The organism is Microcoleus sp. AS-A8, assembly GCA_039962225.1.
In the GTDB taxonomy this organism is placed as follows: domain Bacteria; phylum Cyanobacteriota; class Cyanobacteriia; order Cyanobacteriales; family Coleofasciculaceae; genus Allocoleopsis.
The window spans coordinates 576716-634386 of sequence record JAMPKV010000001.1 but is presented as its reverse complement, the minus strand read 5'-3'; the positions used below and the strand labels follow the sequence as shown (position 1 = coordinate 634386).

The following is a 57671-nucleotide window of genomic DNA, read 5'->3' as shown; positions in this document are numbered from 1 at the left end:
TGCGAGGTCTTGTGACACTGGTCACCGTCATGTGAGACTGGCACTCCCCGCAGACGACTAAACCCGCCAAAGAGCGAGGGGCGCTGGCGGTACGGGGGGGAAGTCGGCGGTTGCGACGCAGTAAGCGGTCTATCTGGGCGGCTTCTTCTCGGTTGAGAATGGGGTTATGGGCATCAGAAATTACCTCACCATTGTGATAACCCAAATCACCTCGATAGATGGGGTTGGTTAGCCAACGCCACCCTGTGGACACCGAAATTTTTTTATTGTACTTTTTTTCTAGATATCGCACGGCTCCCCGCAACGAGCCATATAAGAGAAACTGTTCAAAAAAATCTTTGACGACAGGGGCTGTAGAACGATCAATGATGTAGCGATCTTTCCCGCGCCGATAGCCATAGGGTGCTTTCCCAGGAGGTGGGAGAGCTTTTAGGCGATTCCGGGCGTGTCCTTGACGAATACGACGGCTACATTGGTCGTTTTGAATTTCACTCAGGATTTTGAATAAATTTGCCCGAATATTCGGAATATCGCTAGTGGTAAGTTGGGAAGAGTTGTAGGATTGTTCTGTGGCAATGACTTCGATACCCAGAGATTCGAGTTGAGTGAGGCGATCGCTAACTTCCTCTATGGTGTCTCCCAGTGCATCTAAGCGCTGGATTAATAAGTAATTTGCGGGTTCGACGTGACAATCCGCCAACAACTGCTGCAATTGCTGACGTCCTCCCAAATCTTGATAGACCCGATCCACCTCAAATCCCCAAATCGTTGGGTTCGCTGGGGATTCAAGGAGGGGGTCACTGTAAAGGTAGGCAACAATTTTCATGCAATCGCGATCGCATCCCGTAGGGGTGTAATCCTTTATACCCTAAGCCTGACCTAATTCGATGATGTTACCATCTGGGTCTTGAGTAAACAGCGCAGGGCGACCAGACGCGCTCATTTGTAGAGAACAGCCATGTTTTAATAGCTGGCTTTTGGCGGCATCCAAGTCAGCAACGGAGAGGGCGAAGTGGGGGTTCCGTCCCCATTTTTCGGGATTTTGCAGTTTGGGGTGAATGGATGAGTCTACAATCAGGTGAATCTGAAAGTCTCCCACCTGATACCAAACACCGGGATATTTGAGTATTCGCTCTACTTTAGATAATCCTAAAATATTGCCATAAAAATGCTCTGCCTTTTCCAAGTCAGAAACAAGAACAGCGACATGAAGACACCGGGTAATCTGCATCACGAGTTTGAAAGAAAGAATACAAGGGAGGTTGGTCTGATGTCATTAATTTTGACCTAGATCACCTGCCTAGGCGAACATCGATTCAACATCAGCCTGTTTCCACTCCACAACAGGCATCCCCTATTCAACCATCAAGGCGCAGTATCAACATTTCATCAATGATGATGAGGCTCTAAATAGATAAACAAGAAGTAGTACATTCGTTGCTTTCAACGGATGCACTCAACTGTTTGCCAAGGTCAATCCTATTTAAACCATGACTTGGCAATGGAATTATTCCCGACGTCTCAGTATGGTATCTATGTAAAAGGTTAATTTGCTCCAAGACTAACTCAAATTCGTCAGTGGTTGCAGCGCTGAGATTAATTTCCCAGAGAAACGGGCGAACTCGATCTTTTGTGATTACGGCGGGTTCCCAAACTTTAAGTGTGTACCCTGATTCAGTCTGAGTAATGGCGTGAAGAATCTGCATTGATTTGACTTGAATTTTTACTAACAAGCGTTTGTGTTTGAGAGTCGATTACCTTACAGGCATGTGCAAGGTTCAAAAAATACCAATAGGGCAGATTTATTTACTCTGCTCAAACTTTATAAATTGGACTACTTTTACATGGCATGTAGAGTTTTTGCCTAATCCTTAGGGAATGATTTTAGCCTTCATGTTAAATTGTCTTCTTTCCCTAAGAGCTGTTGCTTCAGCCATTTGTCTCAAATGATTTACGCTAATTAGCCGATTTATTTTGCCGTCAATCTGCTAATGTGTACGCCAACCCTTCTTTCTCAGGGCAGCGATTGCCCAAGCCGGAACTCATACGAGGACACCGCAGTCCTACGAACTTACTTTATGTGTAAACTCCACTCAACTCCTGTTCTTACGCCTCAATTTCCAGGTGCCAGGATGATAGTTGCCACTCCGGTAAGATTCAGGCTGTCCTCGTTGTAAAAAACCGTGCGTGCGACCAGATCGAGGTAAACTTTGGAACGGAGTTGGCCTTGCCAAGAGATAGAATCGCCGACTTCACGGTAGGGATATTCGTCTTTGAGCAGTCCACCTAACTCTGCGCCTTTCTCAGTTTTTCCGACATAGGTTAAAGTCGTGCCGGAAATTGTCTCTCCTCGCTGGACTCGGTAAATCACTGGCAGTTTATAAACGATCAGCTTGGATGTACCTTTGTCTGGAATCTGGGGAATCGAACCGGGTTTAGGTGCTATTTGATTCACCGTTAGATCAATAGTACCCGCAAGCTGTAACCGATCTGGGCTAAACCACAAGACGCGATCGCGCAGTTGCACGTCCACCCCCTCTAGAGGACTTCCTTTCCACTCTAGGGAGTCACCATTACGTTTGAAGGCACGCTGTCCTTTAATGCGAACTTCAGCCGTTTTCTCGTCCTTCAATCCGACGTACTCAATATCACTACCGGCCAGGAAAGAATTCACAGGAATACCCTGTTCTATTGGGCCTTTGTAAATCACCATGCCTTTCGGAACACGTTGACCGATAGGTAATTTTTCAATGACTCTTTCAACCTCTTTTTGTACACCTTCCGACTCTGGGGTTAGAGTTGGTGTGGAGCTTTTGTCAGGAGGCCCCGATCCACAAGCGGAAAGTATAGTGATCAATGCAATAATTCCAAAACTTGAAATGAAAAATCCTACCGGAGTTTTCCGATATTTCATATTTTCTTCAAATACTATTATTTAAACAATTGATAAAATGTTCAAAAATTTAATCTCTGAAAATTATTCAATTTTGCGTCAAGTTCATCCCTAGTATGTAAGTTTTTCTGGAATGCCTTTAGCTGTAGAATTTACATTCTTTAGAGTGATTCCTTGCACAACCAAGACAGAGCAAAGGGCATGATGCACCACATAATTACTCACACTTCCTAACAAAATTTCTGATAGCCATCGGTGGCCTCGACGACCGATAACAATTAAATCGGCTCCCCAGTTTTGGGCGACCTTACAAATCAGTGAGCCAGCCTCTCCAAGCTGGCAGTCCAATTCACTAGGAACATTCTTTAATCTGGCTTGGTGACAATAAGTTTGCAGCCAACTCTGAGCTTTCTCAATTTCTTGTTGAAGATGCTCTCGATGGAGCCGATGGAAGTTTCCATACAAGTCGATATCAGCCAATGTCCCAATAAAGGGAGTCCACTGTTCATTGGCATCCCAGCTCAGAGTGTGAAACAACAAAAGATGGCTTTCCTCTATTTGGGCTATCTCTAGAGCTTGTTCAAACACTACGAGGGATTGAGGTGAGCGATCAAGAGCAACCAGAATTTTGTTGACAGCCATAATCTTTCCCTCCTCAGGGATGAATGGGCTACATAGCCACAGTTGCCATTATTGCTATGCTTTTTAAGCGAATAACGGGTCAGAGAGCGACCTAAAGAATTGCACGATCAGCATCACTATTCACTCAATGCTCTCTGAGACGGATATCGGCGTACTTATAATCATCTCCTAAATTTCTTATGACCGATAGAGTTTGTAAGATTCTTTTACTTATCTCTCAACAAAGTGTAAAACTTATGAGCTTTGACGAAGGCTACAAGTAAGGATATTTTCTCCGCAAGGACTACAATCCTGCGAAGGTTTGCTTCGGTGTGTCAGCTAATCCGACCAAAAATATAAAATTATTAAAAATGACATTCCTAAAGCTTCATAAAATTCTATGGTCATATCCTTTGCAGGTACCCTGAAATGAGGAAGGGCAGCCCTTGTGGCTGCCCCTAAATTCCTCTAGGGAGAAAAGCCGATAATGCTATCGCGTTGTCCCACCCGGTTGCACGAGTAGGAGAAGTGAACAATTGAGGAAAAGAACTTGTCATTAAAGGGAGGCAAAGCCTAGACTGACTGAATCTTCGCTAGAGGAATCACGGACTTGATTGTTATCTTCTCTAACACAAGTCCATTCTTCTTCGATATAGTTCAAATCGGCTTGTTTAGCTACATAGTTTTCCACATAACCACAACGAACACAAACATAGGTATCGAGATAGGCGTAACGATTGCCGAAGTTGCCTGAACCTATGGTCATTGTATTGAGAGCCGGAAATTTTCGATTCGTGTTACTAAAAACTTCATGCGAACCACACTTAGGACATTGCCCATTTTTCATGAAATGACTACCTTAGCGTTACAACCTAGCTAAATTCTTTTTTCCTCAGTCGTGCGACCCCATCGGGATAATTTGCTATCGTGGCAAAAAAAGTTGCGTGGGAGTACTCTTGCCTAGGGTTGGACAGGCGGAAAGTCTACCTTGAGGTAGGCCAGGGCTTGTATTTTTCGACTAGAGTAATTAGAGAGTATACCTACACTCCCTTAAGTGCCCAAAATCTACGGTAAATCAGTCGAGTTTTTGCTAAATTTTTTGGGGAAACTACTTCCCAAAATTAGAGAAACATGTCAGTATTCATTAAATCCGGTAAGTTGATGTATTTACCGTAGATTAATAGGAGTATTTTCATGAGTCAGTGGCAACGCCTTCCCCAAGCGGGGAGGCACTTAATAGGGCAAATTATTAATAGTGTTCTTAAGGCTGTGCCAGGGATTGAGCAGGGTAGGCAGCAAAGAAGTCGGCTAAACTACAGTTCTCGGCGGGGGTTTCTATCCCTGTTTCTTGTGGGAGTCAGCTTGAGTGTCGCAATCTCAGCTTGCTCTGGGGAAGGGAACAACAGCACAACCGCACCCAACAATTCTGCTAATAGCGGAGCGAGTCAGAAAAAAGACGTGGAGATAACCCTTGTCTCTTTCGCCGTAACCAAAGCTGCCCACGACCAAATCATTCCCAAATTTGCTGAACAGTGGAAGAAAGAACATAACCAAAACGTCACCTTCCAGCAAAGCTACGGGGGTTCAGGTTCCCAAACTCGTGCTGTGATTGATGGCTTGGAAGCCGATGTGGTACACCTCGCCCTCGCCCTTGACACCAAGAAAATAGAGAAAGCTGGCCTGATTCAACCCGGTTGGGAGCAAGAATCCCCTAACGAAGCCATTGTTAGCAAATCTGTAGGTGCTATCGTCACCCGCGAAGGAAATCCCAAAAAGATTAGCACTTGGGCAGACTTGGCTAAACCAGGCATAAAAGTGATTACCGCTAACCCCAAAACCTCAGGCGGCGCACGCTGGAACTTTTTGGCTTTCTGGGGCGCTGTGACAAAAACAGGTGGGGATGAAAATAAAGCACTAGACTTCACGAAACAAGTCTTTAAGAACGTCCCCGTACTGCCTAGAGATGCGCGGGAAGCCACGGACGTATTCTTCAAGCAAGGTCAAGGCGATGCTCTCATCAACTACGAAAACGAGATGATTCTGGCGAAGCAGCAAGGTGAAAATCTTCCCTATGTTGTGCCGGATGTCAATATCTCCATCGATAATCCCGTTGCTGTGGTAGACAAAAACGTGGATAAACATGGGACGCGTGAAGTTGCCGAAGCCTTTGTCAAATTCCTATATACGCCAGAAGCACAACGAGAATTTGCCAAGGTAGGATTTCGTCCTGTTGACCCCACTGTCGAAAAAGAAACGCAAACCCAATACCCCAAAATCAAAACCCTCTACACGGTTAAGGATTTAGGGGGATGGGACAAGATCCAAAAGCAATTCTTTGATGACGGCGCTGTCTTCGACAAAATTCAAGCGGGCAAGTAGAAATCAAAAAAGATTGCAGGATAAAACAGGCTCAAGGATGAAGTAGGAAGGATAAAAAAGGCGGCTGCAATCCGGCTGTTTTCCTGATTAGACAGGTATCCTTTCTACCCTTCATCTTTCATATTTCACACTTTATCCTTCATTCTTCACACTTCACTCTTCATTCTTTACTCCTCATCCTTTTTCACAATGGCTATATCTTCTCCCTTCCAGCCCACTCCGGTTGGGAAAACTTCAATGGCTCCAGTGAGCAAATTCTCTTGGGCTTGGGGAATCACAATCGGGTATCTCACCCTGATGCTATTTGTGCCAACGTTGGCTATGTTACTCAAAGCCAGTACTGAAGGGCCGATTAATTTCTGGAAAATTGCTACGAGTGAGGTTGCTCTATCCACTTATGATGTAACCTTTGTCACCGCCTTGCTAGCGGGACTGGTGAATGGCGTGTTTGGCACGCTGATTGCCTGGGTTTTGGTTCGCTATAACTTTCCATTCAAAAAGATTATCGATGCCGTAATCGATTTGCCCTTTGCTTTGCCTACCGCTGTTGCTGGTTTAACACTGGCAACGGTTTACAGCAATAACGGATGGATTGGTTCCCTCTTGGCTCCTTTTGGGATAAAGGTTTCCTTCACTCGCTTGGGGGTGTGGGTAGCGATGGTGTTTATTTCGCTGCCCTTTGTGGTGCGAACGGTGCAGCCAGTTCTTACAGAAATGGAAAAAGAAATTGAAGAAGCCGCTTGGGCTTTGGGAGCTTCTCAATGGCAGACCTTCTGGCGAGTGATTTTGCCCCCCTTAATTCCATCCATCTTGACGGGTGTCGCCCTGGGGTTTGCACGAGCGGTTGGAGAGTATGGCTCGACGGTAATTGTGGCTTCTAACATCCCGTATAAAGATTTAATCGCACCGGTATTGGTTTTCCAACGCTTGGAACAGTACGACTATTCGGGAGCTACCGTAATTGGTACCGTGTTGTTGGTGATTTCGCTGTTAATCCTATTGGCCATTAACCTTTTGCAAGCTTGGGGAAGACGCTATGCATAATTTAGAACCCTCGTTGCACCATGATACGCCTCCTGGCAAGGACGTTTCCCCAACGAAGCAAAGGAACTGGGTTCCCGTTGTGCTCATCGGGGTAGCAGTCACCTACCTGAGCTTAATGTTGTTAATCCCGGCGGTCAATGTGTTCGTGCAAGCGTTTAGCAAGGGCTTTGGGACGTTTTTATCACAGATGACGAAGCCCCACTTTCTCCATGCGGCGCAGCTTACGCTGTATTTAGCGCTAATTACCGTCCCGTTAAATACCGTATTTGGTCTGTGTGCCGCTTGGGTGCTCGCTCGGAAAAAATTCCGTGGACGCGCTTTAATCCTGAGCATTATTGACCTGCCTTTTTCCATCTCACCCGTGGTGGCAGGGTTGATGATTGTCTTGCTCTATGGGCGGAACGGTTGGTTTGGGCCGTTTTTAGAAGCTCACGATATTAAGATTGTTTTTGCCTTCCCTGCAATGGTACTGGCAACCGCCTTTATCACTATGCCCTTTGTGGCTCGTGAAGTGATTCCGGTTTTGGATGAGGTTGGTTTTGATCAAGAAGAATGTGCCAAGACTCTGGGGGCGAATGATTGGCAAATCTTCTGGCGCGTCACTCTGCCGAATATTCGCTGGGGCTTACTCTATGGTGTGATTTTGACTAATGCTAGAGCAATGGGTGAATTCGGTGCGATCGCTGTTGTATCTGGTAACATTACGGGTAAAACTCAACCTCTACCGCTCTTTGTGGAAGAGGCTTACAAGCAATATGAGACTCAAGCGGCTTACTCGGCTGCTGTATTGCTCACTTTGCTAGCGGTTGTCACGATCATCGCCAAGGAAATTTTAGAGCGTAGAACGACGCGTCGTTCTGGTGTTCATTAAAGTTAAGATAGCCGATTAGCGATCGCTCATTTATTCCTAATAATTGATAAGCTTGAGCCAATAGGGGCGCACGGTTGTGCGCCCTTATTGTTTGTATATTTTTGTTTTAGGGGCAGATGATTGATTTTGCAGACCGGGTCTATCACGAGATAGATTAGAAAAGCCCAAGTTGGCTATATATTATTTTTTCCTCAAAAGTTGAGTACGAATCAGGTAATCACCCGTCAAAATCCTTTTAGTCAGGCACTCAATTTGAGGCAGCACAACTTTTAATTTACTTTTTCTGTGGATAGCGCTACACAATTCCTCTAAGGCTGTGAGCTCACAGCCTACTAAATCAAACGGGCACAGCAGTAGGTACATGACTTTTGGACGAGTCAATAAACAAGCACAACGATGGCTAATCAACAATTGATTTCAGAGAGAGAGACAGAACGTCTTAATGCCTTGCGTCGTTATGAAATTCTGGATACACCTCCTGATGGGGCTTTTGACCGCATAACCTCAATTGCGGCTAGATTATTTAAAGTACCAATTGCGATTGTCAGTTTGGTGGATAGCGATCGCATTTGGTTCAAGTCTCATCATGGTCTCGAGGTTCAGCAAATTGATCGAGCACCAGGATTGTGTGCATCGGCAATTTTTTCTGATGATATTTATGCCATTACGGATGCGGCCAAAGATTTGCGTTCGTTAACAAATCCGCTCGTGGTGGGCGAGATGGGCTTACGCTTTTATGCCGCTGCTCCGTTACGAACCTACGACGGTCATAACTTGGGAACTTTGTGCGTGATTGACAAAAAATTACGGTCTATTTCCTCTGAGGAAATGTCAATCTTAAGGGACTTAGCCGCCGTGGTTATGGATGAGATTGAGTTGCGATTGGCTGCCCAGAAAGTGGATCAGTTAAATATCGAATTAGCCAAAGCCAAAGAAGCCGCAGAAGTAGCCAATGTTGCCAAGAGTACGTTTATCGCTAACATGAGCCACGAATTGCGCTCACCCCTCAATGTGATTCTTGGCTTTACCCAATTGATGACGAAGAGTCCAACAATAGCTTCAGAACAACAGGAAAACCTTCGGATTATAGCGCGTAGTGGTGAACATTTACTAGCCCTAATCAACCAAGTCTTAGATTTATCCAAAATTGAAGCTGGACGTACCACCCTCAACGAAAAAAACTTCGATCTCCATCGCCTACTGGATGATTTGGAAGATATGTTTCAACTCAAAGCTGATGAGCGGCATTTGCAGTTAGTGTTTGAACGAAATCCTGACATTCCTCAATATGTGAGAACTGATGAAGTCAAATTACGGCAAATTTTGATTAATCTGCTGAACAACGCGATTAAGTTTACCCAAGAAGGTGGAGTATGTGTAAGAGTTAAACGGCAAAAATCCAACGAGGAAACCAAAGAAAATGTTTCTAAGTTAAAATTAAATTTCGAGATTGAAGATACGGGCGCTGGTATTGCTCAAGATGACTTAGAGTCCATTTTTGAAGCATTTGTTCAAAGCCAAACGGGTAAAGAAGCCCAAGAAGGGACAGGGTTAGGTTTGCCCATAGCCCGTAAATTCATACAATTAATGGATGGTGAAATCACTGTTAGTACTGAAGTGGGACGTGGGACAATTTTCAAATTTGATATTGCCATCAGCAAAGCTGATACTGCCAACATCGAAACTCAATTGGCAATGCGCCAAATCATTGCCCTAGAGCCCAATCAACCCCGTTATCGGATTCTGATTGTCGATGACAAATGGAGTAATCGTCAACTGTTAATTAAATTGCTTTCTCCTCTGGGCTTTGAACTGAAGGAAGCGAGCAACGGCAAAGAAGCCATTGAGGTGTGGGACACCTGGGAACCCCATTTAATCTGGATGGATATGCGGATGCCGATCCTGGATGGCTATGAAGCGACCAAACACATCAAAGCGGCAACCAAAGGTCAAGCTACCGCGATTATTGCCCTAACGGCTAGTACGTTAGAAGAAGATCGCGCTATAGTCCTGTCGGCTGGTTGTGATGCTTTTGTGCGTAAGCCATTCCGCGAGGCTGATATCTTGGACGCGATGAACAAACATATTGGCGTGCGCTATATCTACGATGAACCCGCTAACAAACTCAATCCAACCCAATTTGAGTTTGATGCCCTCACTCCAGCTACTCTTAATACTTTACCTGCCCGTTGGGTAGCCGAGTTGCACCAGGCCGTCGCTGCGGCAGATTCCGAATTGGCTTTTAGTCTGATTGAACAACTTGAAGCCAAGGATACCACTTTAGCCAAGATTCTCTCGAACCTAGTTAACGATTTTGAATTCGACAGAATTGAGGATTGGATAGCTCAGAGTTCAAAAAAATAATTTGTTGAATAGCGAACTGTTAACTGTCAGGCGATTGTTCCAATGAACGCCAATATTTTGATTGTCGGTGATACTTTGCTCAGCTTGCAGCTATTATCCAATTTGTTGACTGATTAAGGCTATAAAGTGCGGGAAATACTCAAGGGTCATAAAGCTCTTTCTACAGCCCGGTTAGCCAAACCAGACCTAATTTTGTTGGACATCAAAATGCCTTCTCTGGATGGCTATAAAGTCTGCAAGCAGTTAAAAACAGATGAACAGACCTCGAATATCCCTGTTATTTTTATTAGTGCTTTGAATGAAGCCTTAGATAAGGTTAAAGCCTTTCAATCTGGGGGTGTACATTACATCACAAAGCCGTTCCAAGTGGAAGAAGTTTTAGCGCGGATTGAGAATCAACTAAAAATTCAGTTGCTCTCTAAACAACTCATTAAAAAAATACACAGCTTTCTCAAAACATTATCATGTGTCAAAAGCTTCAAGTTGAGTTAAGCAACCAAAATAAGCTTAGGCAATCCATCTTTAAGTCCACCCCAGCCGCAATTTGCCTGACCGATGAAAATGGATGTTTTGTGGAAGCATTGACAATACCTTAATCATTTTGCAGCACCGACTCAGAGCAGTAGGCGATCACCCCGAAATTGAGGTAATTAAAGATTACAGTCAACTGCCAAAGGTTACCTGTTATGTCAGTCAAGGGACAACATTCCAATTCTCAAGTTGTAGTGATTCGCATTACTGACAATGGTTCTGGGATGAGTGAGGCCGTGCGCCATCAGATATTCGACCCATTTTATAGTACAAAACCTGTGGGAAGTGGCACAGGTTTGGGATTAGCGATCAGCTATCAGATTGTAGTCGAAAAACACCAGGGTCAACTGACTTGTGTTTCTGTCCCCGGAAAAGGCACAGAGATGATTGTAGAGATTCCGGTAAAAGCCTGTATTTAGTGTTTATGCCGAGGACATAGAAACAGGACAACTCCTTTACCTTAAACCTTAACTAAACAAGTAAGGTATTTCTGAACCATTTGCAGTAATTCTTGAGGCTGTGGGGGCTTGCCTAAAAACTCAGTTGCGCCAGATTGAATGGCACGAAAGCGATCCAATTGGGTATTTCGAGCGGTCAGAATAATAATTGGTGTCTTCTTAAACAGGGGGGTCTCCCGCAAAAATTTACAGATGCTATAACCATCGGCATTGGGCAAGTGTAAGTCTAGCAAAATTAGCTCCGGCTTGTGTTCTAGGAGTTGGGAGAATCCGCGCATGGGTTCTGGAATAATCAACACTTGATATCCAGCAGGCATCAAGATTTTTTTTAAGGTGTGAGCCAACACAGGACTATCTTCAATACAAGCGATTAAAGGCTGTGTCTGGGTCGATTCGAGCGCTGTAGTTTCTACTTGGGGGGGCTTGGCGGCAATGGGCTGTTTGAGTGCGGGTACAGGTAAATCAGAAATCTCTTGGAATTGCAGTATGCCCTTCTCAACTGAAGGAATTAAGGAGCGAGTAATCTCAGGCATTGATTGGTGCAGTTGCAAGGCAATATCCCAGAGGGTGAACTGACCGTTAAGATAGCTGTGCGAAACTGAGAGTGATTGAGGGTCTGCACCCTGCCGCAACGTTGGTGCGAGGGTTGGACTCAGGTGATCTAAACCCGTCGCTTGCCATTTTTGCTGCAACTGTACTGTGTTATTGAGGAGTGTCTGTATTTCTTTGCTAGACAAGGCTACAGTTTGGTAGAAAACCGATGTCGTTTTTTGGCTCGGTTTCCAATCACTGTTCAAGTCTGTGCAGTTACTCAGCTCAAACAAACATTCTTGAACAACATTACGAATCACTAACTTGGCTTGGATTAGACTCAGTTGCTTTTGGTTGAATCCTTGAGTGAGAAGCTGGCCTTGCCAAGATTCATTGTCCAATACCTCGGAAGAATCAACACTCCAATTCCAGTTAGGGCACTGCTGTTTTAACGCTCTGTTCCATCGTCTTACGGGATGGATTTTATCTGTAGCATAGAGCAATTTCCCCCGAACCAGATGAAGATTCCAAACAACCGTATCGTTGTGTAAGATGAGTTCTCCGTCACTGAATTTACTGAGGTTGTCTAATGCTTGAGTCAGGTTTTTTGGTATCATTTGTAACAAATTTCAGGAGTATTTTTAGGGCTTGAGATGAAGATGATGCATTCCCCTCAAACTTAAAAGCGGCGCAATTTACTCCTATGGAGTTGCTTGTTGTTGAATTCACACCCCATGATCAAGGCCAAATCCGTCCGTACAGCCGAGAGGATGAATTTCCGCTACAAAAATGAATGATTGTGAGTTGATATAGACGGGAGATCAAAGGGCATCCGTCTTGTTGTCGTTGTTGTTAACAGGCAATCAAACCTAAAACCGTAGATGCTTTCGAGTTGCTCAACGTGTAGATAAAGTTAGACAACTATCGTTGTTGTCTGGTGAAGAACTTATCTCACACAAGAGTTGTTTTTTAGTATCTTACGATACATTTTTGCTGTGAAAGGCATCTAGTTTCTCTTATTTGTCTATATTAATGGGTTCTGAAGCCAAATGCTCAATCAATTTTCAACAGTTAATTCAATCATGCTACTTTTCTACATCGAATTATAAATAATTAATGAATATCACCTCAATCTGTTGCGAATCTTCGCCGAGTGAAATAGCATTAATATAGGCGTCATACAGCGTAGTACAACTAAAAAAATGTCTGGTATACACTCATCGTAAACTAGTCATTGCAATTATCTTACGTCAGCTATCCTACGAGTTGTATAGGCCAGGGCTATCTATTTTTACAGATATAATTGCATCAGTTTTCAATTCCGCCTATTTCTTCTCTAAATCTTGATAGAGGATGAAAATAAATCTAGAGCGGGTTTTGATTAATTGACAAAATCTTTGATGCTAAATATAGCATTTCTATTTGTTTTGTGAACAATTAGCTCGACGCATAGTGTCTTGCCGCAAAGAACACAGAGGACAGAAGAGAGATTTTCACATCTCGAATGAAAACGCTATATCAAAGCGAAAACATCACGAAACCCGTAAAGTCCAGGGTGCAAATTTATCAAGTCAGCAATCAAGTGTTTGCGGAGAGAGCAGATTCCGAAGTTTTGCACCTAATGGGGAGAAAGACTTGTCAATGAATAAAGTTATCAATCAATTTAGAATCATCAATCAACTCCGAATTACAGTCTTAGTCCTGCTTTTATTCGCTCTGTTTAATCTGGTGACTATTTATCGTCAGATCGACAGTATGACGATTGACGGTCGAATCGTGAATTATGCGGGTATCGTGCGCGGAAATAGTCAACGCTTAATTAAGTTAACTCTCTTAGAACAAAATACAGATAGCGTAGTCTCTAAGTTAGACGACATCATTCAAGGACTTATAAAAGGAGATAAAGAACTTAATTTATTTAAAGTTGAAAACCCAGATTTTCAGACCAAAATGTCGCAAATTGAACAATCTTGGGCTAACGTTAAAACAACCTTAACAAGCTATAAAAATAATCCTAAACCCTCAGAAAAAGAACGTCTCCTCAAAGAAAGTGAAGATTACTGGAATTTAACAAATGCCGCCGTATCATCAGCCGAATCATTTGCCAAACATAATGTCCAACTTTCCAAAAATTTGGCTATTATTTTGTTTATTGCCAACCTCGGTATTCTAATAGTCATTTGGAATATTTCTCAATATATTAAATCGAGGCTGACGAGGACGATCAATACCCTGGCTAGTTCTTCAAGTCAGATTTCTGCCACCATCGACGAACAAGAACGCATTGCGAGTCAGCAGGCGGCTTCAGTGAATGAAACCACGACTACGATGGATGAACTAGAAGCCTCTTGCCGACAGGCGGCAGAGCAAGCCAAAGCGGCTGTTACCGCTGCACAACAAGCGCTGGGACTCGCACAGGGAGGTACCCAAGCCGTGGAGGAAACCTTGGAAGGGATGTTTATTTTAGAAAATAAAGTAGGAGCGATCGCCGAACAAATTGTGTATTTGAGCGAACAAGCCGATCAAATTGGCAGTATTTCTCAACTCGTTTCGGACTTAGCCAACAAAACGAACATGTTGGCTTTCAATTCATCTGTGGAAGCCGTTCGTGCTGGAGAGCATGGTAAAGGTTTTTCCGTCGTTGCTAATGAGATTCGTAAATTAGCCGACCAAAGTGAAAAATCCGCTGAAAAAATTAGCGACTTGGTGTCAGAAATTCAGAGCGCCATTAATTCAACCGTGATGGTTACCGATGAAGGTACGAAGACAGTAGCGACGGGAGTACAAAGTGCTCGCAAAACCAATCAAGCCTTCACTGGGGTGGCAGATGCTGTCAATAAAGTGGTTTTGAACAATCAACAAATCTCCCTCAATCTCAAGCAACAAGTCGATGCCATGCAACAAATTGTCGAAGCGATGGAGACAATTAACAAGGGGGCGAAAGAAACCGCAACTGGCATTAGTCAAACCAAATCAGGTACCGCGCAACTGAATGAAGCGGCTTTGGTTCTTAAACGGATCGTTTAAAAAGTCAAAAGCTCACCTCGTCCAATGAGCATCAGCTCAGTGATCCCTTAGCAAGGGGAAGCAAGAAGATAGAGTGATGTAGCCGAGGGGATGCAGAATAGGAAATGCTATGCCGGGGAATTACAAATTAGTCTGAATCAGGACTGCTCGTGATGATAGAAGACGAAGAACTCCGGAATCTGTATCAGATTTCGAGTGAAGAACGTTTACAGCAATTAAAAGCTGGATTGCAACACTTACAAAAATACCCGGATGATGAAACGACCTTAAAAGAATTGCGGCGAGAAGCTCATAGTCTGCGAGGAGATTCTAGAGGCGTCGGGGTAGAAGCTGTCGAAACTCTTGCTTATTGGGTGGAAAAAATATTTGGACACCTCATCCGTCAACAAATTGTTTTCACTCCACCATTGAACGCTCGCCTCGCTCAAGGATTAGCGGCAATTAATGTTTTGGTACAGGAAGCCGTAACTGAGCAATCGAGTGGCGTGGATATAGATGGAGTAATTGAACGATTAAGTGCCGTTATTTCGGAGTCACAACAACCACCGCCAGATGATTCTTTAGACACCCAAGTAGAGCAAAAAGTGGAGCTTGCTTTGCATCAAGCGGCTGTACCTTTTGCGATCGCTCCTGGGGATGGTGCGTTTAGTGCGATCGCATACATTAACAACGAAACCGCTCAATCTTTACCCACCCTGATAGAAGACGAAACACTCCGGGAGTTGTACCAGATTACCAGCCTAGAGCGCTTGCAGAACCTGGAAGCTGGGTTACGGTGCTTAACATTGTATCCGGAGGATGAAACGACTTTAGAAAAATTACAACGGGAAGCCCATAGCCTTACCGGAGACTCGAAAAGTGCTGGGGTAGAAACGGTAGAAATCCTCGCTCGTTCTGTGGAAGAGATTCTCTTAAACCTCAAACAACAACAGATTGTTTTAACCCAACAATTGAGCGATTGCCTGGAACAAGGATTAGCCGCTATTCATTGTTTGGTACAAGAAGCCGTTACCGGTCAACCTAGTGGAGTTGATGTCACTGAAGTTTTTGATGACTTGATGGAAGGGCTTTTGGAGTTACAACAACTACAACCGGATGCTGTTGTCAGCGATGAAGAGGATAAAGACGATCAGGAAGATTTTCGCTTTCAACCCACGATTGATGACCACACCGAGCCATTGATTACATCCCCTTTAAAAGCGGAATTCAAGGGTGACGTTCTCCAAATTTATTCCACCTTTATCGAAGATGAAGATTTTCGAGACATTTATAGAACCACAAGTGAAGAACGTTTGCAGAAACTCGAAGCTGGGTTGCTGCATTTAGAAAAATATCCGAATGATGAAACGACTTTAGAAGAATTGCTGCGGGAAGCGCATAGTCTTAAAGGTGATTCGAGAAGTGCAGACTTGGAATCGGTAGAAACCCTGACTCATGCTGTCGAAGACGTTTTTTTAGGCATCAAACACCAGCAAATAATCTTAACTCCAGAAGTCAGTGATCGGCTGTATCAAGGATTGGATGCGATCGCTTTTTTGGTACATGAAGCCGTGACAGGTCAACACAGTAATGTTGATACTCCTGGAGTATTAAAACAGTTGATGGAAGTTGTTCCGGCATTACCCCTTCCGGAGTCCCTACCTATTCCTGCAGAAACCCTTTCTACCATTCCAGGGATTGCAACTCAAGATATACCCACTCCCGCTATAGGAGTGAATGAACCCTATCGCATCGACACCATTCGCGTTCCCACTCGCGAACTCGATGCCTTAATGATACAAGCGGAGGAATTAACCGTCACCAAAATCCAAATTGCTCACGCTACCGCTGAAATTGAGGAATTAGAACGTCAGTGGAATAAGTGGAAAGCCTTTAATAAAAAGCAACATCGTCAACCTTCATCTTTGGGGACTAATCCTTATCAAGAGAGTATACAAAAAGCGATCGACAGATTGAGCCTATTAGCTCAGGAAAATAGCAGCAAACTCAACTTAATTGCTGAGGACTTAAGAGAAAAAATTAGTAATTTACGGCTGCTGCCTCTATCCACCCTGTTTCAGTTTTTTACCCGTACCGTGCGGGATTTAGCAAAACAGCAAGCCAAAGAAGTGGAATTAATTATTGAAGGAGGCGAAACAACAGCCGACAAACGCATTCTCGAAGAAATGAAAGACTCCTTGATGCACCTGATCCGTAATGCGATCGACCATGGCATCGAGACTCCCGCCGAACGCGAAAAATTGGGTAAACCTTCCGTCGCTACGATTTGGTTGAGAGGTTACCAAAGTACTCACCATATCGTCATTGAAATAGCCGATGATGGACGCGGATTAGATATCGAAAAGATTAAACAAACTGCCGTTAAACGCAAGCTTTATCTCCTACAAGAATTGGAAAGCATGACGTCCAGCCAAGTCTACTCTCTAATCTTTGCTCCTGGCTTTTCAACCCGAAGTTTTATTACAGAAATTTCTGGTAGAGGCATTGGATTAGATGTAGTCCGCACTAATGTCGAGCGGCTCAAAGGTAACATTGAAATTGAATCAAACCCCGGTCAAGGATGCACATTTCGCCTTCAGTTAGGCAAGTCTCTGGCAACCCTTAATACATTGCTGTTCAAGGTAAAAGGAATTATCCATGCTCTACCGATGGAGTATGTGCCGGGAAGTTTATTGGTTTCCCAAGATGAGATTGCTACGATTGAAGGTCGAGAGGCGATTACCTGGAATAATCAAATACTTCCAGTTGCTGATTTAAGCGATTTGCTCCAAATTTCTAACTCTCCTGGTTATATTCCCAGAGCAAAGGTTGAACCACAAACAAACGATTTGCGGACTTGTATCCTACTCAAGGTTGGCAAAGAACAAGCTGGATTTTTTGTTGATCGCCTATTAGATACACAAGAGGTATTCATCAAACCTCAGAGCCAATTATTAAAGCGAGTGCGTAACATCATGGGCGCAACAATTCTTCCTTCGGGGGAAGTTTGCATGATTCTAAATCCCCCAGATTTACTTCAATCATTGCAAAAACAGACTGGAACTCCTAGTTTAATTAAACCGAAGACAACTACCCTAAAAAAGCCCACCATTCTCCTGGTAGAAGACTCCATTTATGTTCGGACTCAAGAACAACGGCTCTTAGAAAAAGCGGGTTATGAAGTGGTGATAGCTGTTGATGGATTAGATGGTTATCGCCAACTCAAAAAACGTAATTTTGATGCAGTAATCTCTGATGTGGAAATGCCTAATCTAGATGGACTTTCGCTCACTGCCAAAATTCGACAGAATCGCGAATATAAAGATTTACCCATTATTTTGGTCACCACACTGAATTCAGATGAAGATAAAATCAGGGGAGCTGAGGCCGGGGCTAATGCTTACGTGATCAAAGGTAAGTTTAATCAAAATTTTCTTTTAGAAACGTTAGAAAAATTTGTTTAAAATTTATTTGTAATTTCTATGAAGTATAAAATACTGCCAATGTCTATACGAGTTTTGTTAGTAGAAGATTCACCCGTTACTCTAGTCATTTTAAGAAAAATTCTCAATTCATCACCGCAGATTGAAGTAGTAGGAGAAGCTCGTACTGGAGTAGAAGCTTTGCAACTGATTCCCCAAGTTCATCCAGATGTCATTTGCACAGATCTGCATATGCCCCAAATGGATGGTTTAGAGTTTACATCTGAAGTTATGGCACTCTATCCTCGACCGATTTTAGTAATTAGTTCCTGGGTGCAGGAAGAGGATGCTCTTCAGGTTTTTCAGCTTTTAGAAGCAGGAGCATTGGATATTTTCCCTAAGCCAGCCGCTGGACTGTCAACAGAGAATCAATTACTCAATCAAGAATTAATCAATAAGATTCAAATTTTATCGGGAGTAAAAGTATTTAAGAAAAAACGCAAGTCCCCCTCTCCAGTTAAATGCTTAGATAATTTTTCTTCTAAGTCTTATGTAAAACCAAAAATTGTAGTCATTGGTGCCTCTACAGGTGGCCCCCAAGCCATCAACGAACTATTCGCTCAACTCCCCTCAAATTTTCCCGTACCAGTGATTTGCGTTCAACATATTTGTGTAGGTTTTTTGCAGGGATTCCTGGATTGGCTAGCCAGCAGTTGTCGGTTGCCCATTCAAATTGCTAAACCGGGAAATATACCCAAACCAGGAACGATTTACTTTCCCCCAGAACATCAGCATTTAGAATTAGATAAACAGGGTCGCTTTATCTGTTCTAATTCACCGCCATTGGACGGACATTGCCCTTCTATAACGGTTACTTTTAAATCTGTAGCCAAGTTCTATGGCAGGGCAACAGTGGGAATATTATTGACGGGTATGGGTAAAGATGGGGCAGAAGGAATGCATTGCATCGCCCAAGCGGGAGGTTTAACGATTGCCCAAGATGAAGCCACTTCTGTAATTTTTGGTATGCCGAAAGAAGCGATCAATTTGGGAGCTGCTCAACTCGTTTTACCGATTCATGCGATCGCGCCCAAATTGCTGGATTTTCTGCATAAACAGTCGCTTTTATCTGCGAAGTAGTCGGTAAGTTTTAGAACTAGTTAAACGGATGGATTATCTTATAAATTAGATACCCTTCACGCTTATAAATTACAAGAGATTAAGCAACTGTTTCAATTAAGGATTATTGGAAAATTAAAGTGTTAAATTCACCGTCTTTAAGCAAAGGGTTAATAGAAGCTTTTATCCGCTTGATCGCCAAACATACGGGCCTGGAAATTAGAGAGCGAGACAAAGTCGCCTTAAGCGAGAAAATTGTTTTAAGAATGAAGGCTCTTAAATTAGATATTCCTCAAAATTACTATCAATTGTTAAATTCATCAATTTCTGAAAATCAGCAAGAATGGAAAGAATTAGTGAGTTTATTAACTAATATTGAAACCTATTTCTTTAGAGATAAAGACCAGTTTTTTCTACTGCGAAATCATATTTTGCCAGAATTAATTCAACGCAAACAAAATCAAAAAATCATTCGTATTTGTAGTGCAGGATGCTCATCTGGAGAAGAACCTTATTCTCTGGCTATTCTTCTCAAAGAGCTTCTTCCCAATCTCGAAGAATGGAATATCATGATTCTAGGAATAGATATTAATCAAGAAGTCTTACAAAAAGCGAAACTCGGCGTTTATCGACCTTGGTCATTTAGACGCGTTGATGGGGAAATCGTGCAGCAGCATTTTCAACTCATTAACCATCAATATCAGCTCAACGCCTCAATTAAGCAGATGGTCAAGTTTCAAAACTTCAATTTAGTCCAAGAATTATTTCCTCACTCTAATTCTGAGCTACAAGACCTTGATTTAATTCTTTGCCGTAATGTTTTCATCTATTTTGAACCTTCAGCTATAGCCCAAGTTTTACAAAAATTCTACAATGCTCTCCAGCCATTAGGATATCTGATTACAGGCCATGCTGAACTCTACGGACAGAATTTAAGTCAGTTTCAGACAAAGGTATTTCCAGAATCAGTCGTGTATCAAAAACTAACTGATAGTTTAATTGATACCCATAGAGTATCTCTTGCCCATGAAAAAAATTATATTTTTGCAGAACAATCCTTGAGAGAATTGGACAATGAAACGCTCGAAATCGCTTTAGAGAAAAATAATATTAAAATGCAGCAGACCGCGCTTAATCTTCTTAAACAATTACCGCCTGAAACTCAAATTCCTAAATTGGGTAATCTAACCGCAGCTCAGCTTATTTCCCAACTTGAACAAGGCTTACAAGTCATTAATCAGGAATCCCCCTAAAAAATTAGGCCTTACGTACAATGACTCACTCTAAAATGCTTTGTACTCCCCTAACTAATCGCTCAATTCCTTCTACCGCCGTCTCTTTTTGTAAGGCACCATAGGCAATCCGCAGATAACACCCATCATTCATTCCAAAGGTTGTACCGGGCATCACTGCCACGCGATGTTCCTGGATGAGTCGTTGTGCCAACTCAAAAGCACCTAACTGAGTGTGAACCTTCAGCAGGAAATAAAACGCACCATCCGCAGGGGAAATGGTACATAAACCTTCTAAGCGTTTCAACGAGTCTAAGGCTAATGGTCGGACAGATGCGATCGCCTCAATCTTCTCTCGACAGTAGTTAGCCCCCACCTGCAACGCCCCTAACGCCGCGTACTGGGAGATGACTGGAGGGCAAATCACAATCGTATCCTGAATTTTTTTCACTGGGACGAGTAAGTGTTCTGGAATCACCATATACCCGATGCGCCAACTGGCAAAACCATAGGCTTTGGATAGCGAGTAGAGGGAAATGGTATGTTCCTGACTGTGGGGAAATGCTCCCGGCGAAGTGTGTTTCACCCCGTTGTAGGTAAAGTATTCGTAGGTTTCGTCGCTGATGTGGTAAATTCCGCGAGCGCGACAAATATCATTAACTTCCCGCAATGCAGCTTCCGGATACACCGCACCCGTGGGATTATTAGGAGAAATGGTGACAACAGCTCGTGTTCGTTCTGTAATAGCTTGAGCGATCGCATCCGGACGTAGCTGGTAATTTTCATCCGTTGCTACCACTACTGGGCGACAACTTGCCATCACAATCGCCATTTCGTGGTTGAAATAATAAGGCGTCTGGAGAATAATTTCGTCACCGGGGGAAGTAATGGCGAGAACGGCATTCATAAACCCCATATTGCTGCCGGCTGTAACAACGATGGAGTTTTGCTCATCCACCTCGATGCCGTTATCCGTTTGCAGTTTGGCGGCAATGGCAGACACTAAAGGTGGAATCCCTTGAATGAGTTTGTATTTATGATTTTCGGGATCGGCGAGGAACTCCGGTAAACGTGCGATCGCTTCTGGAGGTGGGCCATAATAAACAACACCCTGTCCTAGAGAAATGGTTCCGGGGTTGTTGTGAATCAGTTCCCCAATAATCGGGATCAGTGGCGACTGCACCGCCTGCATACGAGAAGTTAGGGTAGACATGCTTTTTCAGCTTTTACTTTGTCACCAGACCGAAAACCAAACGGTGTAATCCTTCCACCCTTGCGCTTCCTGTGTTCGGGATGAACGCATTAGCGGGGAGAGGAAGGAGGAGGCTTCTCTGTCTTTAGATTGATTTTGTAACACAAAAAATGAGGCTAACCTCCAAACAGGGACTCTTGAAACTCAGGAGTTATCGCTCTATGTCTATTAGATCTTTATTAAATATCCCCTGAGGCAGTTGAATTGCCCAGATAATTTCTCAGTACTACCCTCATTTCACTATCACTGCATGTTTGTAGAAAACCTGTGTTTAAGTATCTTCCGCCTCTCAACGAGCACAACCTTCCTTATCCCGATACCATTCACCCAATCGTGGTGCATTTCGTGATTGCGATGGTGCTATTTGCAGTGTTTTGCGATCTCCTGGGGTATTTCACAAAAAATTCTAAATTGTATGAAGTCAGTTGGTGGAACCTCGCGTTTGCAACCGTTTCGATCTTCATTTCAATCATTTTTGGACAGATTGAAGCCGGTCTAGCAGAACCTTATGCTGCATCGGTTTCAACCCTGAATGTCCATACCATTTTGGGCTGGTCGCTCTCAGGAATTCTGGCAATCGTCACCGCATGGCGCTATGTGATTCGGTTGCAGGAAAGACCACAGTTACCCATTCCTTACCTCGCCGCGAGTGTACTCCTAGTTGGGCTAGTTTGTGTTCAGACCTACCTGGGCAGCTTACTCGTGTGGGTCTATGGCTTGCATACGATTCCTGTTGTAGATGCAATCAGAGAGGGCTTGTCATGAATCCAGACCTGCTAAAAGAGTGGGGTAGTTTGGGAGTAAATGGGTTGCCCTACCAAATTCCCATCCATCCCAACCTGGTGCATCTAACTCTAGGCTTATTTATCGTAGCGATCGCCTTTGACATTGTAGGGGTGCTGTTTCCCCTGGACAAGGCGGCATTTAAGTTTCTGGCGATTCCTGTTACCCGCTCATCGCTGTTTGATGTCGGGTGGTATAACCTGCTGGCATCCGCAATCATTACCTTTTTTACGGTCATGGCGGGTTTGTTTGAAGTTTCTTTGGCTGCACCGCTTGCCGATGTCACCAGCGCCTGGGGGCTTCATGCCCTGCAAACGATGATTCTACACGGTGTAGGAGGGGTGCTGATTTTGACCTTGATTGTGGGAATGACCGTTTGGCGGGGCTTTCAACGCTATAGCTGGCGCAAAGACATGGCAAGACAGGTGCAGTGGAGTTATCTCGCTGCTGGTTTATTTGTTTTTGCTCTGATGTTTGTGCAGGGAACCCTGGGTGCACATCTGGGTGCTGAGTTCGGCATTCACATTACAGCCGATCAAATGCTGCACTTGGGCGAAAATCCTAATCAACTGTAGGGAAGGCAGAAGGCAAAGGGCAAAGGGCAGAAGTAACCCTTTGTGAAGGCAGAAGGCAAAGGGCAAAGGGCAGAAGTAACCCTTAGTTTTTCCTCCTCCTACCTTCTACCTTCTATCTCCTGCCTTCTACCTCCTGCCTTCTGCCTCCTGCCTTCTGCCTTCTCCTCTCAGTTCGCTGTTCTAACTATGGTCTGATCGCTGTCATGCTCAAACTCCGCGCAATTCTAATAATGACGGTCTATGCCATCCTGGCTGCCTTGGCTAGCTTTTGGATGGCGAAGCAATCCTATTCCTGGTTTCCGCCAGAAGCGGCAGCAGAAGCGAAGTTGCAGGATGATTTATTTAGTCTCTTCACTGGGTTAGGCACATTCATTTACTTAGGTGTAATCGGCCCTTTCCTCTACTCGTTGGTCTTTCATCGTGCCAGTAAGTATGACATGAGCGATGGGCCTCCGATTGAAGGCAATACCTGGCTGGAGATTGTCTGGACGGCAGTGCCATTGGTTTTGGTGTTAACGCTTTCCTTTGTCAGCTATCGTACTTACGAAAAAATGGCGGTGCGGGGTCCGATGGAACTGGTGCATTTGCACATGCCTGAGATGATGCAATCTGCTTACGCTAAACCCTTTGATAGCACGCCTCAGCAGGATATTCAGAATGCAATGGAAACTGCTCCCATTGAGCAAATTGACGTGACTGCTAAGCAATGGGCATGGATTTTCCATTATCCAAAACAGGATATCACCAGCACTGAGTTACATTTACCTGTCGATCGCCGGGTGCGGTTCACGTTGCGATCGGAGGATGTGTTGCATGGGTTTTACATTCCAGCATTTCGCCTCAAGCAAGATATCGTTCCCAATCGCGAAATCGATTTTGAACTGACTCCGGTTAAAACTGGAACCTATCGCCTGCGCGATTCCATGTTTAGTGGCACTTACTTTGCGGCAAATCAGGCAGATGTCGTTGTTCAGCCAGTCAACGAGTATCAACAATGGCTTGCCGATGCTGCTTCTCAGTCGCCTACCCCTGCCTTTAATCAGGCTGCTTTTGAGTATAGCCAAGCAAACGATCGGGAAGGTGCAACGAAAGACAAGGTAGCCGTTCGCGGTTGGGACACCATCCCACCTGCACCGCCGCCTGTGGTGAATTATGCCCCTAAGCATGAACCGGATATAGCAGTCCTAAACCATTCGTGAAAAACAAGATCCCCGACTTTCAAGAAGTCGGGTATCTGAGCCGTCCGCCTGCCTGATGTGGCTTGCTCTCATTTAGCGTTAACGTAGCGTCCCGTAAGGAATCGCTCAAGGATTAGTAATTTATGACGAACATCTCGATCGATGCTCCAGAAGTCGTTCGCGGACAGCCATATCCCGGTGCGCCCGACAACTGGAAGCGATTTTTCACCTTCAGCACGGATCACAAAGTCATCGGCATCCAATATATTGTCACGTCTTTTGTCTTTTTCCTGATTGGAGGCTTGTTGTCGATGGTAATGCGGGGTGAACTGATTACCCCCGAAGCCGATCTAGTCGATCGCACCGTTTATAATGCGCTGTTCACGATGCATGGCTCGATCATGCTGTTTATGTGGACATTCCCCGTTCTAGTGGGGCTGGGAAATTATCTAGTGCCGTTGATGATTGGGGCACGAGATATGGCATTTCCTCGCCTCAATGCGGTTTCGTTTTGGATGATTCCGGTGGTGGGCATTCTCATGCTTGCCAGCTTTCTAGTGCCGGGAGGCGCATCACAATCTGGATGGTGGGCATACCCGCCTGTAAGTTTGCAAAACCCAACCGGACATCTGATTAACGGGCAAGTGTTGTGGATTTTGGCAGTGGCAATTTCGGGTGTGTCTTCGATCATGGGTGCGGTGAATTTTGTCACCACCATCTTCCGGATGCGGGCACCGGGAATGACTTGGTTTAAAACCCCTGCCTTTGTCTGGGCAGTGCTGGGGGCGCAGTTAATTCAACTATATGGACTGCCTGCACTGACCGGAGGGGCAGTCATGCTGTTGCTCGATATCACGATCGGCACCAGTTTTTTTGCACCAGAGCGGGGCGGCAACCCTATACTTTATCAGCACTTTTTCTGGTTTTATTCCCATCCGGCAGTCTATGTGATGATTCTGCCAGCGTTTGGTATGTTTTCTGAAATTTTGCCCGTTCATGCCCGTAAACCCCTATTTGGCTATCGCGTGATTGCGGCATCATCTATTTTGATTACGGTTGTCAGTGGTGTGGTGTGGGTGCATCATATGTTTGCCAGTGCCACTCCTGCTTGGATGCGGATACTGTTCATGGTGACATCTATGCTGGTTGCCATTCCGTCCGGTATTAAAGTATTTGGCTGGGTTGCAACGATTTGGGGTGGCAAGATTCGCTTCACCACGCCAATGCTATTTGCGCTGGGCGGCATTAGTAACTGGCTATTTGCTGGAATTACCGGAATTTTTCTGGCTTCTGTGCCGATCGATATTCACGTTAACAACACCTACTTTGTGGTCGGACATTTCCATTACGTACTGTATGGCGCGATTGTGATGGGCATCTATGCCGGAATCTATCACTGGTTCCCTAAAATGACTGGACGTATGTACTACGAGGGGTTGGGCAAACTGCACTTTGCCTTGACTTACCTGGGAACGGCGTTAACCTTCCTGCCTATGCACCCCGCTGGATTGATGGGAATGCCCCGTCGTGTCGCTTCCTATGACCTAGAATTTGCCTACTGGAATGTCCTAGCGAGTCTTGGCGGGTTTCTGTTGGGGTTGTCTACGCTACCGTTTATTCTCAACATGGTGAGTTCCTGGATTCGGGGCGACAAAGTGGGCAACAATCCCTGGCGAGCATACGGCTTAGAGTGGCTCACCTCTTCACCGCCCACAGTAGAAAACTTTGAAGAAACGCCGATTGTGGTTTCGCGTCCCTACGGCTACGGTAGCAACGAACCATTGGTAGGGAACGTTCCTAACCCAGGCTTGACTGAATTTCCTGAATCTTTCACGCAGAAGACAACATCATGACAGCAGAAAAGGCGATTGCACAAGACGTTGAAGCTAACGTTCGGCAGCACCAGGAGCATGACGAAGCTGGAAACAGCAAATTTGGCTTTATCGTGTTTCTGCTGTCGGAAAGTGTCATCTTCCTGAGCTTCTTCGCAGGTTACATTGTCTACAAAACCACCAGCCCTGACTGGTATCCACCAGGCGTTACTGGCTTGGAAACTAGAGAGCCACTCATTAATACGATCGTGCTGGTATCCAGTAGTTTTGTGATCTACGTGGCTGAGCGTTATTTACACGATAAAAAACTGTGGGGCTTTCGCCTATTTCTGTTAGCCACTATGGCGATGGGTAGCTATTTCCTATTTGGGCAAGCTGTGGAATGGCACGGTTTACCATTTACCTACCAGTCAGGTTTGTTCGGCAGCACGTTCTTTTTATTAACTGGCTTTCATGGCTTGCATGTTCTCACCGGAATTCTGCTGCAAACCTTGATGTTGGGGCGATCCTTTATCCCCGGTAACTACGACAACGGTTTCTTTGGTGTTGAAGCAACGTCTTTGTTCTGGCACTTTGTTGATGTCATTTGGATCGTGTTGTACACGCTAATTTATGTCTGGCAGTGAATGAAGGCAGAAGGGAGAAGGCAGAGGGCAGAAGGGAGAAGACCGAAGGCAGAAGAGGATTAAGTAGGAAGGCATGAATAAAGATAATTATGTAAAGAAAGATAAACAATGTGGTTCAAACCGTTTTCCCTTCTGCCCTCTGCCATTTGCCATTTGCCCTCTGCCATTTGCCTTCTGCCTTGACTCAATGACAAATATCTATTGACCACCCACTTAGGTATGTGATTTGAGTTTGTTGATGGTTGCGACTAAAAGTTTTTGCATTTCTTCGACATCGTTTAGGGGGGTAATGAACTTTGAGCCTTCAGCTAGAGCAACTTGTTGGGCAATGATCAATTGTGTGTCGAGTTCTCGTAACGAACCCAAAGCAATGTGTAGAAATTGAACATATTCTTGTTTGGTTTTCCTACCATATCCTTCAGCAATATTGGACGCAACTGAAACGGATGCTCGTCTGATTTGGCTGGTTAAACCATAAACTTCCGATCGCGGAAAGCCGTGTGTCAGCTTGTAACACTTAACCGCCAACTCCACTCCCTTCTTCCAAATAAACTGCTCCCTGTGACTCATAAATAATATCCAAGTAACATCCTATTTCTAGTCTTCCCGCTACCTCCCTCCTTCTACCACCTTCCGCCTTCCGCCTTCTGCCCTCTGCCCCCTACCTTCTGCCTCCTACTGCCTTCTAGCCTCCGCCTTCTGCCTTCTCTTTCCCTTCTGCCTTCTGCCCTCTGCCTTCCCCCTTCCCCCTAATAGGAGATTTATATGATCATTGACGACCAATACTATGACGTAATTATTGTTGGCACGGGTGCAGGCGGCGGGACGCTGGCGCGAAAGCTGGCATCTACTGGTAAAAAGATATTGCTGCTCGATCGGGGAGAACTGATCTATCGCGAAAGCTCAGAGTTGGTCGATACAGAAGTTTTTAAGAAAGAGCAATTTCACGCACCTGAATCCTGGTACGACAATACAGGAGAGCCGTTTTCTCCACAAACGTATTATGCGGTTGGTGGCAATACAAAAATCTGGAGTGGCGTTTTGCAGCGAATGCGCGAACGTGACTTTGAGCAAGTGCAGCATCAGAGTGGAATTTCTCCCGCATGGCCACTAAAATATCAGGACTTTGAGCCTTACTACACAGAAGCCGAGAAGCTGTATCAAGTACACGGTAAAGTCGAAGATGACCCCACCGAACCGCCCCATAGCGAAGGCTATCCGTTTCCGGAAGTTGCTCATGAGCCGATGCTGCAACGCATTGGCGACACCCTTTCTAAGCAGGGGTTGCATCCCGTTCATTTGCCGCTAGGGTTGGGCGAACACGGTAGAACCGATGCTGAAGACACCGGAGTTACCCCAATCCTCAACAACAAAAACGTGACGCTCAGAACCTCGGCTCAGGTCGTTTGTCTGCATACCAACCCATCAGGCTCAGAGATAAAAGCGGTTGAGGCAAAAATTGGGGAACAGTCCTATTTGTTTTTAGGCGATATTGTGGTGCTTGCTTGTGGAGCTGTGAATTCGGCGGCATTGCTGCTGCGGTCTGCCAACGAAAAACACCCCAACGGAATTGCGAACAGCTCTAATCAGGTGGGGCGAAATTTGATGAAACAACTGCTGTCAGTTGTGGTGCAGTTAACCTCGATGGCTAATTCTGCGTCATTTTCGCGCACACTGGGGCTAAATGATTTTTATTGGGGAGACAAGGATTTTCCGTATCCGATGGGTCATGTGCAAAATTCTGGTGGCATTTTTCAAGATGTCATTTTTGCAGAAGCCCCTCCTGTTTTATCGGCATTGTCTAGACTCATGCCAAATTTTGGCTTGCGGCAGTTGGCAACCCATTCAATTGGTTGGTGGTTGAAAACGGAAGACTTGCCCCATCCTGACAATCGCGTTCGCTATGTGGGAGACAAGCTGCGAATTGATTACACGGCGAATAATGTAGAAGCGCACGATCGCTTGGTGTATCGTTGGGTTGATGTATTGAAAAGCGTTGAGCAGTCTCAGCCCAATGTATTTAACCGCACAACCCATCCTCGTAGTGATATGCCTACGTCGGTTGTTGCTCATCAGTGTGGCACCTGTAGGTTTGGAGAAGACCCGGCAACTTCTGTATTGGATCTGAACTGTCGTGCCCACGACGTGCATAATCTCTATGTCGTAGACAGCAGTTTTTTCCCATCTCATGCCAGTGTTAGTCCCGGCTTAACTGTCATTGCCAATGCTTTGCGAGTGGGCGATCGCTTAATCGAGCAGTTGAATTGACTCTTCGCTGCCGTTCATCCGGCGGAGTGTCAATTCGGTGAGTGGGCTGACCCGCTTACCCCTACAAAGTCATTTCTATCAAGCCAGAAGCGCTTCTCAGGAGAGCGTTTGCTGCTGCACAGCAGGCTTCGCAAAAGACGCATTTGAGAGCCATGTTTTGGTATGCCCGACCGTACATTTTGAACGTAAGAAAATTGGTTTTCTGGTACTTGGTGCTTAAAGGTTTTACCTGAGCTTGGAAATAACTTCAGTTCAGTTTATAAAATACCCAACCCAGACCAAGTTGGTCTGGGTTTATGATTTATTGATGCTGCCATCAGTTAGCTCCCTTTTCAAGTGGATTAAGATAGGTATCGCTTAACGAGGAACAAAACGTATGTCTCTGTTCAAAAAGCTTTTAGCCAGTGTCGGTATTGGTGCAGCACAAGTTGATACCCGTCTGTACGAGGATTCCCTTGTTCCGGGTGAGATGCTCAACGGCGAAGTCCACATCAAAGGCGGGGATGTCTCTCAGGACATTGATGATATTTACCTGTATGTTGCAACCCAATACAAGCGGGAAGTTGACGATACAACGGTGACTGAGGAATGCGTACTAGTCAAATATAGTCTATCGGAACACTTCCGCTTACAGCCCCAAGAAGAGAAAGTGATTCCTTTTTCGTTCCAACTTCCGTATGAAGCGCCACTGACCCTGAACAACCAACCCGTTTATCTGCGAACTGGGTTGGATATCTCTGTTGCTGTTGACCCGAAAGACACTGATTATATTCAGGTATACCCACACCCTCTCATGCAGCAGACGCTTGATGCGATCGCAAACCTTGGTTTTCAACTCTATAAAGTAGATTGTGAGTACAATCCCCATTTCGGCAGTAAGTATCCGTTTGTTCAAGAATTTGAATTTCGACCCAGTGACCGGTATTGGGGTCAGTTGGATGAGTTGGAAGTTATTTTCGCCCTCTACCCAGAAGCCTTGGAAGTTTTCCTAGAACTAGACAAACGGGGGCGGGGTTTTGGAGGGTTTCTGGCAGAAGCCTTTGATGTAGACGAACGCTATGTCCGCTTTCAGGTAACGTCCGATTATTTGGACTATCCGTTGGCAGACTTAGAAGCAATGATTGATGACATTATCCAAAGTCAACTCCATTAAGGGAATTCCAAGAAATATAAGCATCCCGTCGAATAGCCCTCTTGTCTGTCAGTGGCAGGCAAGATGTCGGGAGCATGTCACCTTTGTTAGTCCCGGCATAACGGTCATTGCCAATGCGAGTGCGGGTGGGCGATCGCGGCTCTTGTAGGATGCGTTAGTAACACATCACCAGTTTTTTCCCATCTCATGCCAGTGTGAGTCCCGGGTTAACGGTTATTGCTAATGCGTTGCGGGTGGGCGATCGCTTAATCGAGCAGTTGCAGTAAGGTGTTGCTGGAGGATTTGCAGTTCATTATCCACAGGGGTATCGTTCGGGCAGTTCTTCAGCACTAGCGAAGATACTGCAACGGGTTGTACTTTACCATGACAATTTCCTAGGAGTGGCTTACTGCTTGTATCTTAACTAGGTAAGACAAGACGATGATCGCTCCTGGATTCAGCACCAGTGGCATAATGGCAGCTAGTGGACTGGATTCTTTACGATGGAACTTTTTACGATTGGGCACTCCAATCACAGCATTGAAGCCTTTATTGCCCTACTTCAACAACATGGTGTGACGGCTTTGGCAGATGTGCGATCGCACCCCTACAGCCGCTATTTGCCCCACTTTAACCAGAGACAATTTAAAACAGCACTATTTGATGTAGGAATTAGCTATGTGTTCCTAGGTCGTGAATTAGGAGCAAGACCCAGCGATCCAACCTGCTATGTTGACGGCAAAGCTTTGTATGAAAGAATTGCCTCAACTGAGCTATTTTCACAAGGCATTCAGCGGATATTGAAAGGTGCACAAACCTACACAATTGCACTGATGTGTGCTGAAAAAGATCCCATCACCTGTCATCGGGCAATTTTAGTATGTCAACAGTTACGCGAGTTTGACTTAGATATAAACCACATCTTGAGGAACGGTAATTTAGAGACTCATCAACATCTTGAAGAAAGACTTATAGAGTTACATGGGCTAAAGCAACCCGAATCCATTGAGCCAGTTCAACTGTCGCTATTTAATGATTTATCACTCCCTGCTCAATCTTCTATTCAATACTCAACCAAAGATTCTCTAAAGGAAGCATATAAGCGACAGGCAAATCAGATTGCCTACGTAGAGAAGACGGAAGTTTAGTATGAGTAATTCTGTTGATTTATTTACAATTGGCTTTACTAGAAAGACAGCTCAGCAGTTCTTTGATGCTTTGGTTAACGCTGGAGTAAATAGAGTTATAGACACACGACTTAATAATATATCGCAATTAGCAGGATTTACGAAACGCAGCGATTTAGAGTATTTCTTACGCAAAATTTGTGATATAGAATACGTTCATCTGCTAGAGCTGGCACCGACTAAAGATATTTTGGATGATTATAAAAAAAATGATGGGAATTGGGAGACTTATGAGAATAAATTTTTAAATTTAATGAGCGAACGTCAAATTGAAAAAAGAATTTCCCCAGAACTGATTACTGGTAGCTGCCTACTTTGTAGTGAATCGAAACCTCACCATTGCCATCGTCGTCTAGTTGCAGAGTATTTGAAGGATAAGTGGTCAAACATAAATATATATCATCTCTAAATATTTATGGCTCAAATAATCTGTCTTGCCAATTCCTGGAAGTTGGAGGAACGTTGCATCGCAGGAATCAATCCTGATACAGGTCAGTGGATTCGCCCGGTGTGTAGCTTGTATCCAAAGGATGGTCGAGTTCCTACAAGTATCCGCCTCATAGAGGGAAGAGAACCCGCACTACTAGATATCCTGGAAATTCCGCTAGAGGAAGATGGCGCAGACTTTGGATTTGAGAGTGAGAATCTCACTATTGCTGCTGGAAAATGGCAACGAGTAGGGCAAGTTCAACCAGCAGATGTTCTTCAATACGGTGGGAACTATCCCCAAATCCTGCATAACTCCAGTAAATATGTAACTGTGCCCTATCTACAGTCCCTACCTTTCCAAGGAAGACGTACACTGCAATTGGTATATGCATCACAACTGTCTGTGGAAAGCATGGCAAGAACAAAAGGAGGCATGAGTTGGAAAGGAACCTTGGTAACGATCACAGGTCGGCGGCTGGTAAATGCCACTATCACTGATCCTGTATTTGTTGAACGACTGGAATCTGGTTATCGCCCTCAAAATCCCTGCTTAGTAACAGTCAGCTTGAGTATGCCCCATCGACCCTCAAATGAATGGGAAGGAGATGATCCTTGTTGGAAACTAATCGCAGGCGTTATTGAATTGTCAGAATCCGATTTGATCCTGGTTGAAATGAAGCGACTGGGCTGGAGTATTGATCAAGGACCGGAATATTTGGAGCGAACTTACAATAAGCAATCACGCAAGCAGTTGACTGCTACTGAAATGACCCAGTTATTGAGCTACCTAAAATCCCTTCCTACAAGCAATCCATGAGGACTTCCTGTAGGGACTTACTTGCTTGTATCTTAACTAGGCAAGACAGTCCCTACATGTCAAGAATCACCATTGCTGTCCAACCGTCATTGCCAATGCTTTGCGAGTGGGCGATCGCTTAATCGAGCAGTTGCAGTAAGACCTCTGCGGAGAGAGTTTTAGCCATCATATAGGTTTACCAAGGACTACCAATCATCGTAAATCCAGACCAGTAATTGGGATGAGAGAAATCCTGATCTTCCAGCTTAGCCAGTTCCGGCGGCAGAGGCAGCTTCTCCCCCGCCGTAGTCCGTAACTCCCCACCCTCAAAGCGAACCTCTCCCTTCAGCATTGCCAGTTGCGCCTGTTGTAGCGCCTGCGCTTTCATCGGTGCCTGCTTCAACTGTTGATAAAACTCCGTCATCAGCGCTAACGTCCCTTCATCACTGATGTTCCATACACTGCCTAAAACCGACTTAACACCCGCTTGTGCCGCTAACCCCGCAAAGCCCAACTCAGCTTCGCGATCGCCCAATGCCGTGCGACAAGCACTCAGAACCAATAACTCCGTTGATCGGGCTATTAACCAAGATGCCATGTGTGTCGGTGCCGTTGCTGGTTCCCTTGACAGTGATATTTCCACCTAGCGTGGAGATGGCATCATTGATTTGAACTCTGCCTGCACCGCTATTATCCCGCGAAGCGATCGTTTGAGAGCGATCGCAAATTTCAGCTTTTGGATGAGAGTCACTTGATTGAATAAAGCCTATTACTTTAAAGCACAAAAATTATCAATTCGTGCATCAGGGATACAAGCCATCCAGCTCATCCAAAGCGAAATGGCAAGGCAACTCAAAGATCAACAGCCATTGCCAAAAAAGCGCTTGCCGGATGGCAGCGCTCAATTGTTGTTCGGTTCAGAATAATAGGTTCTGAGCGTTAAAGTATGTGTTGAAAATTAAGAGCGATCGCACCCCTGTAAAAACCCAGTTCTACTCACTTGGATGCGATCGCTATTTTGGACACTTTGGACACTGAAGAGGGAATAGATACACTACCCTGGTTTTTGCCTTAAAAATCATCTAAGAATGCACTAAGGCGGTTTAGCAAGGGATCGTCAATTTCCGCTGGGGGAGCCGTGGAAGTCACCGCTTCTGCCTGTTTTACTTCTTGTTTTACTTCTGGTACGAATGGACGAGAAGACTCAGATTTCGGCTGCTGATTGACGAGAATACTCAACTGAGCCAATTGCCCAGAGAGTTGATGTAGCTGACGTTCAATTGCATCTAATCGGCTGGATTCTCTGTGCAAAAGTTGATTGAGTTGGGGTTCTATTGCCTCCAACCGACTAGATTCTCGACTAGATTCACGAGCCATAAAACGTTGTTCAAACTCAGCCAATTGACGTTTGAGTTCAGCCACTGGCTGTTCCATCTGCCCCGCTTTGGGCGTTGTCGGTCTTACAGATTCGGGTACGCACAAAAATTGCCATAAAGCTTCTTTACAGAGGTCGCTAAACGTTTTGTGCGGTTGTTTCATTAACTCCGTTTCCACAACCGCTAACAATGTTTCGTCAGCCACCTCTGAATTGAACGTAACCGGTTTAGTGATCTTTTTCGACCAAGGGAACATTAGTTTCAGACCTTAGCGGAGCGAGTTGCCGATGCTGCCAACTGAGCTTCACCATAAATATACTGCCCTAAGGCATTGGCTTGGCGGGAGGGTGCAGCTAAGTGGGCATTGATTTTAGCCTCTTTGAGTAGACGTTGGATGTCATCCCAGAAGAACTCACCACCCCCGCCGGTGAGAATCACATCCGTGACGCGCTCCGGCAGCCATGCTAGCACGCGGCTACACATTTCGCGAGAGAAACTCTCTTTCAGGTTAGGCAGAAAATCGTCTAAATTGGTCGGCTTGGTTGCACCTCTGGGACGGTAAAAGCGATCGCCTTTAGGTCGATTCACTGCCGTAATCAGAGATAGAGATTGACTGTCTGCGCCCTCAATCTCGGCGGCAACTTGCTCATAAAACTGACTCATGGCAAAGGCTTCGCTCTTAGAGGCTCCTCGCGCAAAACGGAAGCTATCCACCATCAAACAATCTGTGGTTTGATGCCCAATGTCTACAATTGCCACGGAGAGTCTTGTAAAGTCTGGCCCTGGCCCTTTCTTTGGTTGAGATTCACACCACAGGAGGCTGCCATACCCTTCTGGCATGACCCAAACTTTGCTAATGTTAATCGCCACCGACTCGCCCCGATAAGTCATAATATGGGGCCCACTCAGAAGGCTAACCAACTGAGCCTTTTCCCGTTCAAACTGATCCTGGGAAAGATAAGGCAGACCGAGTATAACGGATACATCATCTTTCAAATTGAAGTACCCAATACAGGCCAATACTTTTGCGAGTGCATCCTCAACTTTCGATTGACCTACACCAAGATTTGCCCCAAAGTCTGCTGCCAGTTGACCAACAGCGTACCCTTTTCCTTGATACTCCAACCACATATCTAATAATGGATCGGTGGCGCGAGCTTCAAAAATACCCCCACGAGCCTGTTCCATCGACAGTTGCTTCACGTTGGCAGGAATGAAAACTACATTGTTGGGTTCGCGTGACACACAAGTCTTTGTGGATGTTCGACCTAAGTCCACGCTGAGGATCGATTTCCCCATGTTGGTCGGTTGCCTGGGATTCGCCGGAGTCGTCGCCGACTTCGGGCCATTGATTGGGGTCGTTGCCGAATTCATCGGCGTAGAAGCCGAATTCATCGGCGTGGAAGCCGAATTCATCGGGGTAGCAGCAGACTGTTGAACCGTCATGAACACTCCTAATCTCTCTTAGCTTCAACAAATTATCATGCCATCCTAACAAGATGCTATACCTTGGACGGACGCAAGTTCTTGAGAAATTAATTACAGCCACCTAGAGCTGGCATCCGTAAATTTGGTTCCTGACTTCCTGTTAATTTGGCTATTTTGTCAAAACTAAGGATATGACTCCATACAGAATTTGGTGGGATTGTATTTTCCCACCAATAAATCCTAGCGAAGGTTTTGCTGTAATGGTCGAGTGTTAGCATTCAGACTGTTGGCAATACAGCCCCAAGCAAGCTATTGCACCTAACACCCAGAAGAATGTTCCACATTACCTAAAATTCTAGGAATCAGCTTTATTAAATTCCCTGGCTTCCACACCTCACGGTTTGAGGACAACTTTAATACAGTTGTCCTTTTTGTGCTTAAAAATCTCATAGCCTGTTGGGGCATCCTCCAAGCTCATCTTGTGCGTAATCACAAAGGAGGGGTCGATGTCGCCATTCTGGACATGTTCAAGCAAGGGGCGCAAGTAGCGATGGACGTGTGTCTGTCCCATTTTCAAGGTCAAGCCTTTATTAAACGCTGCGCCCATCGGCACTTTGTCCAGGAAGCCACCATATACACCCGCTAGCGACACATGACCCCCTTTGCGACAGGCCACCAGTACTTGCCGCAGGGCGGTGGGTCGATCCGTTTCTAGTCGCACAGCTTGCTTGGCTTTGTCGTAAAAGGCCATCGCATCTGTGCCGTGCGCTTCCATGCCAACCGCATCAATACAAGAATCAGGCCCGCGACCGCCTGTCATTTCTTTGAGTGCCTCGCCCACGTCGAGTTCTTCGTAGTTGAGAACTTCTGCCTTGCATTGCTCCTTCGCCATTTGTAGGCGTTCGGGAATGCGGTCAATGGCGATGACGCGCTCAGCACCCAGCATATAGGCACTCTTGATAGCAAACTGTCCAACTGGTCCACAACCCCAAACCGCAACCGTATCTCCGGGTTGAATGTTGCAGTTTTCGGCTGCCATGTAACCGGTGGGGAAGATGTCGGTGAGGAAGAGTACCTGATCATCGCTTAAGCCGTCGGGTATCTTGAACAAGCCAACATCGGCAAAGGGCACCCGCGCATATTCGGCCTGACCTCCGGCATAACCACCCAGCATGTGGGTGTAACCAAATAGTCCGGCTGGTGAATGACCATACATTTTCTCGGCAATCCAACCGTTCGGATTAGAGTTATCGCACAGGGACCACAAATCCCGTTGGCAGAAGAAGCAGTTGCCACAGGAAATGGTGAAGGGAACAACCACGCGATCGCCGATTTGTACATTCTTCACCGCACTGCCGAGTTCGACAACTTCCCCCATAAACTCATGACCGAGGATGTCCCCCGACTCCATGGTTGGGATAAAACCGTTGTAAAGATGTAAATCGGAACCACAGATGGCTGTGGACGTAATTTTGATAATGGCATCACGCGGATTGAGAATTTTGGGGTCAGGTACCGTATCAACCCGTACATCATTGGCACCGTGCCAGCAAACAGCCTTCATTGAATTATTCTCCTTAAGTAAGCGCTCAGCAATGATGAGTCACTGGTATGTCACGAAGGATAAATAGTACTCTTTTGACTAACCTCAATCTCCCTTAACCGCCTTTGCTGCATCATCCAAAACTTCTTTTGTTCCCGGATAAAGCGGTTGGTCAAGATTCAGTTTTTCTTTGATATTTTCAGCCACACCTCCAAGCGATCGCTTAGCCGCTTTTGGAGCCTTATTCAGATTTTCTCCAATCTCTTTAGTGGTTTCTGAAGCGGCTTGAGGCTTTTTCGTGTCTTCAAAGATTTGATTAACTTTCTCTTGCTCATTGTCCCGGAACGGACTATCTTTGCTGTTGACTTGGTATTGAGTCGCTTCCGGAGTTAAAGGTTCAGCTTGGGCTTGAATTGATGGGTTGTAGCTAAAAGCAGGAATGATTAAAAAGGCAAAGGCAACCAGAAAAACGGTAATAAATTTGGGTAATTTAAGGGTTTGCAGACGGCCAATGATTTGATTCATTTCTATTGTTTATAAAGGGTCTTGAGGCTTGAGCTAACTTTGATTAAGTTATCTGTTTCGTACTTAAAACTCTCACAGAATAAGAGGATTAACGTCTTCCAGAAGGCTGACCTTCAGTTGTTGCCATCTCACCGGCTTCCATCAGCATCTTGAAGCGGCGCAACTCATCGCCAATTTGTTGTTGTGGTTCTTCACCGAAGAGTTTAGCGATCGCATCCCCAACAACTCCACCGGGTGGGTTGTATTCGAGCACAACTTTTACCTCAGTACCCCGTCCTTGGGGTGCTCTTTGAAACCGCACAAATCCTGAGTTGTCAATATCCGCGCCTTCAACAGAAGCCCACGCAATCAAGCGATTCTCTTGATCGTTGATAATCTCCGCATCCCATTCCACGCTGCCACCCATGGGTGCGCTGGCAATCCAATGCGATCGGGTGTTGTTAATCACGCTCACATGTTTGAGATGCTTCATAAAGTGCGGCAGATTCTCAAAATTCCGCCAGAATTGATAAAGCTCTTCTGGGGATTTATTGCTAATCGTCACAGTCTTTTCGACTTTGATACTTTGGTTCATACCGAGTGCATCTTGAATTCCGGTTTGAGCGGTTACTCCGCGATACATGAGTCCTCCACCGGCTAGAGCCGTTAGGGCACCCCTGAGAGAGCCTTGTCTGATCCCTAAAAGCACCATGGCTCCACCACCAATCAACGTTGCCCAACGTTCAGCATCAGTGACGCTGCTGGCTTCATTCGGTTTTTGGGGTTGATTCGGAACAATGTCTTGTCCTGATGTCATTTCTTTATGTCCTCAAGTCGTCGTGGGTGGGTTACTTTGCATCAACATTGAACCTTCAGGCTAGGAACACAAGCACCAATTCCACTTGCAGCCTCACCTCATCCCTGAGACGCCACAAGCGCTTCAAAGTAGTACTTTTTTTGTTGGCAAGAGTTAGTTCAACGCTTCGACTAGCTAATGGTTTGGATGTGTTTGTTTTCTAACCCTTCTTTGGAGTGATCCAGGCGCAGTTCACCCGGCGGTTGCTCACGCAGTGGCTCTGGAGTTTGTTGACCAACAGCCCCTTTGGCGATAGTGACACCCCCATCAGCTAGCCATAGCGCCCCAGTCACATAGCTGGCTTCGTCAGAGGCGAGGAAAGCACAGACATTCGCCATTTCCTCTGGTGTGCCGCGTCGTCCCATTAGAGCTGCCATGACGGTCATTTCTTCCATCTCGGCATCCATCGGTCCAGTTTCTTTATGAGTCCAAGCGGTATCGATCGCACCCGGACAGAAACAGTTAGCGCGAACACCATATTTGGCTTGCTCCGCTGCTACACCCTTTATAAAAGAATGTATCCAACCTTTCGTACCACTATAGGGAGAGTTTTTTGGCACCCCATTGAAACCCGCTTCTGAGCCAGCCGCGACAATGTTGCCTTGGGTTTTTTGTAAGTGTGGCAAGGCGTATTTGGTCATCAAGAAGGCGGAACGGATGTTCATCCTGATGGTTTCGTCGAAAACTTCTATGGGATAGTCCTGAGTTTCAGCCGTTGCCAAGAACACTCCGGCGTTATTCACCAGGACATCTAGACGCCCATATTTTTCGATCGCAGTTTGGACACAAGTTTGTGCCTGAGAGGGTTCTGAGACATCGCCCCCATAGGCGATCGCTTCACCACCATATTGATTGATAGCTTCAACGACTGCCTGAATCGGGTCATCGGGTAGTCCATTCACTACGACTTTTGCCCCTTCTTTGGCAAACTTGTGTGCGATCGCTTCACCGATGCCAGTACCCGCACCTGTGACAATGGCAACCTTTCCTTCCAATCGTCTAGTCACTGTGTTTAAAACCTATTTTTTCCTGCACCATCCTTGTCACACTTTGCCATTGACCTTTCCTCTGCCTGTAGTAGGGTTACTCACGTCTATCTTTGGTATGTTTAAGTGTTCTTTTGAGTTTTGTTAAGTTGCAGGGGTTGAGTTTAATAGGTATTTATGACATACGCTCCTACCAACAGCTACGACCAAGGCAAACAAGCTTTTAAAGGCTTGAGTGTAGACGATCAACTCGGTTTACTTTGGGTTATTTATACCCGGCTGGGCGGCTCCATCACCCCCGCGGCTCCAGGGGCTTCTGGCTCTGAAATCGCTCAAGGATTGTTCAATCAAGTCAAAGAACTGCCTCATGAGCAACAGTTGCAAGTAATGCGTGATATTGCTTCCAATGCCAACACTTTAATTAGTCGTGAGTATGGGTCTTTAAGCCCTGAAACCAAATTGGCATTTTGGTTCTTTTTAGCCCAAGGCATGGAAAACGGAACCATCATTCCTATGCCTGATGACTATGAACTTCCTGCACAAGGACAAAGCTTGTTAGGGCAACTTGAGTCCATGGAATTTAACCAGCAAATCGATTTCTTACGGGGTGCCGTATTACCCATGGGCGCTGAAGCCAAAGGTGGTGCTGAAATCTAAACCGGGTGAGTCTCTTAGGCAATAGACACCCCTCAAATAATTAACAGAACAATATTTTCAGGTAACATTGATACCGCTTGTTATCCCCTGAGGATTCAAAATGTGAATTCCTAATGTGGCTGACTCGTACTTACCTCTAAAGTCCAACTTATTTGGCTTTAGAGGTAATTTTTATTTATCACAAATCACTACATTATTCTATTTATACGCGGTCATCTTCAGTCCTCCACTTCTCTACTCCCCCTCATGCTTTTGGCAAGGCTGGAGATCAGTTAGGCGTCTACTTTTCCTGGGTGTGGCTGATGCTATTTCTTAGACATCCCTCTTAGTACAGATTTACCCTAGAGATTTATAAAGAAATATGTCAGGATTGCTTACGGCGGAAGTGTTGCTTCATCAGCTTATCCACCAAACAAGTGAATATTCCCAGAATAAGGATTGAAGATAATGAAAGTACTGATTATTATTGCTGTACTTTTTTACTCTCTAATAGCTCAACGCCTGTTCAAAGTTTGGCTCAAGTTCTTTCATCGAGATACGAGCATGTCACCGGGAGAGAAGCAACTATCTTGGGTCGTTTTAATTATAGGGACTTTGTTATGGCCGATTGTGCTGCCTAATGCTTATCTGGCACTTTTAGAAAAGAAATTAGAGAGTTAGGAGGAGTTCCTGATGGTTTATAGGCTCAGCTAACGCCGAGACTAATTTGCCATTTTACAAGGGTGAATGATCAAGTCTTTAGCTAGTTGAGCTGTTGGTTGTTGGTTGCCCTACGAACCAACTCTTCAAGTTCAGTGACAACCCGCTCTAATTCATCAATCAGAGGGGTTGACTCAATAGCCCGGAAGGTATCCAATAAAGTACGGTAATACCAAAGAGTGCCGTTTTTACCGCCCTGAAAGCGCTCCCAGACAGCCTCTTGGATTAAGCGATAGTCTTTGAGAATTGAGCGAACATTGTGTAGCTTATCAGCCGCCGAGACTAAACGGACTGAAGCACAGGCTTGCGGAATATGAGCAATATAGGCTTCTTTGCGCTGACGCCAAGGAGGCTTGGGTGTCGTGTCAGCGTCGGTGCAACCATCCACAATTTGGGTTACGGTATCGCCAAAGCGGCGACGAATTTCTTCCCGGATTGGGGCCCCGCCTTGGTCTTCAATGGCATCATGGAGCAGTGCGGCAATGGCTTCATCTTCATTGGCTCCATATTCCAGGGCAATACTGGCAACACCCAGCAGGTGAGAAATATAGGGAACTCCTCCACCTTTGCGGGTTTGATTGGCGTGGAGTTGGGTCGCATAAGTGAGGGCATCTGTAAAGCGTTCTGATAGCTTCATGGGTAGCTCCAAGAGGTTAAGAAAGGCTGAGATTCTGCCAGGACTGAGCGGAGGCATCCGATAAGCTAGTAACATCCTCCACGCTCAACCCTCGCCGGGTATGGACGTGGCTTCCCAAACTCACGATTGAGAATTGCTGCCTCCTGGGAAAGGTAAACGAACAAATATCGCCTCGTTTCTAATGGTGTCACAGGCTGTTAGGTCTTCGTTACTCAAAAAACGTTTCACTGCAACTTCTCTACCTTTCACCAGAGGGCGGCTGAATCCACCACGATAGACTGACAACAGATATTCTCGAAGTGCATCTCCTCCCTAGTACCGAGCAGTAGTCATGAGCAATCGTCTTGCCCACTCTCAAAGCCTTTATCTCCGTAAACACGCTGAAAACCCCATTGATTGGTGGCCTTGGTGTGATGAAGCCTTGGAAACAGCAAAGGTGGCTAATAAGCCAATTTTTCTTTCGATTGGGTACTCTAGTTGCCACTGGTGCACGGTGATGGAAGGAGAAGCATTTTCTAATGCCGCGATCGCCGAGTTCATGAACGCCAATTTCCTGCCGATTAAGGTAGACCGGGAAGAGCGACCGGATATTGATAGCATTTACATGCAGGCGTTGCAGATGATGACGGGTCAAGGCGGTTGGCCTCTGAACGTTTTTCTCACTCCTGATGAGCGGGTGCCGTTTTATGGTGGCACCTACTTTCCTGTGGCACCCCGCTACGGACGCCCCGGATTTTTGCAAGTGCTGCAAGCGGTTCGTCGCTTCTACGATCTAGAAAAAACCAAGCTTCAAACTTTTAAAGAAGAGATTCTCACAAACCTCCAGCAGGTGAGTGTCCCTCCTGGAGGCGAACCATTGAGCGAAGACTTGCTAGAGCGTGGGATCGAGACGAATACTGGTGTTGTCAGTGCCGCTAGCTATGGCCCCAGCTTCCCGATGATGCCTTATGCTGAACTGGTACTGAGGGGGACTCGGTTTAAGTTTGAGTCTAAATATGATTCTTTTCAAGCGGCGCGATCGCGTGGATTAGACCTGGCAAAAGGTGGCATTTACGATCATGTGGCAGGTGGGTTTCACCGTTACACGGTTGACGCCACATGGACGGTGCCTCACTTTGAGAAAATGCTCTATGACAATGGGCAAATTGTTGAGTATCTGGCGAATTTGTGGAGTTCAGGCATCACCGAACCTGCGTTTAAACGAGCGATCGCGGGTACTGTCCAATGGCTCAGGCGGGAAATGACCTCACCTCAGGGGTTCTTTTATGCCGCTCAGGATGCCGACAGCTTCAGTGAACCCCATGCGGTTGAGCCAGAGGAAGGGGCGTTTTATGTCTGGAGTTATGGGGAATTGGAACAACTCTTAACCCCTGAAGAGTTAACGGAACTCAAGCAGCAATTTACAATTACAGCCGAGGGCAACTTTGAAGGGACAAACGTTTTGCAGCGCCGTCACTCCCAGGAGTTAAGTGAGACGGTTGAAGCTGCTTTAGCTAAACTGTTTGCCGTGCGTTATGGTTCAAAGCCCGATGTCTTAGACACGTTCCCACCCGCCCGCAATAATCAGGAAGCGAAACGGAATGATTGGCCGGGTCGGATTCCAGCGGTAACCGATACAAAAATGATTGTCGCCTGGAATAGCTTGATGATTTCTGGTTTAGCGCGAGCGTACAGTGTATTTCATCAGCCAGAATATTGGCAATTAGCCGCAGATGCAGCTCAGTTCATCTTAAATTACCAATGGGTGCAGGGACGCTTCCACCGACTCAATTATGACGGTCAACCCTCAGTGCTGGCGCAGTCTGAAGATTACGCCCTGTTTATCAAAGCGCTGTTGGATTTGCATCAAGCGAGTTGGTCAGTGAGCAGGGCGCACCTGGAAAGTTCAAACCAACCTTCTAACCATCAACCTTCAAATCTTCAACCTTCTAACATTCAACCTTCCTACTGGCTAGAGAAAGCGATTCGGGTGCAGGAAGAGTTTGATGAATTCCTGTGGAGTGTGGAATTAGGAGGGTATTACAATGCCGCTAGTGATGCTAGTGGTGAGTTGTTAGTGAGGGAGCGTAGCTATGCTGATAATGCCACCCCCTCGGCGAATGGAATTGCGATCGCCAATCTGGTGCGTCTGGCTTTGCTAACGGAAGACCTCCAGTACCTCGATCAGGCAGAGCAAGCTCTGCAAGCCTTTAGTCGGGTGATGAACCAGTCTCCCCAGGTGTGTCCCAGCTTATTTACGGCCTTGGATTGGTATTGCCACTGTACCCTGATTCGCTCTAGTGATGATTTCCTGACTTCCCTGAGTACTCGCTACTGGCCAGCCAGTATCTTTCAATTAGAAACCCAATTACCCCAAGATGTAGTGGGTTTAGTCTGCCAGGGACTCAGTTGCAAAGAACCAGCCTATACGGTTGAGCAGTTGTTAGAGCAAGTGCAGCAAAGTCAAACCAGAGCCTCGGAGGTGGATTAAGCTAATCGCCATTTAGTTTGTCGGCTCTATGGGCTGACTGGGTGGGATGCGTTCAATGGAAATCAGGGCTTCGACTACAGACTTAACAATGGGCGCTGTCACGGTTGAACCAAAAGCCTCTTTGCCTTTGGGGTCATCAACCACGGCTAATACGACGTAGCGAGGAGACTCTACGGGAAAAATACCAACAAAGCTGGTGATTTTGGCATTTGAGTAATAGCCGCCTGTGGGACTGGCTTTCTGAGCCGTACCTGTTTTCCCAGCAATTCGGTAACCCGGAATTTGGGCATTTTTTCCAGTGCCCTGAGTGACGACATTTTCCATCATCTCAATCACCGCCTGGGTGGTTTTTGGGGAGAAGATGGATCGTGGTGCTGGGCGGCGGGGTTGCCAGTGGAGTTGTCCTTTACTATCAAATAGCCCCTGAACAACATGGGGAGTCACGAGCTTGCCCCCATTAGCTAAAGCGGCGTGCATCTGAGTGAGTTGAATGGGGGTTAACGAAAAGCCTTGACCAAACGAGGCTGTTGCCGCATTAACAGGCCCCGCCGTAAATCGCCGCTCACTTTTGAGCTGTCCTGCGGTCTCGAAGGGCAAATCAATCGCCACTTTTTGCCCCAAACCGAGCCTTTCTAACCAGCTATAGTAAGCCTTCGACTTCATCTGTTGGATGATCCGAACCATACCAATATTGCTGGAGTATTCCAGAATCTTACTAACACTGATGAGGCCATGACCCCCTTTGGATTCAAAGTCAAAGTTGGCAATCTGCCACTGTCCAAACTGAATTTGACCCGTATCGTTAAACATGTTGTCGGGTTGAATCGCACCGGCCTCTAAAGCGATCGCGACGTTTAAAGGTTTGAACGTCGAACCGGGTTCGTACAGATCTGAAAGCGCCCAGTTCTTAAATCGACCCACATCAAACTTCGAGTACTGGTTGGGATTATAGGTTGGCTCTGTCGCCATTGCTAACAGAGAACCATCCCGGACATCCATCACAATCACACTGCCCCGATCCGCACCAAACTCCTCCATTTTTTGCTTCAGGGCAAAGCGGGCAGCCCTTTGCAGGCGACTGTCGAGGGTTAATTGCAACCGCAAGTCATCAAAGTGCAGAAATCCTTCAGGAACATGGTCAGGCATCAGTGCGCCATTGCCGGCGCGGCTGAGTCGGAGCGTGCGAACAGCTCGTTCGAGTACATCCTCCTGAGAATACTCCACTCCGGCCTGTCCCCGGTGATCGACATTAACATAGCCCACCACATCTGCCGCTAAATCCTGCTGCGGATAAAGACGAGAGTATTGTTGAATCAGCTCTAGACCATTAGCTTGAAGCCGAGCCACCTGATCTGCTACGTCTTCGGTTAAGGCATAACTAAGCCGAATCCCACTCTGTTTTTGATTGAAGCGCTTCTCTAAATCGGTTGAGGACTTGCCCAGAATTGGAGCGAGTAATGCCGCCATTTCCCCCTTAGACATTTTGAACAGCTTAGGGTGGGCATATAGGGTGTATGCAGGGCGATCTGTGGCAAGCACATTACCGTTCCGGTCAACAATCGAACGCCGGGGGACAAAGGGACGCAGATACACCATCTGCTGCCGACGAGCTCGTTCCTCCAGCACAGGCGCTTGCGTGACTTGCAATCGATACAAATTGACTAAGATACCCAGACCCGCTGCCATCATCAATCCCCAGACCAGCAGCAGTCTGAAACGTGGTACTTGAGACGAGTTTTGAGTTATGGGGGGTCACCTCCCGCTGAGCCGTCTTGAGTTTTGAGCTGGATGGCTCGTTGAACTCCAATATCCTAAGTGATCGCTTCTGGAAATCCTAGTAGCCCAACGGCGTCTTGCCCCCGGGTTCTGGGTCAGCACTTCTCATGGGAGATTCATTGAATGGGCGCTGGGGCGCTGAGGGTAGATAAATTGTATTGGCTTGGCTAGGAGCCACCAGACCTGTAGCGGGTCTTTCCGCTTGTTGAGCCAACTGATCTTTCATGACGGCGTTCGCTGTTGTCAGTTGCCGCTCCTGGCGTTGCAGAGCTTCTAGTTTACGATAATCTTGCGTCCACTGCTGCTGGGTGTAAACTGTCCAGGAATAAATCGTCAGAGTCGTGGTCACCAGGAAGAAGGCCATCAGGTCAGACCCACGCTGCAAAACGAGTAACGAGGATAGCCAAATCGGTTTTGGCTGTTGGGATACATTGAGCTTTTCGACCTTCTGTCCAGCCGTTCTAGACGGCATACTGGTCACGCTTGAAGAGAGGGCTACTTTGGGTTGCGTTACCTTGGAGTGAGTAGCTGATCGTCTAGACCGACGGGGTTGAGGCAAAACTGAGCGTTGGGCAGCATTCATAACATGTTTCGCAGTTTTTCGTTGGGATGATAGCAAATAACGATTCGTTATCTGCTAACTCGTTATTGGCTCATTACTTAATAATGGAACCCATCCTAGCATCAGCAGTTGGTCGTGGTCGCTAATGATTATAGGTTGGGTATTGAGGACTGGAGGCTGGGTAATGAAGTCTGGGGACTAGGATTCTTTCCCATGTCTACTCTCCAATCCCTGTTTCCTAATCCCGGATCTCCTTCTTGGTCAGATTTCATGGGTTTGGGATGTCTCACCGGAATTTCCAACAGGAACTCTGCGCCTTGACTGAGTCCAGATCTAACATCTAATCGACCATGGTGTTGGTTGACAATGGTTTGATAAGTGACCGTTAGTCCCAATCCTCTACCTTGACCCACTTCTTTGGTGGTGAAAAACGGCTCAAAAATCCTGGGCTGAATTTCTGGTTGAATTCCTAACCCATTATCTCGGATCGCAATCTGCACTCGCCCCATATCTCCGATTTCAATGCTGGGTAACCATTTCGTCTGCACTGTGATGACTTTATGATCGTTAGGCGAACGCTTGAGTGCTTCCATCGCGTTCGTGAGAATGCACAGGAAGGCTTGATTAATCGGCTTTGGGTAACACTCCACGGGCGGTAAGTGGTCATAGGAACGCTCGACCTGGATCTCGCTATTCATCTGGCTGTGCAGAATCAATAGCGTACTCTCTAACGCGGCATTGAGATCGATAACTTTCAGGGGGGCAACCTGGCTACCCGCAAATTTTTGTAAAACCTGAACGATCTCATGAATTCGCTCGGCTCCAGATTCCATGGATTTGAGAATCTTGGGCAAATCTCTGAGTAAAAAATCCATATCGGTTTCCTCCGCCAGATGTTGGATGTGGGCGGCAGGCTGAGGATAGTACAATTGGTAAGCTTGTACTAATCGAATCAGGTCACGCACGTAATTTTCTACATAGGGGATGTTGCCGTAGATAAAGTTAACCGGATTATTGATTTCATGAGCCACCCCAGCTACCATTCGACCTAAACTCGACATTTTTTCGCTTTGGATCAGCTGGGTTTGCGCTAATCGTAGTTCTTCCAGCATTTCCGACATTTTTTGGGCTTGCAGTGCGCTTTCTCTAGCTTGTTGCTGGGTACAGGCATACAGATAGGCTTGTTGTAAGGAAATGGCGAGTTGATCCGCTACGGACTGGGCGAGTTCTTGGTCATTCTTTGACCAATCGCGGATCTGCGAACACTGATTGAGATAAAGCAGGGCTTGGAGTGTACCGTTAGCTTGTACGGGCATCACTAGTGAGGATTTGATCTGTGCTTTTTGGTACTCAATGTTGTTGGCACCAATCCGTTCATCTTGGGTAATGTCGGGAATCATCACCAGTTGCCGATGTTGGATCACCCACTGCGTGATCGGTCCTGTTAGGTCAAAGTCATCTATGGAGGGGGAAAAGGGCGGACGGTAAACTTCATACAGATGTTTCCGTCGGAAAGCATCACCCTTTTGACTAGTGAGAAGACATTCGGGTTGGTATTTACCTAGATCTGGGTTGTGCGGGTTCTCGACGAGATGAACGAGACACCGATCAATTTGCAATGCCTCCAATAGCTGGGCGATCGCTTCGGTTAAGATGGTCTCGATGTCGAAACTTTGACGGGTTTGGTTGATAATATGATTGAGCAAGCGTTCGCGAATCGCTTGTTTTTGGGTCTGTTCATAGAGCTGCGCTTGACGGATTGCAACTTCTAACGATTCGGCGATCGACTCTAAAAACTCTATTTCTGCCGCCGACCAACGGCGAGGTTGCTTTGAAAGACAGGCCATGAACCCAATCCCATCTTCTTTACCTGTGACGGGAATCAGTAGGTTCGCCTGATAACCTAAAACTTGTCTATCCGCTTGAGAGTCATTTTCCGGGAAATCATGAGGCGATTGATTCCCCTGGTTCTGCCTATTTTTTCCGTGCTGTCTTAACACTTGTTTTAACCAGGGAGGTTTTCGCAGAACCAAACGTAACAATCTTCCCTGGGGGGCTACCCTACCGTTCTCCATCATCAGCTTACCCGTAGCGACAGCAGAGGCGACAGCTCCAAAGCTTTCTAGGGGATAGTAGCCCAAAAGAGAGTAAGAGTGCGAATCGTGGGTGCGTTCACAGACGACTCTGATCTGCTGTGTATCCTTGAGATACCATAAAAAAATACAGCTATCTAATTTGAGCAAGGTTGCGACTTCATCCACCGCCGTTTGCAGGACTACTTGCAATTCCAGCGAATTTCGGATGCGATCCACGATTTTCCTTAAGAGCGCGGCTTGTCGTCCAGGGGACTGGCTCAAGGTTTGCAGAAATTGAAAAGCCTGATTGACAGTAGGGAACACAGTGCCTCGCTTGATCAATACCCCACACCCATCTAACTAAAGAGGGTAGCCGTAGAAGCTTATCCCCCTTCTTTCATGATGGGAGGAAACGCCACACCAGAAGAAGGTGTAAGTGAGAGAGAGGGTGATAGGGAGTATTCGTTAAGACTCATTTCCAAAAGTCTTTGGATTTCTCCTCCTGCTTCCTCAAGTCTCTCACGCCTTTTAGGCCGAGGGAGCTTTACCTCTAAATTTTAGGCAGATATTAGGCCGATATCAGAGGCCCAAGTTTGAAATCATCCTAAAAATCCCTTGGCAACAGGCTATCTTTGAATGTAATCATATTGTGTTTTCCCGTAAAGAACTGTATTTACATTTACGCTCCGCAATACTTTTGGGGAGTTGAGCAAGTTGTGCAAGGGGTTACCGTGCTGGTCATTAAGCCCATCGGACACTTACAATAATCAGGGCCTGGGCGAAGGCATGGCGTAAAAAACAATTCTTCATGCTAAAACAGTAGAATTGAAATGGGTCTTCGTAACATTCTTTTAACGTAGCCCGTGAAAAAAAGAGGAGTGTATGAATAAAAAATTAATGGGTTTGGTTCTCTTACTCACTTTGGCCACCACTTTGGGAGCCTGCAATTCTAGCGAGGGCGGCTCTGGAGAAAGTCCTTCACCGGGAGGCGCTCCAGCTGAGTCGAGCCCATCGCCCAGCTAACATAGAAGCGTTCTGGTGGGATAGATTTGGCTGTACGTGCTTAGCCAGTCCCCTCGCGAAAAGCGTTGGTCATGCTTGGTACGTCAGCAACATAACTATCAAGAGAATCGCGATGGCTTATTAAGGGAAGAAAATTTACTTCTTACACTGTTGCGACATCCAGACAGTCTGTCGGGTGTCGTATTTTACTTGGCTGCCCAGAAAATCGCTCCGTTAAGAGCAAATTCATGGATCAACTCTTATCCCTTAAAGGCTTCTTACCTCTAAAGAAAGGTTAAAAGTAAAGCTTTAACCTAGCATTACCCTTCTCGATGACCCATGACCCAATTCAGATTCCTATCTCTTTTGTGGGGGATCACCGTTGTTACAAGTCAGCCGGCGGTGTGTCTACCTCCCTCGGATGAAGTGCCCGAAGAGGTATTGAGAACCGAGATTATCACTGAAGCGCGATCGCCAGTCGATGGCAAACCCTTAACCGCAGCCGAATATGCCCAGCTAAAAGCCCAGTTGGCAGAACGCTCATCTCCCCCCCAAGTCAGCCCAAACATTCGACAGTTGATTTTCTTGCTCCGTCTGCGCCAGCTATTCCGAACAGTGACTCCTTTGTAACAAATACCTGTGGAAACTCTATGGGGTAAGGTTTAGATTTTCATACGATACTCTCTGCATCAATCACTTCCCTAAGTGAGGCAGAACTGACCAAAAGCAGAATGGTATATACTAGCTTGGCTCAGGTTTTCTTGAGCCGCTTAATTGCGAGAAATCTGTCTCTAGCAGGTGCGGCTAGCCGCTTAGGGAGGTTTATTTTATCAAGTTGAAGAAAAATGTGTAGAAAAAAACAAAAATATATATAAATATTAAAGTTATTATAACGCTCTGGCTCTCTGTTGATTGAGGTAGATAACTTGATGTCCCTAACGATCGCCCCCGAACAAATTGACCGTATTGTTTGGAACCAACATCACGATCCGTTTGAAGTCCTAGGTCCCCACCGATTTGAGCAGGATGGTAAGACTGGCTGGGTAGTACGGGCTTATCTACCGAATGCAGAAGCCGCGTGGGTAGTTTGTCCAGAAGAAAGGATGGAATACCCTATGCATGCGGTGCATCATCCTCACTTCTTTGAAGCCAAAATTGAGGCACCGGCTCTGGCGAACTATCAGCTACGGACTCAGGAAGGAGAGCATGAGCGGGTACTCTACGACCCTTACGCCTTCCGCTCCCCCCTGTTGACAGATTTTGACCTGTATCTATTTAGCGAAGGCAATCATCACCGCATCTACGAGAAACTGGGGGCGCACTCAGTAGAAATAGAGGGTGTTAAAGGTGTCTACTTTGCCGTATGGGCACCCAATGCTCGCAACGTCTCGCTTTTAGGCGATTTTAACTACTGGGATGGGCGTAAACACCAAATGCGTAAAGGTTCTACTGGTGTTTGGGACCTGTTTATTCCCGGAATCGGTGTTGGGGAGCACTATAAATACGAAATCAAAAACTATGACGGTCACATCTACGAAAAATCAGACCCCTATGGTTTCCAGCAAGAAGTCCGACCCAAAACAGCATCGATCGTTACAGACCTGAATGCTTATAAGTGGAATGATGCTGAGTGGATGGAACAACGGCGTCATACCGATCCTCTGACTCATCCGATTTCTGTCTATGAAGTTCATTTGGGTTCCTGGCTGAATGCCTCCGCCGCAGAACCGCCTCAGTTACCCAATGGTGAGACGGAACCAGTAGTTTTGGTTTCGGAACTAAGACCTGGAGCGCGTTTCCTCACTTACCGCGAACTGGCACATCGGCTGATTCCCTACGTTAAAGAGTTGGGATTCACTCACGTTGAGCTGTTACCCATCGCAGAGCATCCTTTTGATGGTTCCTGGGGATATCAGGTCACAGGTTATTATGCCTGTACCTCCCGCTTCGGGACACCAGAAGACTTTATGTACTTCGTTGACGAATGCCACCGCAACGGGATTGGGGTGATTGTGGACTGGGTTCCCGGTCACTTCCCCAAAGATGGTCACGGTTTGGCATTCTTTGATGGTACCCATCTTTATGAACATGCCGACCCTCGTAAGGGTGAGCATAAGGAGTGGGGCACGTTGGTGTTCAACTACAACCGCAACGAAGTCCGAAACTTCCTGGTTGCCAACGCTCTGTTCTGGTTCGATAAATACCACATTGATGGGATGCGGGTGGATGCTGTCGCTTCCATGCTTTACCTCGACTATTGCCGCAAGCCTGGAGAGTGGGTCACCAACCAGTACGGGGGTCGCGAGAATATTGAGGCGGCGGATTTCCTGCGCCAGACGAATCATGTGATTTTTAGTTATTTCCCCGGTGTCCTCTCAATTGCAGAGGAATCTACAGACTGGCCGATGGTGTCTTGGCCGACCTATGTAGGAGGTTTGGGCTTTAATTTGAAGTGGAACATGGGCTGGATGCATGACATGTTGGACTACTTCCACATGGACCCTTGGTTCCGTCAGTTCCACCAGAACAATATTACGTTCAGTATGTGGTATCACCACAGCGAGAACTACATGCTGGCGCTTTCCCACGACGAAGTCGTCCACGGCAAGAGCAATATAATCGGTAAGATGCCAGGGGATGAGTGGCAGAAGCTTGCCAATGTGCGTTGCTTGTTTACCTATATGTTCACTCACCCTGGTAAGAAAACGCTCTTTATGAGCATGGAGTTTGGTCAGTGGAGTGAATGGAATGTCTGGGCTGATTTAGAGTGGCATTTGTTGCAATATGAACCACATCAAAAGTTGAAGCAGTTTATCACTGACCTGAATCAGCTTTATCGCAGCGAACCGTCTCTTTATTCGCAAGATTTTGCTCAAGAGGGATTTCAATGGATTGATTGCAGTGATAATCGCCATAGTGTGGTTTCATTTATCCGTCGTTCCAAAGATACTGGGGAGTTTGTGATTGCAGTCTGCAATTTCACACCTCAGCCTCATAGTCACTACCGTGTGGGTGTTCCAGAGATGGGATTTTACACGGAACTGTTTAATAGTGATGCCCGTGAGTACGGGGGTAGCAATATGGGGAACCTTGGCGGTAAATGGACGGATGAGTGGTCATACCACAATCAGCCTTACTCGTTGGATTTGTGTTTACCACCATTGGGGGTATTGATTCTCAAGATCAATCGTGAGAAGACTCAGGCGGCGCTACAGCCAAATTTTAACGAGTAGGAGTTAGCTAGGGTGGGTTACGGCTGCGCCTAGCCCACTCGATGCCTGTTATCCTCTTGAGAGCGATGCGTGACGCTACGAAATGAGTATCCAACAAAATTCAGGCGATCGCTCTTCGAGTTGGGTGATTATTTGACATCAATAACAAGACTTCTTGCGGATATTGGGCTTAGGATGCTCTTTCCCAGTTCGCACAGTTCCTATGAGGGTGGAAACGTACACACAGCGTTTAAGCTTCCTGCTATTTTTTGTGCTTAGGGTTATCTGTCCGAGTTGCCCATCGGTGTTGCCGATGTAGTTAAATTGGACTCGCTGAACGCCATTCTTTTTGTCTGTATATAAAGTCGTCTCTGGAGCGTCGAGTTGAAGCTGGGGTGCTAAACTCTGCCAGTTGGCGGCAGTAGGGTTAACACTTTCTGGATGAATCGCCCACTGAACAGTTGTCTTTCCCTTAATAGATATTTCCCGAACGCTGAATTGCCAGGTTACTTTTTGGTGCATGGCGTTGCTTTTTGTTTCCTGCATGGCTTGGTAAACTTGGCTTTGGGCAGTGTTGAGACTCTGGCGGTTGACGAAACTTGACCAACTTGGCGCAGCGATCGCAGCCGAAATCCCGATGATTGACGTTACAATCATGGTTTCCAGGAGCGTAAATCCAGCGGTTGATAGAGAGGCGGTTCTGCTGTGATTACGTGTCTTTGCTTGCATTGATTATCACCCTGAGCAAACGATTTGGTGAGCAGAATTGATTAACCTGAAAAGCAGGTTTTTGAATTTCCTTTATTCAGATTTAATTCGATTGTTGGCAAGTTAAACAGCGTAAAAACTCTGAAAAACAAAAAAGCCCCAATCTCAAAAAATCAGGGTTTTCTCGGATGTATTTGTATGATGTGTAGTTAAATGAAGTACAGCGTAGGGGCGAATGGCGATTCCACAAAAAATTTGCCTAAGTCCTGAAATGGCAAGGCAAAAAAACTATAGGGCACGAAATTGTCGTGCCCCTACTCGGAAAAACTTATTCTATGTAGAGTAAGTCCTGGCCCTCCCTACTACTGGCGATGAATAAGTAGTAAGTCAATGTGAACTCGCCGCCTAGTTCTTACACTCAGCTCCTTTGCCTGTTTTGAGCGACCCTAAAAGGGATTTGACTTTAACACAGCGCATTGTTGATTCAATATAACCATTACCATTGCTGGCAGCTACTGCAATTGTTAAATCTGTCTCCGGATCTGACGAGCCTCTGTACAAAGCACCGAAGTAGTCAAAGCTAATCATCTTCTTAAGAGCCGAATTATCGGTTGTAGGACTCAAATTACCCAAAGAAGGACTAGAACCTGCCTTCTGGTTGTGACCATCGGCTAGGTTACTACCCAGTACAACTTGCCCTGGTTTGAGGGCTAAATCCTTGCCCAAACTTCTCCATTCAGCGTCGCTAGGAGTAGTGCCAGTTTGATAAACAGCGATTGCAGGAACATCATCTTTAGTTCCAAAGGCAACGCTGTAGCTTAGTTTTCTGCTTTTAGCCAGATTCTGTGCTTCCTGTAGCGCTCTGAGGACAACTTCGTTAGCCGCACTCACCCGGCGCTGGTTGATGAAGCCAAGCCAACCCGGAGCGGCGATCGCTGCTAAGATACCGATGATGATCGTTATGACCAACAGTTCTATTAATGTGTAACCCGAATCTCCTGGGTAGGAAGAGTTATTAATTGCGGGTATTTTTTGTACAAGGTGGGTTCTAAGTTTCAATAAGAAAGCTGTTTTTTTCATAATGCCCTGCCGTTAGATATATGCCAATAGTCGCTGTGATGTTAACCAATAAAAAATGCTTTAACTTTTCTGATTGATTTTGAATACACCACGCCCTTGTACTTGGATACGGACTGTAGGAAAGTAGGTTGCTACAGATTTGTCACTACTATATTGAGGTGGGTTTGGTGTTTTCAGTTGAATACGAGCTAGGCTGTTTCCTCGAATGGAGATTTGTGCTGTGGTGTTTTCAACGTCCACACAAGCCAAAAAGCCAGCTGATGCAGGGGTTACTGGAACTTTCGAGGCTGTAGTTAGGTCATAACCCGTGGGTAGTGGATCTCTCTTGCGTGTTATGGGTGGACACCACGGAGTATTGGCGGGAAGGGGGGTGTGGTCAATATAATCAATCAAGACTTCAGGAGCTTTTGCTCCCGCAGTAGACGCACCATAGGGCCATGCGTTCATACTATCTTCTTCAGAAGCAGCGAATTCGGGGTTGAATAACACAAAACCATTGTCTTTAGGTTGGATAATTCTTTCCACATTAGGATTACTTGGATCCTTAACCTTTACCGCATCTCTTAATTGAACTCTCTGAATTCGAGCTGTACATGACCAAGTACCGCTAGCACAGGTATTATCACTCTGGGTTAGGTAGTAGACAACGAGGGAATAAACAAAGGCATCATCATTGCCCTTGGGTGTATCTATAATGTCCTGAATAATTTGCCGCTTCCAAAAGGCAAGAACAGGAACGCTGTTAGCCACAGTTGGCAGGCTTGCCTGAATCTTCCCAAGTCCATAGCCATCATAGATATAAACCGCTTGCTCTACATCTCTAGCTATATAATCAGCGGCGGCTTGAAGCTCTTGTTCGGAATTCGCTTTTGCTTGTTCTTGCCGATCTGTTTGTAATAGATTAACCATGAATCCTAACAAAGGTATAATCACCAAAAATGCCAGGATCATACCGACTAGCAGCTCGATCAGGGTAAAGCCACCATTTTTTTGAACTGGCTGAGTCGTTCTGAATTTGTAGGTTAGGAATAATTGAAGTAGTTTAATCATGATGTGCTTTACCCTTGGGCTAACCAATACTTGCGTAAGCAAAATTTAATGAACAATTTTATTGATTAGGGAGGACAACCCGCACCTCCAAGTCGCTTACAAAGCTCCTTCCATCTCCCACTTGGGTCATTTTGAGCCGCAGGTCCAATCTCTGTAGTCAATTCCACTAGGGGAGATTTGCTATCACCAACCCCAGCGGTATGAGTCAATTGCCTTCTGCTTGTACCCTGTGCATCAACCGAAGTCTTCCTCAAGGCTCCACTGTCTTTTAACCCATCAGCCCTGTAAACTCGAATACCTAAAAAATAGCCCTTGTTCGCCTCTGCTGGATCTACGGGAAGTTGGGTGTAATTGGGAGTGGCAGGGGGAGGGGGAACAGTGATGCTACGGAATGACTGAATGACCAAGTCTTTAGGAGAGGTACTACTACAGCCACCACCATCGAGATCGACACAATATAGCTGCCAGGTGCTATTCCCATCTGGGCAATAATACTGGGCAGCATTCGCCAGCGTTGGTGCGACGGGTTGAGTGACATAACCGGGCGTACAACTCCAGCCTGCTGCACCCGTGGGAACTCCAGCGCTAGTGAACAGGCTTGCACCTGACAAATCATCCTTACTCTGGTTTTTGAAGTAGATCACATTTGGCGGTGGTGGAATACTCCCGGAACGAACGCCATCTACATAGGCTCTAGCGGATTGGGTTGCCAGTTCCACCCGACGCGCTTGGAGTCGGGTGGCAGTAGAAATGACAACCGCCGGTGCGATCGCGACCATTAACACGCTGACAATAATGATCGCGAGTAAGCACTCAATGAGTGTGAACCCTGACTGGGTGGATGGGGTTGGGGGTTGCGGTTGCTTGAGCGTGTTCATTGGTTACTTCCAGTTACCGATGGATTTAGTTGTTGGTGTAGTCACCTATAGGTGGACAGTTGCTTGGACGTTGCTTAGAATCGGCGATCGCCCAGTTATATCCCGTTCCCCCTGTTTGTGGCTGAGCGGCACACAATAAGGTTTCAATCCAGGGATCATTGCGATTTACTTGCCTGAAGTACTGGTTAGGAGTACCAACTGTTGGGTTGGCGAACCGTCTGGAGAACAAGTCGGGTGTCTGTGTCAAAAGTCCGACATCATAACCCCATTGCCGCTGAGGGGGTCGATAGTAGGGTGCTAAACGACCCGCTGCACCACCTTTGTATATATAAGATCTTCCGCCGCCCGCCTCTGTGAACCCTGTCATGTAAACAGGACTTGCACCGTCGAAGAACAGGGAATTATCCTGTGTCGGGTCGTCTACCGCCTCAAACGGAGCTGTGGCAAAAGCACTCTTTTTGAACTGGATGAAACTACCCTTGATATCATTAACCGCCTCATCACTGCTAGCGTCAGGCCCAGCATCTTCCCAAGCTTCCAGAAAACGAGGGAAGTTAGGGAGTCCACCACCACTCTCACCTGGGGGTCTAGAGGGTGAGTCACCCATAATGAGGACAGCGTTATACATCCTGTCCTGTTTGGGCGTATTTTTCGGTACCCGCTGTACCCAATACTCCTGGTTGATGGTTGCCGTACCAAATCCATCCTTAGGATTTCCCTGAGCGGAGTGTAACTGCAAGATAGGGAGGAGCGCCGGTTGATCCACCACGGTCATCGCTGTCATCGCATTTGGGGGAAGTGGGAAGTTAGGATAAGTCCCGTTAAATCCTAGAATGCGCCCTCCCTTGATGACTGGTGCAGTCAACGCAGGAGATATTGCCACGGGTCCGGCTACTCGTGGAAGGGTAGGATCTTCGGGTGGCACAGCTTGGTCAAATAAGAAAATCCCTTTGAATCCGCCCCCAATGAAGTTACCTGTAAGTTCATGGAGTATCTGTTCGGTGCCGTCTTTGACATGGATTCGTACCATGCGGTCGTCCTGTGCAGCCCAGAAAACATTATTGGGATCGACCCCCTTGAGCCTCATTTTGACAGCGTATTGAATTTCGATATTACATTTACTGAAGTCTGTCGGAGTCGCGCAGCTCTCACCGGGAACGCGGAAAACAAAGATGGGTGCATCTGGCTGGTAATTCCGATCTAACGTAATTTCTACATTAGATAATTCGTAATTGCCAGTAGTTGGATTGATCGGTAAGTCGTAAACATTAACTTTTGCCTGTGCCTTGAGAGTTAGCTTGAGCTGAGCGGCTGGTGCTTTTGATGAGGCTCTTACATCCGAGAGTGCAAGCGCGGGACTGTTGACGGACACTCCTAGGGCACTCGCCTTTGGAGCACGCAATCCTGTCCATAATTGACCAATCGCTGTCGATGTTGTGGTGGTGCAGGGAGCGCCTGCAACCGTATTTAGTGCACCATAGGCTTGTGACAATTTACAAGCGCTTCCATTAGGATCGGTTTGGAGGTCGAGGGTATATACCGCATAATCTGAGACCTCGGTTGTCGAGGTACCATTTAAGCCGATTGGAATTGGGATGCCTGTCACCAGTGCTTGATCCATTCCTGGTAATAGGATCTGCTTT

General features: G+C 46.1%; 49 protein-coding genes and 2 pseudogenes (2 of these 51 running past the window's edge). 27 read left to right on the top strand and 24 right to left on the bottom strand.

The window, feature by feature from the left end; all coding sequences use genetic code 11:
- The 5 genes from NDI48_02440 to NDI48_02420 all read right to left on the bottom strand — a co-directional run.
- A protein-coding gene (locus NDI48_02440; GenBank protein ID MEP0830059.1) for a recombinase family protein crosses the window boundary here: on the bottom strand, positions 1–826 show its 5' portion. It extends 485 nt beyond the left edge of the window; the window shows 826 of its 1311 coding nt (coding positions 1–826); the start codon lies at positions 824–826; its stop codon lies off the left edge, out of view.
- A gap of 42 nt (positions 827–868) precedes the next feature.
- Positions 869–1231 (bottom strand): VOC family protein, encoded by a 363-nt coding sequence (locus tag NDI48_02435; GenBank protein MEP0830058.1) that lies wholly within the window; start codon positions 1229–1231, stop codon positions 869–871.
- 882 nt (positions 1232–2113) lie between these two features.
- Positions 2114–2857 carry a hypothetical protein gene (locus tag NDI48_02430; GenBank protein ID MEP0830057.1) on the bottom strand — a complete coding sequence of 248 codons (744 nt, stop codon included), beginning with the start codon at positions 2855–2857 and terminating at the stop codon, positions 2114–2116.
- Between the two features lie 147 nt (positions 2858–3004).
- Entirely contained in the window at positions 3005–3535 is a 531-nt protein-coding gene (locus NDI48_02425; GenBank protein ID MEP0830056.1) for a universal stress protein, read from the bottom strand.
- 535 nt (positions 3536–4070) lie between these two features.
- Positions 4071–4361 (bottom strand): hypothetical protein, encoded by a 291-nt coding sequence (locus NDI48_02420; GenBank protein MEP0830055.1) that lies wholly within the window; start codon positions 4359–4361, stop codon positions 4071–4073.
- 347 nt (positions 4362–4708) lie between these two features.
- On the opposite strand from NDI48_02420, the gene NDI48_02415 reads away from it, so the two are divergent.
- The 6 genes and pseudogenes from NDI48_02415 (at position 4709) to NDI48_02390 (ending at position 11122) form a co-directional block, all read left to right on the top strand.
- Positions 4709–5893: a sulfate ABC transporter substrate-binding protein gene (locus tag NDI48_02415; GenBank protein MEP0830054.1), complete on the top strand. Its 1185-nt coding sequence runs from the start codon at positions 4709–4711 to the stop codon at positions 5891–5893.
- Between the two features lie 189 nt (positions 5894–6082).
- Positions 6083–6937 (top strand): sulfate ABC transporter permease subunit CysT, encoded by an 855-nt coding sequence (gene cysT / locus NDI48_02410; protein ID MEP0830053.1) that lies wholly within the window; start codon positions 6083–6085, stop codon positions 6935–6937.
- On the top strand, positions 6930–7808 hold the full coding sequence (cysW, locus tag NDI48_02405) for a sulfate ABC transporter permease subunit CysW (GenBank protein ID MEP0830052.1): 879 nt from the start codon (positions 6930–6932) through the stop codon (positions 7806–7808). The genes cysT and cysW overlap by 8 nt, the downstream gene beginning before the upstream one ends.
- 396 nt (positions 7809–8204) lie before the next feature.
- Complete coding sequence (locus NDI48_02400) at positions 8205–10172, top strand: ATP-binding protein (GenBank protein MEP0830051.1); 1968 nt, start codon at positions 8205–8207, stop codon at positions 10170–10172.
- A gap of 126 nt (positions 10173–10298) precedes the next feature.
- Positions 10299–10664: a response regulator gene (locus NDI48_02395; protein MEP0830050.1), complete on the top strand. Its 366-nt coding sequence runs from the start codon at positions 10299–10301 to the stop codon at positions 10662–10664.
- An 88-nt stretch (positions 10665–10752) separates the two neighbouring features.
- Positions 10753–11122, top strand: a pseudogene (locus NDI48_02390) (HAMP domain-containing histidine kinase).
- A gap of 41 nt (positions 11123–11163) precedes the next feature.
- On the opposite strand, the gene NDI48_02385 reads toward NDI48_02390, so the two are convergent.
- The gene (locus tag NDI48_02385) at positions 11164–12309 is read right to left on the bottom strand and encodes a response regulator (protein ID MEP0830049.1); all 1146 of its coding nucleotides are present in this window, start codon (positions 12307–12309) and stop codon (positions 11164–11166) included.
- Positions 12310–13333: 1024 nt separating this feature from the next.
- Here NDI48_02385 and NDI48_02380 point away from each other — a divergent pair.
- From NDI48_02380 to NDI48_02365, 4 genes are all read left to right on the top strand, one after another.
- Positions 13334–14719, top strand: a complete 1386-nt coding sequence (locus tag NDI48_02380; GenBank protein ID MEP0830048.1) for a methyl-accepting chemotaxis protein — start codon at positions 13334–13336, stop codon at positions 14717–14719.
- A 152-nt stretch (positions 14720–14871) separates the two neighbouring features.
- On the top strand, positions 14872–18162 hold the full coding sequence (locus NDI48_02375; protein MEP0830047.1) for an Hpt domain-containing protein: 3291 nt from the start codon (positions 14872–14874) through the stop codon (positions 18160–18162).
- Positions 18163–18201: 39 nt separating this feature from the next.
- Positions 18202–19260: a chemotaxis-specific protein-glutamate methyltransferase CheB gene (gene cheB / locus NDI48_02370; GenBank protein ID MEP0830046.1), complete on the top strand. Its 1059-nt coding sequence runs from the start codon at positions 18202–18204 to the stop codon at positions 19258–19260.
- Positions 19261–19379: 119 nt separating this feature from the next.
- Complete coding sequence (locus tag NDI48_02365) at positions 19380–20492, top strand: protein-glutamate O-methyltransferase CheR (protein ID MEP0830045.1); 1113 nt, start codon at positions 19380–19382, stop codon at positions 20490–20492.
- A gap of 25 nt (positions 20493–20517) precedes the next feature.
- Here the strand turns inward: NDI48_02365 and NDI48_02360 are convergent, their stop codons facing one another.
- Entirely contained in the window at positions 20518–21684 is a 1167-nt protein-coding gene (locus NDI48_02360) for a pyridoxal phosphate-dependent aminotransferase (GenBank protein ID MEP0830044.1), read from the bottom strand.
- A 306-nt stretch (positions 21685–21990) separates the two neighbouring features.
- On the opposite strand from NDI48_02360, the gene NDI48_02355 reads away from it, so the two are divergent.
- From NDI48_02355 to NDI48_02335, 5 genes are all read left to right on the top strand, one after another.
- Entirely contained in the window at positions 21991–22488 is a 498-nt protein-coding gene (locus tag NDI48_02355) for a DUF2231 domain-containing protein (GenBank protein ID MEP0830043.1), read from the top strand.
- Entirely contained in the window at positions 22485–23081 is a 597-nt protein-coding gene (locus tag NDI48_02350; protein MEP0830042.1) for a DUF2231 domain-containing protein, read from the top strand. Before NDI48_02355 ends, NDI48_02350 begins: the two co-directional genes overlap by 4 nt.
- A gap of 230 nt (positions 23082–23311) precedes the next feature.
- Positions 23312–24280, top strand: a complete 969-nt coding sequence (locus tag NDI48_02345; GenBank protein ID MEP0830041.1) for a cytochrome c oxidase subunit II — start codon at positions 23312–23314, stop codon at positions 24278–24280.
- Between the two features lie 122 nt (positions 24281–24402).
- Positions 24403–26112: a cbb3-type cytochrome c oxidase subunit I gene (locus tag NDI48_02340; protein ID MEP0830040.1), complete on the top strand. Its 1710-nt coding sequence runs from the start codon at positions 24403–24405 to the stop codon at positions 26110–26112.
- Positions 26109–26717 (top strand): heme-copper oxidase subunit III, encoded by a 609-nt coding sequence (locus NDI48_02335; protein MEP0830039.1) that lies wholly within the window; start codon positions 26109–26111, stop codon positions 26715–26717. Before NDI48_02340 ends, NDI48_02335 begins: the two co-directional genes overlap by 4 nt.
- A 213-nt stretch (positions 26718–26930) precedes the next feature.
- Here NDI48_02335 and NDI48_02330 read toward each other — a convergent pair whose 3' ends face one another.
- Entirely contained in the window at positions 26931–27287 is a 357-nt protein-coding gene (locus NDI48_02330) for a four helix bundle protein (protein ID MEP0830038.1), read from the bottom strand.
- 195 nt (positions 27288–27482) lie between these two features.
- Here NDI48_02330 and NDI48_02325 point away from each other — a divergent pair, with 195 nt between their 5' ends.
- From NDI48_02325 to NDI48_02300, 6 genes are all read left to right on the top strand, one after another.
- Entirely contained in the window at positions 27483–28985 is a 1503-nt protein-coding gene (locus NDI48_02325) for a GMC family oxidoreductase (protein ID MEP0830037.1), read from the top strand.
- A 376-nt stretch (positions 28986–29361) separates the two neighbouring features.
- The gene (locus tag NDI48_02320) at positions 29362–30138 is read left to right on the top strand and encodes a sporulation protein (GenBank protein MEP0830036.1); all 777 of its coding nucleotides are present in this window, start codon (positions 29362–29364) and stop codon (positions 30136–30138) included.
- On the top strand, positions 30110–30286 hold the full coding sequence (locus NDI48_02315) for a hypothetical protein (GenBank protein MEP0830035.1): 177 nt from the start codon (positions 30110–30112) through the stop codon (positions 30284–30286). Before NDI48_02320 ends, NDI48_02315 begins: the two co-directional genes overlap by 29 nt.
- A gap of 334 nt (positions 30287–30620) precedes the next feature.
- Positions 30621–31265: a DUF488 domain-containing protein gene (locus NDI48_02310; protein ID MEP0830034.1), complete on the top strand. Its 645-nt coding sequence runs from the start codon at positions 30621–30623 to the stop codon at positions 31263–31265.
- Between the two features lies 1 nt (position 31266).
- Positions 31267–31713 (top strand): DUF488 domain-containing protein, encoded by a 447-nt coding sequence (locus NDI48_02305; protein MEP0830033.1) that lies wholly within the window; start codon positions 31267–31269, stop codon positions 31711–31713.
- 6 nt (positions 31714–31719) lie between these two features.
- Complete coding sequence (locus tag NDI48_02300; protein MEP0830032.1) at positions 31720–32550, top strand: hypothetical protein; 831 nt, start codon at positions 31720–31722, stop codon at positions 32548–32550.
- A 175-nt stretch (positions 32551–32725) separates the two neighbouring features.
- Here NDI48_02300 and NDI48_02295 read toward each other — a convergent pair whose 3' ends face one another.
- Entirely contained in the window at positions 32726–33127 is a 402-nt protein-coding gene (locus NDI48_02295) for a CHAT domain-containing protein (GenBank protein MEP0830031.1), read from the bottom strand.
- A 157-nt stretch (positions 33128–33284) separates the two neighbouring features.
- On the opposite strand from NDI48_02295, the gene NDI48_02290 reads away from it, so the two are divergent.
- On the top strand, positions 33285–33455 hold the full coding sequence (locus NDI48_02290; GenBank protein MEP0830030.1) for a hypothetical protein: 171 nt from the start codon (positions 33285–33287) through the stop codon (positions 33453–33455).
- 145 nt (positions 33456–33600) lie between these two features.
- Here the strand turns inward: NDI48_02290 and NDI48_02285 are convergent, their stop codons facing one another.
- The 6 genes from NDI48_02285 to NDI48_02260 form a co-directional block, all read right to left on the bottom strand.
- Positions 33601–34110 (bottom strand): hypothetical protein, encoded by a 510-nt coding sequence (locus NDI48_02285; protein MEP0830029.1) that lies wholly within the window; start codon positions 34108–34110, stop codon positions 33601–33603.
- Between the two features lie 56 nt (positions 34111–34166).
- Positions 34167–35204 carry a ParM/StbA family protein gene (locus NDI48_02280; protein ID MEP0830028.1) on the bottom strand — a complete coding sequence of 346 codons (1038 nt, stop codon included), beginning with the start codon at positions 35202–35204 and terminating at the stop codon, positions 34167–34169.
- 523 nt (positions 35205–35727) lie between these two features.
- A complete protein-coding gene (locus tag NDI48_02275) occupies positions 35728–36897 on the bottom strand; it encodes a glutathione-dependent formaldehyde dehydrogenase (protein MEP0830027.1) in 1170 nt (389 codons plus the stop codon).
- An 84-nt stretch (positions 36898–36981) separates the two neighbouring features.
- Complete coding sequence (locus NDI48_02270) at positions 36982–37401, bottom strand: hypothetical protein (GenBank protein MEP0830026.1); 420 nt, start codon at positions 37399–37401, stop codon at positions 36982–36984.
- 88 nt (positions 37402–37489) lie between these two features.
- Positions 37490–38197, bottom strand: coding sequence for an SRPBCC family protein (locus tag NDI48_02265; GenBank protein ID MEP0830025.1), 708 nt, complete (start codon positions 38195–38197; stop codon positions 37490–37492).
- A gap of 170 nt (positions 38198–38367) precedes the next feature.
- Positions 38368–39243, bottom strand: a complete 876-nt coding sequence (locus NDI48_02260) for a glucose 1-dehydrogenase (GenBank protein MEP0830024.1) — start codon at positions 39241–39243, stop codon at positions 38368–38370.
- Positions 39244–39399: 156 nt separating this feature from the next.
- On the opposite strand from NDI48_02260, the gene NDI48_02255 reads away from it, so the two are divergent.
- Together NDI48_02255 and NDI48_02250 are read left to right on the top strand one after the other, a co-directional pair.
- The gene (locus tag NDI48_02255; protein ID MEP0830023.1) at positions 39400–39879 is read left to right on the top strand and encodes an Orange carotenoid protein; all 480 of its coding nucleotides are present in this window, start codon (positions 39400–39402) and stop codon (positions 39877–39879) included.
- A 447-nt stretch (positions 39880–40326) separates the two neighbouring features.
- Positions 40327–40539 (top strand): hypothetical protein, encoded by a 213-nt coding sequence (locus tag NDI48_02250; GenBank protein ID MEP0830022.1) that lies wholly within the window; start codon positions 40327–40329, stop codon positions 40537–40539.
- Positions 40540–40621: 82 nt separating this feature from the next.
- Here NDI48_02250 and NDI48_02245 read toward each other — a convergent pair whose 3' ends face one another.
- Complete coding sequence (locus NDI48_02245) at positions 40622–41215, bottom strand: HD domain-containing protein (GenBank protein ID MEP0830021.1); 594 nt, start codon at positions 41213–41215, stop codon at positions 40622–40624.
- 331 nt (positions 41216–41546) lie between these two features.
- Between NDI48_02245 and NDI48_02240 the strand changes: the two genes are divergently transcribed.
- Positions 41547–43685 carry a thioredoxin domain-containing protein gene (locus tag NDI48_02240; protein MEP0830020.1) on the top strand — a complete coding sequence of 713 codons (2139 nt, stop codon included), beginning with the start codon at positions 41547–41549 and terminating at the stop codon, positions 43683–43685.
- 12 nt (positions 43686–43697) lie between these two features.
- Here NDI48_02240 and NDI48_02235 read toward each other — a convergent pair whose 3' ends face one another.
- The 3 genes from NDI48_02235 to NDI48_02225 all read right to left on the bottom strand — a co-directional run bounded on the left by NDI48_02235 (position 43698) and on the right by NDI48_02225 (position 48422).
- Positions 43698–45374: a penicillin-binding protein 2 gene (locus tag NDI48_02235; GenBank protein MEP0830019.1), complete on the bottom strand. Its 1677-nt coding sequence runs from the start codon at positions 45372–45374 to the stop codon at positions 43698–43700.
- Between the two features lie 145 nt (positions 45375–45519).
- The gene (locus NDI48_02230) at positions 45520–46044 is read right to left on the bottom strand and encodes a hypothetical protein (protein MEP0830018.1); all 525 of its coding nucleotides are present in this window, start codon (positions 46042–46044) and stop codon (positions 45520–45522) included.
- Positions 46045–46172: 128 nt separating this feature from the next.
- Positions 46173–48422 (bottom strand): GAF domain-containing protein, encoded by a 2250-nt coding sequence (locus NDI48_02225; GenBank protein ID MEP0830017.1) that lies wholly within the window; start codon positions 48420–48422, stop codon positions 46173–46175.
- A 1017-nt stretch (positions 48423–49439) separates the two neighbouring features.
- Here NDI48_02225 and NDI48_02220 point away from each other — a divergent pair.
- Together NDI48_02220 and glgB are read left to right on the top strand one after the other, a co-directional pair.
- On the top strand, positions 49440–49730 hold the full coding sequence (locus tag NDI48_02220) for a hypothetical protein (GenBank protein ID MEP0830016.1): 291 nt from the start codon (positions 49440–49442) through the stop codon (positions 49728–49730).
- Positions 49731–50029: 299 nt separating this feature from the next.
- Positions 50030–52333 (top strand): 1,4-alpha-glucan branching enzyme, encoded by a 2304-nt coding sequence (gene glgB, locus NDI48_02215; GenBank protein MEP0830015.1) that lies wholly within the window; start codon positions 50030–50032, stop codon positions 52331–52333.
- Positions 52334–52897: 564 nt separating this feature from the next.
- On the opposite strand, the pseudogene NDI48_02210 reads toward glgB, so the two are convergent.
- The 5 genes and pseudogenes from NDI48_02210 to hpsA all read right to left on the bottom strand — a co-directional run.
- Positions 52898–53041, bottom strand: a pseudogene (locus NDI48_02210) (prepilin-type N-terminal cleavage/methylation domain-containing protein).
- 384 nt (positions 53042–53425) lie between these two features.
- On the bottom strand, positions 53426–54100 hold the full coding sequence (locus tag NDI48_02205) for a prepilin-type N-terminal cleavage/methylation domain-containing protein (protein MEP0830014.1): 675 nt from the start codon (positions 54098–54100) through the stop codon (positions 53426–53428).
- Positions 54101–54160: 60 nt separating this feature from the next.
- A complete protein-coding gene (hpsC, locus tag NDI48_02200) occupies positions 54161–55150 on the bottom strand; it encodes a hormogonium polysaccharide secretion pseudopilin HpsC (GenBank protein MEP0830013.1) in 990 nt (329 codons plus the stop codon).
- 65 nt (positions 55151–55215) lie between these two features.
- Positions 55216–56028, bottom strand: coding sequence for a hormogonium polysaccharide secretion pseudopilin HpsB (hpsB, locus tag NDI48_02195; protein ID MEP0830012.1), 813 nt, complete (start codon positions 56026–56028; stop codon positions 55216–55218).
- A gap of 25 nt (positions 56029–56053) precedes the next feature.
- Positions 56054–57671 carry the 3' portion of a hormogonium polysaccharide biosynthesis protein HpsA gene (hpsA, locus tag NDI48_02190; GenBank protein MEP0830011.1) on the bottom strand. Its footprint extends 4220 nt past the window's final position, so only the last 1618 of its 5838 coding nucleotides appear in the window; its start codon lies beyond the right edge, outside the window; it ends in the stop codon at positions 56054–56056.

Coding starts and splice junctions, on each gene's coding strand:
- NDI48_02435 (MEP0830058.1), bottom strand. CDS start 1,231: ATGCAGATTACCCGGTGTCTTCATGTCGCTGTTCTTGTTTCTGACTTG.
- NDI48_02425 (MEP0830056.1), bottom strand. CDS start 3,535: ATGGCTGTCAACAAAATTCTGGTTGCTCTTGATCGCTCACCTCAATCC.
- NDI48_02420 (MEP0830055.1), bottom strand. CDS start 4,361: ATGAAAAATGGGCAATGTCCTAAGTGTGGTTCGCATGAAGTTTTTAGT.
- NDI48_02415 (MEP0830054.1), top strand. CDS start 4,709: ATGAGTCAGTGGCAACGCCTTCCCCAAGCGGGGAGGCACTTAATAGGG.
- cysT (MEP0830053.1), top strand. CDS start 6,083: ATGGCTATATCTTCTCCCTTCCAGCCCACTCCGGTTGGGAAAACTTCA.
- cysW (MEP0830052.1), top strand. CDS start 6,930: ATGCATAATTTAGAACCCTCGTTGCACCATGATACGCCTCCTGGCAAG.
- NDI48_02400 (MEP0830051.1), top strand. CDS start 8,205: ATGGCTAATCAACAATTGATTTCAGAGAGAGAGACAGAACGTCTTAAT.
- NDI48_02385 (MEP0830049.1), bottom strand. CDS start 12,309: ATGATACCAAAAAACCTGACTCAAGCATTAGACAACCTCAGTAAATTC.
- NDI48_02380 (MEP0830048.1), top strand. CDS start 13,334: ATGAATAAAGTTATCAATCAATTTAGAATCATCAATCAACTCCGAATT.
- NDI48_02375 (MEP0830047.1), top strand. CDS start 14,872: ATGATAGAAGACGAAGAACTCCGGAATCTGTATCAGATTTCGAGTGAA.
- cheB (MEP0830046.1), top strand. CDS start 18,202: ATGTCTATACGAGTTTTGTTAGTAGAAGATTCACCCGTTACTCTAGTC.
- NDI48_02360 (MEP0830044.1), bottom strand. CDS start 21,684: ATGTCTACCCTAACTTCTCGTATGCAGGCGGTGCAGTCGCCACTGATC.
- NDI48_02350 (MEP0830042.1), top strand. CDS start 22,485: ATGAATCCAGACCTGCTAAAAGAGTGGGGTAGTTTGGGAGTAAATGGG.
- NDI48_02345 (MEP0830041.1), top strand. CDS start 23,312: ATGACGGTCTATGCCATCCTGGCTGCCTTGGCTAGCTTTTGGATGGCG.
- NDI48_02340 (MEP0830040.1), top strand. CDS start 24,403: ATGACGAACATCTCGATCGATGCTCCAGAAGTCGTTCGCGGACAGCCA.
- NDI48_02335 (MEP0830039.1), top strand. CDS start 26,109: ATGACAGCAGAAAAGGCGATTGCACAAGACGTTGAAGCTAACGTTCGG.
- NDI48_02330 (MEP0830038.1), bottom strand. CDS start 27,287: ATGAGTCACAGGGAGCAGTTTATTTGGAAGAAGGGAGTGGAGTTGGCG.
- NDI48_02325 (MEP0830037.1), top strand. CDS start 27,483: ATGATCATTGACGACCAATACTATGACGTAATTATTGTTGGCACGGGT.
- NDI48_02320 (MEP0830036.1), top strand. CDS start 29,362: ATGTCTCTGTTCAAAAAGCTTTTAGCCAGTGTCGGTATTGGTGCAGCA.
- NDI48_02315 (MEP0830035.1), top strand. CDS start 30,110: ATGACATTATCCAAAGTCAACTCCATTAAGGGAATTCCAAGAAATATA.
- NDI48_02310 (MEP0830034.1), top strand. CDS start 30,621: ATGGAACTTTTTACGATTGGGCACTCCAATCACAGCATTGAAGCCTTT.
- NDI48_02305 (MEP0830033.1), top strand. CDS start 31,267: ATGAGTAATTCTGTTGATTTATTTACAATTGGCTTTACTAGAAAGACA.
- NDI48_02300 (MEP0830032.1), top strand. CDS start 31,720: ATGGCTCAAATAATCTGTCTTGCCAATTCCTGGAAGTTGGAGGAACGT.
- NDI48_02295 (MEP0830031.1), bottom strand. CDS start 33,127: ATGGCATCTTGGTTAATAGCCCGATCAACGGAGTTATTGGTTCTGAGT.
- NDI48_02280 (MEP0830028.1), bottom strand. CDS start 35,204: ATGGGGAAATCGATCCTCAGCGTGGACTTAGGTCGAACATCCACAAAG.
- NDI48_02275 (MEP0830027.1), bottom strand. CDS start 36,897: ATGAAGGCTGTTTGCTGGCACGGTGCCAATGATGTACGGGTTGATACG.
- NDI48_02270 (MEP0830026.1), bottom strand. CDS start 37,401: ATGAATCAAATCATTGGCCGTCTGCAAACCCTTAAATTACCCAAATTT.
- NDI48_02265 (MEP0830025.1), bottom strand. CDS start 38,197: ATGACATCAGGACAAGACATTGTTCCGAATCAACCCCAAAAACCGAAT.
- NDI48_02255 (MEP0830023.1), top strand. CDS start 39,400: ATGACATACGCTCCTACCAACAGCTACGACCAAGGCAAACAAGCTTTT.
- NDI48_02250 (MEP0830022.1), top strand. CDS start 40,327: ATGAAAGTACTGATTATTATTGCTGTACTTTTTTACTCTCTAATAGCT.
- NDI48_02245 (MEP0830021.1), bottom strand. CDS start 41,215: ATGAAGCTATCAGAACGCTTTACAGATGCCCTCACTTATGCGACCCAA.
- NDI48_02240 (MEP0830020.1), top strand. CDS start 41,547: ATGAGCAATCGTCTTGCCCACTCTCAAAGCCTTTATCTCCGTAAACAC.
- NDI48_02235 (MEP0830019.1), bottom strand. CDS start 45,374: ATGATGGCAGCGGGTCTGGGTATCTTAGTCAATTTGTATCGATTGCAA.
- NDI48_02230 (MEP0830018.1), bottom strand. CDS start 46,044: ATGAATGCTGCCCAACGCTCAGTTTTGCCTCAACCCCGTCGGTCTAGA.
- NDI48_02220 (MEP0830016.1), top strand. CDS start 49,440: ATGACCCAATTCAGATTCCTATCTCTTTTGTGGGGGATCACCGTTGTT.
- glgB (MEP0830015.1), top strand. CDS start 50,030: ATGTCCCTAACGATCGCCCCCGAACAAATTGACCGTATTGTTTGGAAC.
- NDI48_02205 (MEP0830014.1), bottom strand. CDS start 54,100: ATGAAAAAAACAGCTTTCTTATTGAAACTTAGAACCCACCTTGTACAA.
- hpsC (MEP0830013.1), bottom strand. CDS start 55,150: ATGATTAAACTACTTCAATTATTCCTAACCTACAAATTCAGAACGACT.
- hpsB (MEP0830012.1), bottom strand. CDS start 56,028: ATGAACACGCTCAAGCAACCGCAACCCCCAACCCCATCCACCCAGTCA.